Source organism: Desulfosarcina variabilis str. Montpellier, assembly GCF_048565275.1.
In the GTDB taxonomy this organism is placed as follows: domain Bacteria; phylum Desulfobacterota; class Desulfobacteria; order Desulfobacterales; family Desulfosarcinaceae; genus Desulfosarcina; species Desulfosarcina variabilis.
Map to the genome: position 1 here is coordinate 1,787,148 of NZ_CP159846.1, position 57,671 is coordinate 1,844,818.

At 53.9% G+C, this 57,671-nt stretch carries 51 protein-coding genes and 1 tRNA gene (2 of these 52 cut by a window edge); 29 read left to right on the top strand and 23 right to left on the bottom strand.

From position 1 onward, the window contains the following. From Dvar_RS07925 to Dvar_RS07975, 11 genes are all read left to right on the top strand, one after another. Nucleotides 1-280, top strand: the 3' portion of a protein-coding gene (locus Dvar_RS07925) for a ferritin-like domain-containing protein (RefSeq protein ID WP_419661154.1). Its footprint begins 176 nt before the window's first position; the window shows 280 of its 456 coding nt (coding positions 177-456); its start codon lies off the left edge, out of view; the stop codon is at nt 278-280. A gap of 2 nt (nt 281-282) precedes the next feature. Beyond that, the gene (locus tag Dvar_RS07930) at nt 283-1,134 is read left to right on the top strand and encodes a DUF3786 domain-containing protein (RefSeq protein ID WP_419661155.1); all 852 of its coding nucleotides are present in this window, start codon (nt 283-285) and stop codon (nt 1,132-1,134) included. A gap of 12 nt (nt 1,135-1,146) precedes the next feature. After that, the gene (locus Dvar_RS07935; protein ID WP_419661156.1) at nt 1,147-1,359 is read left to right on the top strand and encodes a hypothetical protein; all 213 of its coding nucleotides are present in this window, start codon (nt 1,147-1,149) and stop codon (nt 1,357-1,359) included. A 64-nt stretch (nt 1,360-1,423) separates the two neighbouring features. Beyond that, a complete protein-coding gene (locus Dvar_RS07940; RefSeq protein WP_419661157.1) occupies nt 1,424-1,645 on the top strand; it encodes a hypothetical protein in 222 nt (73 codons plus the stop codon). Between the two features lie 69 nt (nt 1,646-1,714). Beyond that, nucleotides 1,715-3,172 carry a dihydrolipoyl dehydrogenase family protein gene (locus tag Dvar_RS07945; RefSeq protein ID WP_419661158.1) on the top strand — a complete coding sequence of 486 codons (1,458 nt, stop codon included), beginning with the start codon at nt 1,715-1,717 and terminating at the stop codon, nt 3,170-3,172. Nucleotides 3,173-3,204: 32 nt separating this feature from the next. After that, nucleotides 3,205-3,900, top strand: coding sequence for a TVP38/TMEM64 family protein (locus Dvar_RS07950; protein ID WP_419661159.1), 696 nt, complete (start codon nt 3,205-3,207; stop codon nt 3,898-3,900). Nucleotides 3,901-3,934: 34 nt separating this feature from the next. Next, a complete protein-coding gene (locus Dvar_RS07955) occupies nt 3,935-4,693 on the top strand; it encodes an alpha/beta hydrolase (RefSeq protein ID WP_419661160.1) in 759 nt (252 codons plus the stop codon). 108 nt (nt 4,694-4,801) lie between these two features. Further along, complete coding sequence (locus tag Dvar_RS07960; RefSeq protein ID WP_419661161.1) at nt 4,802-7,531, top strand: 2-oxoglutarate dehydrogenase E1 component; 2,730 nt, start codon at nt 4,802-4,804, stop codon at nt 7,529-7,531. Between the two features lie 85 nt (nt 7,532-7,616). Beyond that, nucleotides 7,617-8,885: a 2-oxoglutarate dehydrogenase complex dihydrolipoyllysine-residue succinyltransferase gene (odhB, locus tag Dvar_RS07965; RefSeq protein ID WP_419661162.1), complete on the top strand. Its 1,269-nt coding sequence runs from the start codon at nt 7,617-7,619 to the stop codon at nt 8,883-8,885. 2 nt (nt 8,886-8,887) lie between these two features. Further along, complete coding sequence (gene lpdA / locus Dvar_RS07970; protein WP_419661163.1) at nt 8,888-10,300, top strand: dihydrolipoyl dehydrogenase; 1,413 nt, start codon at nt 8,888-8,890, stop codon at nt 10,298-10,300. Nucleotides 10,301-10,399: 99 nt separating this feature from the next. Beyond that, nucleotides 10,400-11,101 (top strand): flavodoxin family protein, encoded by a 702-nt coding sequence (locus Dvar_RS07975; RefSeq protein ID WP_419661164.1) that lies wholly within the window; start codon nt 10,400-10,402, stop codon nt 11,099-11,101. 142 nt (nt 11,102-11,243) lie between these two features. On the opposite strand, the gene Dvar_RS07980 is transcribed toward Dvar_RS07975, so the two are convergent. The 4 genes from Dvar_RS07980 to Dvar_RS07995 form a co-directional block, all read right to left on the bottom strand. Continuing rightward, nucleotides 11,244-13,370 (bottom strand): hypothetical protein, encoded by a 2,127-nt coding sequence (locus Dvar_RS07980; RefSeq protein WP_419661165.1) that lies wholly within the window; start codon nt 13,368-13,370, stop codon nt 11,244-11,246. 788 nt (nt 13,371-14,158) lie between these two features. Then, a tRNA-Val gene (locus Dvar_RS07985) sits at nt 14,159-14,233 on the bottom strand. A gap of 103 nt (nt 14,234-14,336) precedes the next feature. Beyond that, complete coding sequence (gene cysQ / locus Dvar_RS07990; RefSeq protein WP_419661166.1) at nt 14,337-15,170, bottom strand: 3'(2'),5'-bisphosphate nucleotidase CysQ; 834 nt, start codon at nt 15,168-15,170, stop codon at nt 14,337-14,339. 85 nt (nt 15,171-15,255) lie between these two features. Next, nucleotides 15,256-16,986, bottom strand: a complete 1,731-nt coding sequence (locus tag Dvar_RS07995) for an adenylate/guanylate cyclase domain-containing protein (protein WP_419661167.1) — start codon at nt 16,984-16,986, stop codon at nt 15,256-15,258. Nucleotides 16,987-17,199: 213 nt separating this feature from the next. Between Dvar_RS07995 and Dvar_RS08000 the strand changes: the two genes are divergently transcribed. Both Dvar_RS08000 and Dvar_RS08005 read left to right on the top strand, forming a co-directional pair. Further along, nucleotides 17,200-18,033, top strand: coding sequence for a helix-turn-helix domain-containing protein (locus tag Dvar_RS08000; protein WP_419661168.1), 834 nt, complete (start codon nt 17,200-17,202; stop codon nt 18,031-18,033). Between the two features lie 25 nt (nt 18,034-18,058). Continuing rightward, a complete protein-coding gene (locus Dvar_RS08005) occupies nt 18,059-18,979 on the top strand; it encodes a DMT family transporter (RefSeq protein ID WP_419661169.1) in 921 nt (306 codons plus the stop codon). A 228-nt stretch (nt 18,980-19,207) separates the two neighbouring features. Here the strand turns inward: Dvar_RS08005 and Dvar_RS08010 are convergent, their stop codons facing one another. The 3 genes from Dvar_RS08010 to Dvar_RS08020 all read right to left on the bottom strand — a co-directional run bounded on the left by Dvar_RS08010 (nt 19,208) and on the right by Dvar_RS08020 (nt 22,723). Continuing rightward, nucleotides 19,208-21,166 (bottom strand): methyl-accepting chemotaxis protein, encoded by a 1,959-nt coding sequence (locus Dvar_RS08010; RefSeq protein ID WP_419661170.1) that lies wholly within the window; start codon nt 21,164-21,166, stop codon nt 19,208-19,210. A 47-nt stretch (nt 21,167-21,213) separates the two neighbouring features. Further along, nucleotides 21,214-21,699 (bottom strand): cache domain-containing protein, encoded by a 486-nt coding sequence (locus Dvar_RS08015; RefSeq protein ID WP_419661171.1) that lies wholly within the window; start codon nt 21,697-21,699, stop codon nt 21,214-21,216. Nucleotides 21,700-21,862: 163 nt separating this feature from the next. Then, nucleotides 21,863-22,723, bottom strand: coding sequence for a tetratricopeptide repeat protein (locus tag Dvar_RS08020; RefSeq protein WP_419661172.1), 861 nt, complete (start codon nt 22,721-22,723; stop codon nt 21,863-21,865). Nucleotides 22,724-23,020: 297 nt separating this feature from the next. Here Dvar_RS08020 and hutH point away from each other — a divergent pair, with 297 nt between their 5' ends. The 10 genes from hutH (at nt 23,021) to Dvar_RS08070 (ending at nt 34,167) form a co-directional block, all read left to right on the top strand. After that, complete coding sequence (hutH, locus tag Dvar_RS08025; protein ID WP_419664087.1) at nt 23,021-24,571, top strand: histidine ammonia-lyase; 1,551 nt, start codon at nt 23,021-23,023, stop codon at nt 24,569-24,571. 138 nt (nt 24,572-24,709) lie between these two features. Next, entirely contained in the window at nt 24,710-25,528 is an 819-nt protein-coding gene (gene ygiD / locus Dvar_RS08030; RefSeq protein ID WP_419661173.1) for a 4,5-DOPA dioxygenase extradiol, read from the top strand. Between the two features lie 115 nt (nt 25,529-25,643). After that, the gene (locus tag Dvar_RS08035; RefSeq protein WP_419661174.1) at nt 25,644-25,766 is read left to right on the top strand and encodes an inner membrane CreD family protein; all 123 of its coding nucleotides are present in this window, start codon (nt 25,644-25,646) and stop codon (nt 25,764-25,766) included. Nucleotides 25,767-25,898: 132 nt separating this feature from the next. Beyond that, nucleotides 25,899-27,701 carry a type II CAAX prenyl endopeptidase Rce1 family protein gene (locus Dvar_RS08040; protein WP_419661175.1) on the top strand — a complete coding sequence of 601 codons (1,803 nt, stop codon included), beginning with the start codon at nt 25,899-25,901 and terminating at the stop codon, nt 27,699-27,701. A 2-nt stretch (nt 27,702-27,703) separates the two neighbouring features. After that, nucleotides 27,704-29,881: a penicillin acylase family protein gene (locus Dvar_RS08045; protein WP_419661176.1), complete on the top strand. Its 2,178-nt coding sequence runs from the start codon at nt 27,704-27,706 to the stop codon at nt 29,879-29,881. A gap of 31 nt (nt 29,882-29,912) precedes the next feature. Next, entirely contained in the window at nt 29,913-31,205 is a 1,293-nt protein-coding gene (locus tag Dvar_RS08050; RefSeq protein WP_419661177.1) for a fibronectin type III domain-containing protein, read from the top strand. Between the two features lie 166 nt (nt 31,206-31,371). Then, nucleotides 31,372-32,520 carry a YedE family putative selenium transporter gene (yedE, locus tag Dvar_RS08055; protein WP_419661178.1) on the top strand — a complete coding sequence of 383 codons (1,149 nt, stop codon included), beginning with the start codon at nt 31,372-31,374 and terminating at the stop codon, nt 32,518-32,520. An 11-nt stretch (nt 32,521-32,531) separates the two neighbouring features. Beyond that, the gene (locus Dvar_RS08060; RefSeq protein ID WP_419661179.1) at nt 32,532-32,750 is read left to right on the top strand and encodes a sulfurtransferase TusA family protein; all 219 of its coding nucleotides are present in this window, start codon (nt 32,532-32,534) and stop codon (nt 32,748-32,750) included. 2 nt (nt 32,751-32,752) lie between these two features. Then, the gene (locus Dvar_RS08065) at nt 32,753-33,310 is read left to right on the top strand and encodes a DUF3343 domain-containing protein (protein WP_419661180.1); all 558 of its coding nucleotides are present in this window, start codon (nt 32,753-32,755) and stop codon (nt 33,308-33,310) included. Then, nucleotides 33,301-34,167 (top strand): NAD(P)H-hydrate dehydratase, encoded by an 867-nt coding sequence (locus tag Dvar_RS08070; RefSeq protein ID WP_419661181.1) that lies wholly within the window; start codon nt 33,301-33,303, stop codon nt 34,165-34,167. Before Dvar_RS08065 ends, Dvar_RS08070 begins: the two co-directional genes overlap by 10 nt. Nucleotides 34,168-34,206: 39 nt before the next feature. Here Dvar_RS08070 and Dvar_RS08075 read toward each other — a convergent pair whose 3' ends face one another. The 9 genes from Dvar_RS08075 to Dvar_RS08115 form a co-directional block, all read right to left on the bottom strand. Continuing rightward, nucleotides 34,207-35,838: a uroporphyrinogen decarboxylase family protein gene (locus tag Dvar_RS08075; protein ID WP_419661182.1), complete on the bottom strand. Its 1,632-nt coding sequence runs from the start codon at nt 35,836-35,838 to the stop codon at nt 34,207-34,209. A 12-nt stretch (nt 35,839-35,850) separates the two neighbouring features. Continuing rightward, on the bottom strand, nt 35,851-36,579 hold the full coding sequence (locus tag Dvar_RS08080; RefSeq protein ID WP_419661183.1) for a TSUP family transporter: 729 nt from the start codon (nt 36,577-36,579) through the stop codon (nt 35,851-35,853). After that, a complete protein-coding gene (locus tag Dvar_RS08085) occupies nt 36,579-37,268 on the bottom strand; it encodes an ABC transporter ATP-binding protein (protein ID WP_419661184.1) in 690 nt (229 codons plus the stop codon). The genes Dvar_RS08080 and Dvar_RS08085 overlap by 1 nt, the downstream gene beginning before the upstream one ends. A gap of 61 nt (nt 37,269-37,329) precedes the next feature. Then, the gene (locus Dvar_RS08090; protein WP_419661185.1) at nt 37,330-38,154 is read right to left on the bottom strand and encodes an ABC transporter permease; all 825 of its coding nucleotides are present in this window, start codon (nt 38,152-38,154) and stop codon (nt 37,330-37,332) included. A gap of 3 nt (nt 38,155-38,157) precedes the next feature. Further along, nucleotides 38,158-39,342 (bottom strand): ABC transporter substrate-binding protein, encoded by a 1,185-nt coding sequence (locus Dvar_RS08095; protein WP_419661186.1) that lies wholly within the window; start codon nt 39,340-39,342, stop codon nt 38,158-38,160. 38 nt (nt 39,343-39,380) lie between these two features. Further along, entirely contained in the window at nt 39,381-40,589 is a 1,209-nt protein-coding gene (locus tag Dvar_RS08100; RefSeq protein ID WP_419661187.1) for a double-cubane-cluster-containing anaerobic reductase, read from the bottom strand. Between the two features lie 81 nt (nt 40,590-40,670). After that, on the bottom strand, nt 40,671-41,435 hold the full coding sequence (locus Dvar_RS08105; protein ID WP_419661188.1) for an acyl-CoA dehydratase activase: 765 nt from the start codon (nt 41,433-41,435) through the stop codon (nt 40,671-40,673). A gap of 8 nt (nt 41,436-41,443) precedes the next feature. Continuing rightward, complete coding sequence (locus Dvar_RS08110; protein ID WP_419661189.1) at nt 41,444-42,721, bottom strand: double-cubane-cluster-containing anaerobic reductase; 1,278 nt, start codon at nt 42,719-42,721, stop codon at nt 41,444-41,446. A gap of 58 nt (nt 42,722-42,779) precedes the next feature. Continuing rightward, the gene (locus Dvar_RS08115) at nt 42,780-43,346 is read right to left on the bottom strand and encodes a C-GCAxxG-C-C family protein (RefSeq protein ID WP_419661190.1); all 567 of its coding nucleotides are present in this window, start codon (nt 43,344-43,346) and stop codon (nt 42,780-42,782) included. 1,032 nt (nt 43,347-44,378) lie between these two features. On the opposite strand from Dvar_RS08115, the gene Dvar_RS08120 reads away from it, so the two are divergent. The 5 genes from Dvar_RS08120 (at nt 44,379) to Dvar_RS08140 (ending at nt 47,955) form a co-directional block, all read left to right on the top strand. After that, nucleotides 44,379-45,722, top strand: coding sequence for a (Fe-S)-binding protein (locus Dvar_RS08120; RefSeq protein WP_419661191.1), 1,344 nt, complete (start codon nt 44,379-44,381; stop codon nt 45,720-45,722). Nucleotides 45,723-45,772: 50 nt separating this feature from the next. Further along, complete coding sequence (locus Dvar_RS08125) at nt 45,773-46,504, top strand: OS_HP2 family (seleno)protein (protein WP_419661192.1); 732 nt, start codon at nt 45,773-45,775, stop codon at nt 46,502-46,504. Between the two features lie 75 nt (nt 46,505-46,579). Beyond that, nucleotides 46,580-47,014, top strand: coding sequence for a hydrogenase iron-sulfur subunit (locus tag Dvar_RS08130; protein WP_419661193.1), 435 nt, complete (start codon nt 46,580-46,582; stop codon nt 47,012-47,014). Nucleotides 47,015-47,035: 21 nt separating this feature from the next. Next, nucleotides 47,036-47,527 carry a hypothetical protein gene (locus Dvar_RS08135; RefSeq protein ID WP_419661194.1) on the top strand — a complete coding sequence of 164 codons (492 nt, stop codon included), beginning with the start codon at nt 47,036-47,038 and terminating at the stop codon, nt 47,525-47,527. 113 nt (nt 47,528-47,640) lie between these two features. Beyond that, entirely contained in the window at nt 47,641-47,955 is a 315-nt protein-coding gene (locus Dvar_RS08140) for an IscA/HesB family protein (RefSeq protein ID WP_419661195.1), read from the top strand. Between the two features lie 147 nt (nt 47,956-48,102). Here the strand turns inward: Dvar_RS08140 and Dvar_RS08145 are convergent, their stop codons facing one another. The 7 genes from Dvar_RS08145 to Dvar_RS08175 all read right to left on the bottom strand — a co-directional run bounded on the left by Dvar_RS08145 (nt 48,103) and on the right by Dvar_RS08175 (nt 57,459). After that, complete coding sequence (locus tag Dvar_RS08145; protein WP_419661196.1) at nt 48,103-48,696, bottom strand: hypothetical protein; 594 nt, start codon at nt 48,694-48,696, stop codon at nt 48,103-48,105. Nucleotides 48,697-48,864: 168 nt separating this feature from the next. Continuing rightward, complete coding sequence (locus Dvar_RS08150; protein WP_419664088.1) at nt 48,865-49,857, bottom strand: serine hydrolase domain-containing protein; 993 nt, start codon at nt 49,855-49,857, stop codon at nt 48,865-48,867. 294 nt (nt 49,858-50,151) lie between these two features. Next, a complete protein-coding gene (locus tag Dvar_RS08155; protein WP_419661197.1) occupies nt 50,152-50,442 on the bottom strand; it encodes a hypothetical protein in 291 nt (96 codons plus the stop codon). Between the two features lie 495 nt (nt 50,443-50,937). After that, nucleotides 50,938-52,353: an efflux transporter outer membrane subunit gene (locus tag Dvar_RS08160; protein ID WP_419661198.1), complete on the bottom strand. Its 1,416-nt coding sequence runs from the start codon at nt 52,351-52,353 to the stop codon at nt 50,938-50,940. Beyond that, on the bottom strand, nt 52,350-55,529 hold the full coding sequence (locus tag Dvar_RS08165) for an efflux RND transporter permease subunit (RefSeq protein WP_419661199.1): 3,180 nt from the start codon (nt 55,527-55,529) through the stop codon (nt 52,350-52,352). The genes Dvar_RS08160 and Dvar_RS08165 overlap by 4 nt, the downstream gene beginning before the upstream one ends. 12 nt (nt 55,530-55,541) lie before the next feature. Next, the gene (locus Dvar_RS08170) at nt 55,542-56,732 is read right to left on the bottom strand and encodes an efflux RND transporter periplasmic adaptor subunit (RefSeq protein WP_419661200.1); all 1,191 of its coding nucleotides are present in this window, start codon (nt 56,730-56,732) and stop codon (nt 55,542-55,544) included. Between the two features lie 232 nt (nt 56,733-56,964). Beyond that, nucleotides 56,965-57,459 carry a shikimate kinase gene (locus Dvar_RS08175; RefSeq protein WP_419661201.1) on the bottom strand — a complete coding sequence of 165 codons (495 nt, stop codon included), beginning with the start codon at nt 57,457-57,459 and terminating at the stop codon, nt 56,965-56,967. Between the two features lie 130 nt (nt 57,460-57,589). Here Dvar_RS08175 and Dvar_RS08180 point away from each other — a divergent pair, with 130 nt between their 5' ends. Continuing rightward, nucleotides 57,590-57,671, top strand: the 5' end (the start) of a protein-coding gene (locus tag Dvar_RS08180) for a hypothetical protein (protein WP_419661202.1). The gene runs 104 nt beyond the window's last position; the window shows 82 of its 186 coding nt (coding positions 1-82); its start codon is at nt 57,590-57,592; its stop codon lies off the right edge, out of view.

Here is a 57,671-nt window from a genome sequence, read left to right on the forward strand (position 1 = left end):
CAGTGATAAGATTGACCGCTACTTTTCCGAAACCCGGGATTACAAGGTGGCTGAAACCATGGAAGAGCCGGATCTGTCGATGGATATGAAACCGGCCGACGCCTTTGCCCTGGCGATGAAAAAGGAGGAAGCGGCCATGAAGCAGTACACCGAGATGGCCAATATGTGCGATGATGCGGACAAACGTCAGGTGTTTTTGGATCTGGCTGCCATGGAGCGGGATCATAAACTGAAAATGGAAACCGCATTTACCGATGTCGGCTATCCCGAGGTGTGGTAGACATGGCCCTTTCTGTTGTCGATTTGTATCGTGACATTCTGCCTAAAACCAATTGCGGGGATTGCGGGTTTCCCACTTGCCTCGCCTTTGCCGGCATGGTGGTATCGGAAAAGCACCCCATTGACGGATGCCCGCATCTGGCTCCGGAGGTGGTTGAGCGCTGCAATCAGGAGCTGGCCGAGCAGTATGCTGCCGGCAAGTGGACCAAACGGGACCTGGCCGAGGATGCGTTGACCTGGGCAAAAGAACGCTCGGCATCCATGAACCTTTCGGACCTGCCCGGTCGCATTGGTGGCGAACTGCTGGATACCGATTCCGGCAAAGCATTGAAACTTCCTTATTTTGGTGGCCATGTGATCATCAGCGAGGGCGATATCACTCGTGCGGACGATCGTGAACTCACCCGCTGGGAGAAAGTTTTCATTTACAACCATCTGTCCCAGGGGGGATCGCGGATGCCTATCGGTAAGTGGAAGGGCTTTGAAGAATTCCCCAACACGGTATCCAAGATCAAGACCATGGCCGGACATGTGGAGGCGCCGCTGGTTGACCGCTTTCATGGGCGTCTTGCTGAACTCGTTGATGCTGCAAAACGGATCGGCGGCATGGAAATGACCGGCAAAGCGCATAGCGCCGACGCAGCCTTTTTCTTTCGGCCTTTTTTACGGGTGCCGGTCATGTTGCTTTTTTGGGATGAGGATCCGGCGGACGGATTCGGCGCCACGGCCAAGTTGCTTTTCGATGAGACGGTGATTGAGCATTTAGATATCGAATCGATTGTTTTTTTAAGTGAACGCCTGCGGCAGTTGCTCTGCGACGCAGCCGATGAAGCACCACAAAAAGGAAATACCTAAAGGAGGTCACCCATGGCCCGATCCAAATGCCCGGTCTGCGGGAGTGAAAAATTTCATGTCAAAAATCCGGATGATCAATATGACATCTATGAATTCGAATGCCGGGATGGTGAAGTTTGCTTTGAAGAAGATCTGGCGGACGAAGAGTGCCCTCAAATCGATGAGAATACAGAAACGTTCTGCAATACTTGTGCATGGCACGATAAGTTTGATAAGCTCAAATAACCCACTCAATCAGCACCTTAAAAAAACAGCACCTTGAAAAAAGGTGGTCTAAGGCGAGGCGAATATGACAACGCATGACGTAGCTGTTTTTAAACCCTACCCGTTCAAACAGGGACAGAAAATCAATATCGAAAGTGGTCCCCGCAAGGGTGACTGGGAAGTGGTGGCGGTGACGGATCGCAAGGTCAAACTGCGTTGCCCGTTCAGTCATCGGGAGTTTGACTGGAACCGGTTCTGCTATGTGGTTGAGGAAAAGACCGGTGTCGTGTGGCCGGGAAAAGAGTAGACGTAATAGCACGGAGCCAACGTGCAACGGCTAACTATTGTGGGTATGTGATTTAGCAGGGAGATGATCATGGTCGATTATGATTACGATCTGGGAATCATCGGTGGCGGTGCCGCGGGATTGACCGTGGCATCAGGTGCCGCCCAACTGGGTGCCAAGACACTGCTCATCGAAAAAGAAGCGGCCCTGGGTGGTGATTGTCTGCATTTTGGTTGTGTGCCCAGCAAAACGCTGATTCGATCCGCGCATGTGTATCACCAGATCAAACGTGCCCGGGATTTTGGTCTGCCGGCGGTCGATCTGCCGCCGGTAGACTTTTCACAGATCGCCCAGCGGATAAAGGACGTCATTGCCCGGATCCAAAAGCACGACTCCGAAGAGCGGTTTTGCGGATTGGGGGCAAAAGTGGAGTTTGGGCCCGCTCGTTTTATCGACGATCATCGCGTGGACGTTAGCGGCCGCCCGGTGAGTGCCAAAACATGGGTGATTGCCACCGGCTCTTCAGCTGCCATTCCTCCCATCCAAGGGCTGGCGGATGCCGATTATCTGACCAATCGGGACATCTTCTCGCTTCCACGGCTTCCCGGCAGCATGGTCATCCTGGGCGCCGGACCGATCGGCATTGAGATGGCCCAGGCGTTCAACCGTCTGGGGACCACCGTCACCGTGATCGATCGCGCCGAACAGATTCTGCCTAAGGAGGATCGCGACATGGCCGATGCGGTTCAGGCCAGGCTGACCGCCGAGGGGGTTGTGTTTTATTTGAACGCCGTCGTCGAGCAGGTGGAGGCAGATGGTGAGAAAAAAACGGTTTCGGTCACATTGGGTAATGGCGCAGCCGCAGACTTGAAAGCCGATACCCTCTTGGTGGCTGCGGGCCGCATACCCAATGTCGATGACCTGGACCTGGCGGCCGCCGGTGTTCACTACGATCGCGGCGGGATTGACGTTGATGCCCGCCTGCGGACGCGTCAAAAGCACATCTTTGCCGCCGGTGATGTGAACGGGGGATACCTGTTTACGCATGCGGCCGGTTACGAAGGCGGCGTGGTGGTGAGCAATGCGGTGTTTCATTTGCCGCGCAAGGTCGACTACACCTGGCTGCCCTGGTGTACCTATACCGATCCGGAACTGGCCAGTATCGGTATGAATGAGCGATCGGCCACGGCAGCGGGGATTGACTATACGGTTTTAAGTGAGGCCTTTGTGGATAACGACCGGGCCCTGGCCGAAGACCAGAGCGCGGGCCGCATCAAATTGATTTTGGATAAAAAGGAAAAGCCGTTGGGCGTCCAGATACTGGGGCCCAGGGCGGGTGATTTGATCGCCGAGTGGGTGGCGGCCTTAAACGGCGGCGTCAAGCTTTCCATCCTGGCCTCTGCGGTGCATCCCTATCCCACACTGGGTGAGATCAGCAAACGCGTGACCGGTGCGCTTTTTAGCCAAAAGATCTTTTCCGAAAAGGTTCAAAAAGGGCTGAAGTTTATTTTCAATCTCAAGGGACGGGCCTGCTCGCTAGATACCTGAAGCCAAACGAATAAAATGGTAACCAGATAGTCATGCAATCCACCACGCCTTCTCCACCCGGTGCCGGCCGCGCCAAAAGCAAGGCGCTTTTTCTCGTATTGTTTATTGTGGCCGCTGTTGTGCTGATCCGTTACACGCCCATCAAGACCTACTTGAGCGCTGACCGGTTGGGTGTACTATTGGCGGCAGCCGGCTTTTGGGCGCCGCTGGTTTTCATCCTCGTTTATGTGTTAGGCGTGTGTTTGTTCGTCCCGGGTACGCTGCTGACCGGATTGGGCGCTGCCATTTTCGGACCCTATTGGGGTTTCCTCTGGGTCTGGATCGGGGCGATGCTGGGCGCGGCGGGCGGTTTTATCATCGGACGGACCCTGGGCCGGGATTTTGCCGCATCCCTGATCGGTTCCCGTCTGCAAAAATATGATCAGGCCATTGAACGCAACGGGTTTGCCACTGTATTATACTTGCGGCTGATCTATTTTCCCTTTACCGCGATGAATTTCGGGATGGGGTTGACCCGGGTGCGGTTTGTGGATTACATGGCGGGAACCGGCCTGGGAATTGTCGTCGGCACCTTTGTCTTCACCTTTTTTATTGGTACCCTGAAAACGGCTTGGGTATCAGGCCGGTGGTCCGATCTGGTCTCATTTAATGGGCTGTTCTCTGTTGCTTTATTTGTTTTCTCATTTTTCATTCCAGTGATTGTTAAACGGCTTCGAGGCGACCGCTGATAACCGAACAACGTATACCGCCCATGGAGTATGCATGGAACAACAGATTAAATTTGAAAATTACCAGGGCGAACTGCTTGCGGGAACCTTGCATCCGGCAAGAGAATCGTCGATTGGTGCGGTCGTGGCGGGCCATTGTTTTACCTGCTCCCGGCACACGGGGATTCTACGTCGGGTGTGCGATGAACTGAGCAAGATCGGCTTTGATGTCCTGCGCTTTGATTTCTCGGGCAATGGACAGAGTCAAGGGGGATTCGAGCATTCCACCTGGTCCAAGCAGATTCTTGAAATGGAAGCTGCGATCAATGTGATGAAGGATCGGGGGGCCGATTGGATCGGTTTGGTTGGACACTCCTTGGGGGCGGCCATTGCGCTGTTGACCGCCAGGAAAATCGATTCCATCGCTGCGGTGTGCCGCTTGGCCGGACGAGCCAGCGCTTCCCGGCCTACTTATTTTCTCACTCACGCCCAGCAGGAAACGCTGACCACCAACGGTCAGGTGGAATTCACCAGCCGCGGGCGTAAGCTTACCATCACGCAGGCCTTTTTCGATGATGCCGACTCCCATGATCTGGTCGCCGCCACCCGGTCATTAACGATTCCCATGCTGGTGGTGCATGGCAACCAGGATGAGATTATCCCCGTATCCGAGGCGTATCTGGCCCACGATACCAACCCGAAGCGTGTAAAGCTGTTTGTCGTTGAAGGGGGGGATCATATGTTTTCCCGTCCGGCGCATCAGCAACAGGTCGGCCAGACCGTCGCCGACTGGTTTCGCCATCAGGTGGGCTGACCGATATCATCGTGCCCGTGAAATGCAGGTAGATGTAATTTTAATCCATCACATCGGATTGGTTGAATTTGAATCAATCCCCCTACCGCTTACAGGAGAATGCGGAAGATGAATTTGTCCCAAACCTTGAGCGCCGAATTTATCGACGCCCAATACCGCCAATGGAAATCCGATCCATCATCGCTGCCGGAAGACTGGCAGTACTTTTTCAAGGGGTTCGACATGGCCGGGGTTGCCGGCCCGGCGGATGCCGACCCGGATCAGGCCTTGCGCCAGGCCAAGGTCGGGATGCTGATCCATCGCTACCGGGACATCGGCCACCTTCTGGCCTGTATGGATCCCTTGTCCGCCTGCCCCACCGCCCATCCCTTGTTGGATTTAGAGGCCTTCGGGTTGGAACCGGCGGACCTGGAGCGTGCTTTTGCCGCCCCGAGCCTGATTGAACAATCATCGGTGCCGCTGAAAACGATCGTGAGCAGACTGAAACAGACGTATTGCCACAGCATCGGTGTGGAGTACATGCACCTTCAGGATCCTGATGAAAGGCGTTGGCTGCAGTCGCGCATGGAGCCTTTCGGCAACCGGTCCGAATTAAGTGCTGAAGAACGAACGGCGCTTTTGCGACAATTGACCGCCGCTACGCTGTTTGAAGCATTTCTCAACAAAAAGTATGTGGGCGTCACCCGCTTTTCCCTGGAGGGCGGAGAATCGCTTATTCCGCTTCTGGATGAAGTCTGCCGTCAGGCATACCGATCCGGATGCCGGGAGGTGATCCTGGGCATGGCCCATCGCGGCCGGCTCAATGTGCTGCGTAATATTCTCGATAAACCGGCCGACGAGATCTTTTCGGAGTTCGAAAGCTGCTACGATCCTCAGGATCTGATCGGTTCCGGGGACGTCAAATACCACAATGGGTATCTGTCCGAACGCACCCTGGCTGACGATAGCCGCATGGCCTTGTATATGGTCAGCAATCCCAGTCATCTGGAGGCGGTGAACCCGGTCGTGGAAGGCATGGCCCGCGCCCGGCAGGACATGCATGCGGCCGATGGTGACAAGGCCGTGATGCCGGTGCTGCTTCACGGCGATGCCGCCTTTGCCGGGCAGGGCGTGGTTGCCGAAACCCTGAACATGTCCCAGCTCAAAGGCTATCGTACCGGTGGCAGCATTCATGTGATCATCAACAATCAGATCGGGTACACCACACTGCCGGAAGATGCCCGGTCCACTCGCTATTCCACCGATGTGGCCAAAATGCTGATGGTGCCCATTTTCCACGTGCATGGTGAGGATCCGGAAGCGGTGGTGCATGTGGCCCGCCTGGCTGCGGACTATCGCTACCGGTTCGGCAAGGACGTGGTGATCGACCTGATCTGTTACCGGCGCTACGGCCACAATGAGGGCGACGAGCCGTACTTCACCCAGCCGACCATGTACAAGCGCATTCGGCAGCGGCCGTCGCTCAACCGAGTTTATGGTGATGGGCTGGTGGCCGAGGAAGTGATTGCCAAAAATGAGATCGAAAAGATGGAACAGGCCATCAACCAAGGCCTTGACACGGCCTTCGAGGAAATTCACGGTTCCACCTGCCTGTTTCCGGAACCCCGTTTTTTTCCCGAGTGGGAGACGGTCAGCGGGACCTACACCACTGATCCGGTCAAGACCGCTGTGGATCAATCGATTCTGGTGGATCTGGCCGAGCGCCTGGCCGCCTTGCCGGAAGGCTTCACGGTTCATCCGCGGCTCAAGACTGTGCTGGACAAGCGGCTGGAAGCGGTGAACACTGGAGAAGGCATTGACTGGGCCGGTGCCGAGGCCCTGGCCTTTGCCTCACTGCTGGCCGAATCTTACAGCATCCGGCTTAGCGGACAGGATGTGGGACGCGGCACCTTCAGTCAGCGGCACAGTGTTTTATGGGATTATGAGACGGGCGAGGCCTACACGCCATTGAATCATCTATCGAAAAACCAGGCCGGCTTCGATGTTTTCAACAGTCTCCTGGCCGAGGCCGGTGTGCTGGGCTTTGAGTACGGTTACGCGGTGACCCAGCCCCAGGTGCTCACCCTGTGGGAGGCCCAGTTCGGTGATTTTGCCAACAATGCCCAATGTGTCATCGACCTGTTCATCGCTAGCGGGCAGGCCAAATGGCAGCAGCTTTGCGGGTTGACCCTGCTTTTGCCCCACGGTTGGGAAGGCCTGGGCCCCGAGCATTCCAGCGCCCGGCTGGAACGCTTTTTACAGCTTTGCGCGGACGACAATCTGCAGGTGGCCAACCTGACCACGCCGGCCCAGTATTTTCACATCCTGCGCCGTCAGCTATTGGCGCCGTTCCGTAAGCCGCTGGTTCTCATGACGCCGAAAAGCCTGCTGCGCCATCCCATGGCCGTATCCGTGTTGAAGGACCTGACCCATGGGGCGTTTTCACCGGTATTGGATGATGAACAGGCCCGTGCATCGGCCAAGAAGGTCATCTTCTGCAGCGGGAAGATTTACTACCCGTTGATCGCCCGGCGCCAGGAGATTGGTGCCGATGATACTGCCATTGTACGAGTGGAAATGCTGCATCCATTCCCGGAGCAAGCACTGGCATCGGTCGTCAAGCGGTACAAGAAAGCCGTGGAATGGACCTGGGTGCAGGAAGAACCCAAAAACATGGGAGCCTGGTCGTACATCCAGCCCAGGTTGGCGCCGATGCTGAAAAAACAGCTTAATTACATCGGCCGGGACGCTTCCGCCAGTCCGGCCACGGGATTTCCAAAAATCTATAAGATGCAGCAAGATGGTATTGTGGACCAGGCTATCGGTCCCCATGACAAGGGGGGAAGTATTTCCGGATAATAAAAGACGCTCAACGCTGAAGGGGAACGATGGCTTCCTTTTGCTTCTGCCTTCAGCCTAAAAACCTACTTTTCAAGGAGCTTTCATGTCCATTGAGGTAAAGATTCCCAGCGTTGGTGAATCGGTTCAGGAGGCAGTCCTGGCCGAGTGGTTCAAGCAGGATGGCGACACGGTCCGCAAGGACGAGCCCCTGTTTGTCATTGAGACGGACAAAGTCACCCTGGAGGTGGTGGCTGAAGCGGATGGGGTATTGAAAATTACGGTGCCGGCCGGTGAAACCGTTGCCATTGGGGCGGTGGTGGGCAGTATCGATCCGGCCGATGTGTCTGCCACCCCGCCGGAAAAAACCGAGTCTGCCGAAACACCGCAACCGGAGACGGAGGCTCCACAGAAGCCGGAGCAGGCCAAGGCGCCGGCGCCGGCTGCGTCCAAAACCGCGGCGCAATCGGCCACGTCAGCCGATAAAATTCCCCTGGCCCCATCGGTACGCCGGCTCGTGGCCGAAAAGCATCTGGATGTTTCCAAGATCAAGGGTACCGGCCCTGGCGGCCGGATTAACAAGGGCGATGTCCTGCTGTATCTGGAAAATGCACCGGCCGGCATTCCCGAACCGGCCGAAACAACGGCCTCCGGGGGGGAGCCGGTCGCACTGGTGGCGACCGAGGAGCGCAAGCCCATGTCGCCCATCCGCAAGCGCATTGCCCAGCGTCTGTTGGAGTCCAAGCAGAACACGGCCATGCTTACCACCTTTAACGAGATCGACATGTCGCGGGCCATGGAGATTCGTTCGCTCTATAAAGAAGCATTTAAAAAGCGCCACAATGTTTCCCTGGGCTTCATGTCCTTTTTCGTCAAGGCCTGCGTCCAGGCGCTTCAAGAGGTGCCCGAAATCAACGCCTTTATCGACGGTAGTGACATCATCTACCACAACTATCAGCATATCGGCGTGGCCGTGGGTACCGAACGCGGTTTGGTCGTGCCGGTCATCCGCCATGCCGAGCGCATGAACTATGCCCAGGTTGAAAAAGCCATTGTCGACTACGTGGCCAAGATCAAGGAAAATCGCCTGGAACTGGCCGACCTGGAAGGGGGAACCTTTACGGTCAGCAACGGCGGGGTGTACGGCAGTCTGCTCTCCACGCCGATCCTCAACATGCCCCAAAGCGGTATCCTGGGCATGCACAAAATCGAAAAACGACCGGTGGTCATCGATGACGAAATCGTCATCCGGCCCATGATGTATGTGGCCTTGAGCTACGATCACCGCATCGTGGACGGCAAAGGGGCGGTGACCTGTCTTAAGCGGATCAAGGAATTTATCGAGAACCCGGAACGCATGGCATTGGAGGTGTAAAGATGGCGCAAGAGACACAGTTCGACCTGGTGATCATCGGTTCCGGGCCCGGCGGTTACGTGGCTGCCGTTCGTGCGGCCCAGCTTGATTTAAAAACCGCCGTTGTTGAAAAATCATCGCGCCTGGGCGGGGTATGCCTCAACGTGGGATGCATCCCCAGCAAGGCCATGCTGGATGCCTCCGAGTACTTTCATCTGGCCAAGGATCGCTTTGCCGAATACGGCATTAAAACCGGTACAGTTGCCCTTGATCTTCCCGCCATGCTGGCCCGCAAGGACAAGGTGGTGGAAGATCTTACCGAGAATGTGCGCAAACTGCTTGAAGGCAACAACATCGAGATCATCCATGGCAGCGCCACGGTGACCGCACCGGGGACAGTCGAGGTGGATACAGGGAAGAAGAAAAAACTCGCCCTGTCGGCCAAGAATATCCTCTTGGCCACAGGGTCCGAACCGATCGAAGTCAAAGGGCTGGAATTCGACGGCGAACGCATTGTCAGTTCCACCGAAGCGCTGTCGTTTGACAGCGTGCCCGAACATCTGGGGATTGTCGGTGGTGGATACATCGGCTTGGAACTGGGCTCCGTGTGGAACCGGCTCGGGTCCAAGGTGACCGTGATCGAAATGCTGCCCAAGATCGCCGCCGGACTCGATGGCCAGGTGGGGCGGACCCTGGACAGAATTCTCAAACGCCAGGGCATGGAATTCCGGCTGGGTACCAAGGTAGCCAAGGCCACTGTGTCCGGCAAAAAGGTCAAGGCCGTGCTGCAGAAAGGGGACGACAGCGAGGAGATGACGTTTGACCGGTTGCTGGTTTCCATCGGCCGCAGACCGTTGACCCGTGGGCTAGGCGTTGACACGTTGGGCATTGAAACCGATGCGAAGACCGGTCAGATCCTGGTGGATGAGACCTATCAAACCAGCGTGGCGGGTATTTACGCCATCGGCGATCTGGTGCCCGGCCCCATGTTGGCCCACAAGGCCTCGGCCGAAGGCACCGCCGCTGTGGAGTGCATGGCGGGCCGTGCCGGCGAAGTCAACTACGATACGATTCCAGCGGTTGTATACACCTGGCCCGAGGTTGCCAGCGTGGGACTCACCGAAGAGCAGGTCCGCGAGCGGGAGATTCCCTATTGCGTGGGCAGTTTTCCGTTTTCCGGCGCCGGCCGCGCCCGTTGCATGGGCGAGACCGATGGATTCGTCAAGCTGATCTCGCATGGTAAGACCGACCGCATCCTGGGGGTGCATATCATCGGGCCGCGGGCCGCGGACATGATCGCCGAATGCGTTCTTGCATTGGAGTTCGGCGCCAGCAGCGAGGATATCTCGCGCACCATTCACGGCCATCCGACTTTTTCCGAAGCGTTGATGGAAGCGGCCATGAATGTTCGTAAGTGTTCTATTTATGCGTCATAAAAGTAGGTGGAAGGTGGAAGGTGGAAGGTGGAAGGTGGTTCCGCTGGTTGAGCACGTAGTTGGCGTTAAATCCTATTCTTACGATCCAAAGGAGGCCAAATGAAAATTTTAGGCATTTGCGGCAGTCCGCGCAAGGAGAGTCAGTCCGGCACGTATAAATTGGTTGAAACCGTGCTCGAGAATACCGGCATGGACTACGACCTCATTTCTTTGCGGAAGAAATCCATTTCCGGATGCATCGCCTGCCTGGGATGTGTCAAAGACAATATATGCAAGGTGGAAGACGACCTTACGCCGATGAGAGATAAAATCGTCGCGGCTGACGCCTATGTCATTGGCGCGCCCAATTACTACTCAACTCTCAATGCCACCACCCATGCCCTGCTCGAGCGCTGGTTCCAGTTTCGCCACCAGACCGGCAATACCTTGTGGGGCAAGCTGGCTGTGACCGTGGGCGTGGGCGGAACCAGCGGCAGATTTCCTGCCGACGAATTGGAAAAGTTTCTGCTCTACAACTTTATCGAAACGGTGGCCAAGGTCACGGGGCAGGGAGCTGCATCCTGCTACAGCTGCGGCTATGGCGAGACCTGCCAGGTGGGCATCCCCAGCATGATCCACGGTGAGGGCGTCAAGATCACCCCGGAGATGATTCCCGATGTGACCAAACAGCCCGAGACCATGGCCGCCGTCGCCCAAGCCGGCAAACAACTGGCCCGGCGGCTGAGTGGCGGTCACGACCGCACGGTTGTCACTCAGAACATGCAGAAAAAAATGATGGCGATGTTTGAATCGGCGGTTTGACTTCTATCCTTTCTATTCATTGGTGAAAACAAGGGTTGGCCAGCTCACAGGCTGGTCAACCCTTGTTGTTTCGATTTGTCGAAAAGGTCAGATCGTTGGTCTGGGGGGCGTTGTTCACCTGAAAAATTTATGACTGACGAGTCTAGAATATCAAAGCGTTAATATAACAACCACCACCACCACCACTTTCTCCGTTTTCAGCTGATTCAGTGTCTTCAGGGCTGAATTCTTCATTTTTTTCATAAATGCCGCTATCGATCATGGTCTGATCCGCGTTTATCGTTACTTCCTTATCATTTGGTGTTATCCATCCTGATACTTCCTTGTATTCTATAGTATGAGACCCAACACTCAGGTTGGACTGGGTATCTCCTGAATTGTGCCACTCGCCGCCATCAATTCTCCAATGGGCCCCAGCAGACACCGCCTCGGCTGGACTGAGCGTTACTTGCAACGCCCCGGTTTTTTGAGTATAGGCAGTACTAATAGTTTCAGTCTCTCCACTGGTGATTGTGACTTGTTGGTTACCGGGCTTTGACCAGCCGGCGATTTCCTTAAACTCCAATGTATGGTCCCCTTCGGCAACATTGCTCTGGGTATCACCGCTTTGGTGCCAAGAACCACCATCCACCCGCCATTGTGCCCCTGCTGCCAACGCCTCATCAGGCTCGATAGTAACCTTCAATGAACCGGTTTCATTGGTATAGATACCTGTCGTGTTGGCATTCTGATTGTTTTCTATCGTTACGATTTGGTTGCCCGGTGTGGCCCAGCCAGAAATGGTCCTGTATTCCACAGTGTGGTCGCCAACTGCTAATCCACTTTGGGTATCGCCACTATTGTGCCAAGTGCCTCCGTCTACCCGCCACTGTGCACCCGCAGATCGTGCAGCAGAAGGATCGATGGTGACCGTTAAAGAACTCATCATCTGTTGGGTGTACGTGCCACTGGTCGTGGCTGTCTGCCCGTCTTCAATTGTAACTGATTTACTGCCGGGCGCCGTCCAGCCAGAGATCGACTTGAACTCCACCGTATAGCTGCCCACGGCAATGTCACTCTGGGTCGACCCACTGTCCTGCCATGAGCCTCCGTCCACACGCCACTGGGCGCCATCATTCACCGCTTCAGCGGGGTCAATGATAACTTTAAGTGATCCCGAAGGCTCGTCTAATGAGGCAATCCAGGCTTCAATATTTCCATCAGGATTAATTCCATAACCGACAATAGTCTTGCCATCTGGTGAAACACCTGATACTGACCTCAGTTCCCAACCAGCTAAATCTAACCCATAATTATTTTCTAACACCTCATCTAATTCTTGAAGACTACCTGTTGTTTCCCATAGGAATGGTTCGCCTTTATCTTCCGAAGAAAAGTAGCTGTAACCAACCACAACTGATCCATTATTTGATACATCATTCGCCCCAAGCCACAACATTCTATCTACTGAATACTCCGATTCGATAATTCCGCTACCTTCAGTCCATAAAGTAGCAACTATTTCATCACTATAAGTAAGGCCATGGCCAGCCACAGCAGAGCCATCAGCAGATACGGTTTCAGGCATGGCCCGGCCAAGACTATTAAGGCTAAGGTTCACCATTCCGTCATTTTGCGACCAACTGAAGGGATATAATTCAGAACCGCCTCCTTCAATATAACCTACTACCACAGATCCATCGTTGGATACATCCATAGCGGTAGTGCCACATGGTGCATTTTGAGTCCCTAAACCTACCATGCCATCGCTTTGTGTCCAACGAAAAGCTTCAAAATTATTTGACCAACCGACACCAATAACAGTTGAACCGTCAGAGGATACTGCATACCCTATACTGTATGGTTCGATTTCATTTGACAAATCACCAAGGCCCATCAATCCGTCACTCTGCGTCCATCGAAAGGCTTCATGGGCTTCCGAATCATTTGAATCATAGTACAATGTACCCACAACTACCGTTCCATCACCTGATAAATCACTGACCATATAATTATTTTCATTTTCATCGGGCAAGGCGCCTAAACCAACCATACCGTTGCTCTGCGTCCAGTAAAATGGTTCGAGGCCAGAAGCCGATCTACTAAATCCTACTACGCTTGATGCACCATCAGAAACATGTATCGCTTCGCTATAGAAGATACCACCAGGTAAATCTCCTAACCCCATAAAGTACGCCCCTATAGCATTACTCAAGCAAAATAAAATTGACAGGCACGCTAATAAAAAAATTTTCATAAAATACAGCCTTTCCAATAATAAAAAACCCACATCAATTGCTCCACACTATCATTAATTAAAAAAAGGCGGTACTGATTGTTTTAGCAGCCTGGCAGATTAAATAACCGACAAAATCAGAGAAAAGAAGTTGAGAAACAGATATCAGGTCGCCTTTGTAAACGGCTGAAATAGACTATAGTAAACCTCATCCTTGGTTTTCTCGTCAAGAGAAGAATGGACCGTTATCAAAATTCCAATACTAATCCAATTTGATATGTTTTCTTGTCCCTTTCTGCTGGTATTCAATCAACGCTGATGGTTGAGGTCCCCAATCATCCGTTGTGTGAAGTTGCTGTTGGAGCAAAAGGGCCATTTGGCCCCCTGCCAGAGGTATTTTTGCTGAATACGTTTTGTGCACGGAAAGTAGTTTATTACAGTCGCTCGATTTGTCTGTGATACAGATCACATTCATTTTTTTCATGGCTTACTACCTTTTTTGAAGTTGCGAATTGATTTGCTCAACAGGCTCTACAAAATAAATGCCAAAATAAAAAAATAAGTAATTGCAGATATATAAGGCGGATAGGGGATTCTTCTATGAAATTGAAATTTGCTTTAAAATGAGGCAGGATAGGAAAGGCGAAATGCGTAAATAGTAGTTATAAAATATAATAAATGTAATTTGCCCTAAAATGAAGCAGTCGTTGTGCGAATTGACAATGAAGCGGCACTAAATGCTTGTTTAACCTGACGAAGTCGTTATATCAGAACCGGTTCATCGCCTTTCTGAAATAAAAAAGGGTTTCCCCGTACGAATACGGATAAACCCTTATTATGCCTGGTGGGCGATACAGGATTTGAACCTGTGACTTCCACCGTGTGAAGGTGGCACTCTCCCGCTGAGTTAATCGCCCCGAAAAGTGTCCCTACATATAGAGGGGCAGGGCGTCTGAAGTCAAGCGTTTTTTCATTTGGACCCTATTCCGGACAGATGGCTGCGTCTGGTGGGGACTGATTTCAGGGCCTTTTGACAATAAACCAGGGGTTGAGCAGATCCTCTTTGTTATAGGCCAGGGGCATGCCGTCATCGTGACGAACCACCTGGGCGCCACTGGCCATGGCAATGGCCTGGCCGGCAGCCGTGTCCCATTCCATGGTGGGGCCAAGACGTGGGTAGATATCCGCCCGGCCTTCGGCCACCCGACAGATTTTCAGAGAACTGCCGGCAGAGATAAAATCCACTTCATCGTATTTTTCACGCATGGTTTGAACATAGGCCATGAGTTCCGGTGTGGCGTGGGAGCGGCTGCCCATGATGGTGAAAGGCTGCCCCGGCTCCCTGTTCAGAGGCAAGCGCAGTGCTTTTTCCATCAGTTTTTCCAGCGGACGGATATTGGCATTGTCAGCTCCAACGCCTGTCGTCTGAAAGTTTTCTATTTTGAACGCGCCCAGATGATGATCGGCGAAATACAAGTTGTCGGCTACAGGCTCATAGATAACGCCCAATGTGGGAACACGCTCTTCCACCAGGGCGATGTTTACCGTAAACTCTCCGTTGCGTTTAATGAACTCTTTGGTGCCGTCCAACGGATCCACGATCCACAGCCGTGTCCACCCGTTGCGCTCCTCAAACGGGATGGCCCGGCCTTCCTCACTAAGAACGGGAATCCCGAACGCATCGATGGCGGCTTTGATGATTGAATGGGCCCGCCGGTCGGCCAGGGTCAGGGGCGAGTTGTCCGCCTTTTTCTCTATGGTCATGTCCGCTGACGCATATACCTCAAGAATGGCCTTGCCCGCGGCAATAGCGCTTTTAATGGCGGTCGTCAGCCATTTTGATCGGTCTTTCATATAAGCCTCTTTCCGATTGTTAAGATTGACGGTTCTGAAAAAAAGCGGCTTCCCTGTAATCCGGGGGAGGCCGTTTTTTACGAGTCTATCCCGATTGGGTGTGAGTGGTTTTGGGTACAACGGTATACAACTGCATGGTCGATGCCACCCCTTTCAAGGATGCCGAGAAATTGCGGATAACGGTGACATGGCTTTCCGCCATGTCGAAAATGGATTGGGATATCACCACTTCACCCGCCTCGGCTTCTGCCTGGATACGCTGCGTGACATTGACGGCGGCACCCACGATACCGTATTTTTTGCGCATTTCCGAACCAATATTTCCTACTACCACGGGCCCGCAGTTGATACCAATACCCATTTTCAATTCCGGTAAATCTTGCCTGCTCATTTCTTGGTTGAGTCGATCGATGTCGGCGTTCATTTCAAAGGCGCACTGCATACACCGATGAGTTGCGTCACACAGCGATTCATTGATGGGTTCGAAAAAGGCCAGGATGCCATCACCAACAAAATCGACGATAATGCCATGGTATTGCTGAACTAACGGAATCATCGCCGAAAAATAACCATTTAGCATGTCGATGATTTTTTCAGGCGAGAGGTCTTTTGTCATAGGCGTGAATCCCCGGATGTCGGTCATCAGAATGATCACCTCTTGCCGGCGTCCTCCCAACCGGCCGACCTCCGGCTTTTTCATTAAAACCCGGGCAAAGTCAGCATCCACGTAGCTGCCGAATGTCCGCTGGATCATCTCTTTTTCCCTCAATTCCTCGATCATGCGATTGAAGCTTTGCGCCAACTGCCCCATTTCATCACGCGAGTTCACTTTGATTGATTCCCCATAATCGCCAGCGGCAATCGAAATGGCGCGTTGGGCAAGATGCCGGATGGTGTCGGATATTCGGCCGACGCTCACGTGGATGATCCCCACAACTAAGGCCACCAGAATCAAGGCACCGATCAGAAACCCATTTCTGAATGCGATGATCGGGGCTAAGGCCGTTTTGCCATCGGCGAATACGACCAGGGCCCAGGGAAATGTCTCAAGGCTGTGAAAGCCGGCAACATAATCAGGAGGATGCCCCGGGGGCCAGAGGGTTCCAACAGTTTTTTTGGAAATGTCGGCTTTGATGGCTTGCTCCAGTGGACTACCGGTTTCCCCGAGCATTGTGCGTCCTTCCATCAGCCCACTGGACAATACGATTCGGCCTGTTTCACGATCGGCAATGCAGGCCATGGTACTTTGCCACCAGGGACTGGCGGTGAGTCCTGATATGAGATAATTGAATTTCAATACGATTTCCAGATTCCCCACGGCGGAATCGGCAGAATCCAGAAGAATCATGGATACTGATACGGTTTGCATATCGGTGGACTCCTCGACCGTCGGTATGGATATGCTGGTGATGGTCCCCCGCTTGAATCGCGTCATACGGCCATTTCCCATTGCACCGTATCGTCTGCCATGATGATGGGCAGGGTCTGTGGCAGCATGCCATTTCAGGTTGACTCGCGCCACTTCCGGCAACGTCTCCAGCCGCCTGACGATCGCTTCCAGAAGGCCGTCATTTGATTCGCTGATGCCACTATTGGCAAAAAGCCTCATCAATTCGACGGGCCTGGACAGTCGCTGCTCAATTTTTTGGGCGGCCCGTTCAAGCTGGAGGGTGACCCTTTTGTGGAACTGTTCGATCATGCGATCGCGCGCAAAAAGAAAGCCGCCAAAGCCGGCTGCCAGCAATATCAAAATTACCGGCAGGACCAAATAGGCGGTCAAGCGGGCACGCAGGCTTTTGAAATGATAGGATTTCATAGGTGTCGATCATTACTGGATGCCGAATCGAGTCCGGCATGACGAGTCAGGACTTTTATTCGAATTCATTAACAACACACTCAGGGCCAGATGGCGCCGACGGATGCTGCCTGACAGCAATTTTTTACAAGAAAACCATAACCACCTATGTTAAACACAATTAAACAGTTTGATAAAACTAAAAAAAGCGAATAGCGCAAATAGAAACCGAAGATGAAATCAATCGATCATGTCACTTTTTGGCGAGACCCGACCCTGCCCGGTATTGAAATCTGCCGGGTCAATGGAAGCCGACATGTGTTCCCGGACCATGCTCACGATGGTATCTACGCCATTGGTTTGATGGAGTCCGGCGGCAGCTATTGCCTGGGACCCCAAAAATCCGATTCACTGGTCGCTTCGGGGCAGATCGCCTTGATCAACCCCAGCCAGGTCCATTCCGGCGTTCCGGTCAATGGTAATCGTATTTCCTATTGCATGGTTTATTTTGACCTTGCACTGATGGTTTCGGCATTTGCCGACGTTTACCGTCAATCGACGATCACCCCTGAATTTTCTCGCATGGTAGTCAAGGACAATCGGGTCTGGCAACGCCTTCAGCGGTTGTGCTTGACTGTAAAAGGGCCTGGTGGACAATTGGAAAAGGAGTCTGCGCTTATGGACGCCCTGGCCGGCGTACTCCTTTTGTGCAGCCCGGCACGGTCAATTAAGCGGGTTCGGCGGGGCTGTGGCCGACCCATCCGCCATGCCATGGAATTTCTCGCCGAAAATCTGGACCAGAAGACATCCCTTGAAGCGGTTGCCCGATCGGCCGGTTTGAGTCGGTATCATTTTCTGCGGGTGTTCAAGCGGGAAACCGGATTGTCTCCGCATTTGTTTCGCACTTTAAGACGTATCGACCGAGCCAGGCAACTGCTTTGCCAAGGTACCCCGCTGGCCGAAGCGGCCCTGATGGTCGGGTTCTCCGACCAAAGCCATTTTACCAATACATTCAGGAAATACACCGGTGCGACACCGGGGCAGTATGTTGCCGAAACCAGACATTAACTCAAATTCAGTTTCAGGATTGACGATGAAAAGCGTTTCTATTCGCCGCAGCCCGGTTGCCATCAACTCGCCCAACACAGCAAGGCTATTGCCCATCGCTGCCCTAATTACCGCCGCGCTGCTTTGGGGCGGGTCTTTTTCCGCCATGCGCCTGGCCGTGCAGGCCATGAATCCATGGTCGGTCATGTGGCTGCGCATGACCATTGCCCTGATCGTGATCCTGCCCTTTGCCGGACGGTTGAAAAAGTATCCGTACCAAAAGGGCGACTGGCGGCTGCTGGTCCTGATGGTACTCTTTCAGCCCTGCCTCTATTTTTTATTGGAATCCTATGCCCTGAAATTGACGACTTCGTCCCAGGCCGGTGTGATCAGTGCATTCGTTCCACTCATCGTGGCCATCGGCAGTTGGTTGATGCTGGCTGAATCCCTTAGCAAAAGTGCGCTTGCCGGGCTTTTCCTGTCGGTTTTCGGGGTGGTTGTACTGAGTCTTGCGGGTGACTCCAGTGGTACGGCGGCTTCGCCTCTTTGGGGTAACGCGCTTGAACTTTGTGCCATGACCTGCGCTGCGGTGAACATGCTGATCGTCAAGCGGCTTTGCGGCCGTTATAATCCCTGGCTGCTCACAGCCTTTCAGGTGGCTGCCGGAACCCTGTTTTTTATTCCGGGATTGTTTATCCTGCTTCGGGGAGAGTCGGTATCGTGGACCGGCCCACTGGTTTTTTCGATCCTTTTTCTAGGCGGGTTGGTGACGTTGGGTGCCTTCGGCCTCTATAACTGGGCCATGAGTCGCATCCCGGCATCCCAGGCGGCGGTGTTTATCAACATGGTTCCGGTCGCTGCCGTGGCACTGGGCTGGATCATGCTGGGAGAATCGCTCGGTGTGGTGCAGTGTATCGCGGCGGGCGGCATAATCATTGGCGTTGCACTAGGTCAAAAAAATGCCTGAAGCCAGTTCGTGTCCATCCAGAAAAGGCGCCTCTCACCCGATTGCGGCGCTCGGCAACAAATTCGAATCTTCAAAATATTAACACATTCCTCCGGTTTGAATTTGTTGCCCGCACTGAACCCGGGCGAGATTCACCATTTGTGGACGGGCAGGAGAGAAGAAAAAACGCGAGATGATCAGCATCTCGCGTTTCTATTTAGAAGGGTGAAAAATACAAAAACGATTCGTTTAAACTTTAAACTGGTTGACCATGGTATTGAGTTTTTCAGCCAGTTCGGAAAGCTCGGTGGAGCTCGCGTTGACCTGGGAACTGGCATTGGTCATTTCATCAGCGGCCTGGGTCACATCGGCGATGTCGGCGGCAATGGTGTTGGCTGCATTGGCCCCTTCGGCGATGGTGGTATTGACTTCGCTCACCCCTTCTGAGGCCCTGGCGACATTGCCGGCAATGTCCCTGGTGGTGACCGACTGCTCTTCCACGGCCGCGGCGATGGTCGTTACCAGTTCATTGACCTGGCCGACGACGGTGGCAATGCTTTTGATTTCGGTGACCGTGCCCTGGGTGGAGCTTTGGATACCCTCGATCTGCTGTTTGATTTCGCCTGAGGCTGTGGCCGTCTGCTTGGCCAGTTCTTTGATTTCGTTGGCTACCACGGCAAAGCCCTTGCCGGCGTCACCGGCGCGGGCGGCTTCAATGGTGGCATTGAGTGCCAGGAGATTGACCTGTTCGGAAATTTCGGTAATGGTTTCGACCACCTTGCCGATCTGTACGGCGGCGTTGCCAAGGTCCTGGATTTGCGTGGTGGCATGGCTGGTCTGGCCCACCGCCTCTTCGGCGATCTGACGGCCCTTTTCCGTATTACCGGCGATTTCGTTGATGGTGGCGGTCATTTCCTCAGCCCCGGAAGCGACGATATTCAGATTGCCTGCGGTTTCATCCATGATGCCGGCGGCGGATGAAATGGTGGTGCTCATCTCTTCGCTGGCGGCGGATACGGTCATGGCTTTTCCGGAGGTTTGACTGGCGCTGTCGGACAGGTGCCCGGCAATGCCGGCCAGCGCTTTGGATGAATTGCTCAGGTTCTGGGCGTTTTGGGCCACATCGGTGATAATGAGCTGTATTTTTTCGATAAAGGTGTTGAACCAGCGGGCCAGTTCGCCCACTTCGTCAGTGCTGTTGATGTCAATGCGTTTAGTCAGGTCGCCCTCACCTTGAGCGGCATCCTGAAGCCCGGCCACCACCCGATTGATGGGTTTGACCACCGTTGAGGTAATGACAAAGATCAACACGGCGGCAACAGCTATCACCGCGACGGCCACCAGTAGATTGATCTGCCCGATGCTCTTGACCGGCGCGAGAATTTCGGCATCGGGAACGGTTACGGCAACGATCCAGTCCTGCCCCGCGACGGTTTTAAAGGCCACCGTTTTTTTTACACCTTCATAGACATAGTTGATTAATCCGTTTTTCTGGGCCAGCATCTGTTTGCCCCAATCCTGTTCGCCAAAGCTCTCCTTCATGATTTTGGATTTGTCGGCATGGGCGATGATCATGCCGGTTTTGTTCAAGGCGTAGGCGTAACCGGTTTGGCCGATTTTGATGGGGTCGATGAACTTGTGGGAAAAGCTGGCGATGCTTACGATACCGGTCAATACCCCAGTGATTCTTCCCTTGTCGGTAACCGGCGCGGCAATTACAAAGACCGGGTTCCCGGAGCCGCGGCTGATGACTGCGTCGGAAACGAACAGTTGGCCGTCCATGGCGGCCTTGAAATAGGGGCGATCCTTGATACTGATTTTGCCGATGACCGCCTCGTTGTTGGAGGCAATCACAACTCCCCCTATGCCCGACAAGGAGATGTCCTCGTAGTAGCCATAGTCAGTTTTCAAACGGGCCAGCTTTTCATTAGCCGAAGCCCGCGCCGCTTTGCCGATGATGGACGATTTGGTCGCCTTGGCGTAAATTTCCTCCTGGGACCAACTCTTGAGATCCAACTGGCGGTCCTTGATCCAGGACTGCAGGCTGGTTGCCACAGAGTTGGTGCGTTGCTCGACATTGTCCAGCAGCGCCACACTCAAGGCGTTTCTGGATTTGACATACGAAATGGTCGCTGACACGCCCATCCCGACGATAATCAGCAAAATGGTCGGAATCAGGAACTTATTGCGGATGTTCATTTTTAGCATTGATGGCTCACCCTGTGCCTTTATTCGTAAAAGTATATTAAAGTCAATTAACGCAGTGTTTTGTTCAGGTCCTCGATTTTAGCCGTGTCGCTATAAATACCGGCGAATATGGTGTAGGGAGTCCCTTCGACCTTTATGCCGTAGGCTACCTTGCGGGACGGTTCGGTCTCTCCGGGCTTGGGCCAGTAGTATTCCCCCCAGCCCCCACCGGGTTGTTCACCGGCTTTGCAGAGTCTTGAGTTGAATTCAAACTTTTCGTCCAGCTTGATACCTTTCAGTTTTTCCAAAGCATACGGGTGGGCCATCATGTCATTGGGACAACGCTGAACATAGGCGTATGTATCTTTATATACGAACTCGCCTTTGGGATCGTTGAAAGCGGGAAAAGATTCTTCCCCCAGGCTGGCTACCACTTCGTAGGCCTTGAGCACCAGGCTATAGACGTCTTCAGGGGTTGCCTTGCTGTCGTCAGCGTTTGCGTAAGAAAATGAAAACAAGAGCATGAATGCCAATAGGATAGTTGTTTTTTTCATGAGATTCCTCCAATAATTTATGATTAATGGGCGAATAAAACAGGCATTGTGTGATGCTGCCATACAACTTTATCGCACTTTATTGGTGAATCTTTAGGCAGGGGTAGGATGTTTTAGAAAATGATAAGCATGTGTATATGAGGACCAATATGCACTTTTAACATCATTCCCTTAACGCGTGCGCTTTTTGATAACGCCGGCGGCAGGCCTGGCGTGCAGCTTCGATATCCCGACGGCATGCCTCGGCCTTGCGGCCCGACCAGAACATGGCCTCTTCCAGGTCTTTGGTGTAAATGCCGCACCACATCAGGCCGGACATGGCGCCGGCACCGGCAGGATTGATTCGGAGGGCAGTCAAAAACGCCGCTTTCGCGTTGGAGTAATTCTTGTTGCGGTAACGTGCCCAGCCGAGAAGATCATGGGACATGAACGATTCCGGTGCAGCGGCAACCGCTTTTTCGAAAGAAGTTGAGTCCAGCGATGCAGTGTTCCCGTACGTCGAGAACAGGTAGAATGTCTCCAGGGCCCGTCCGACGGCATCCAGTCCTTTGCGGTCGATGGTCTCCGGCCACAGCGCCGCTTGAATTTGATTTTCCGGCATGGCATGGCCAATGGATTTCAGCCCGTCTATGAACTGTGAGCGAAACCCGACCAGCCTGTCACCGGTTGAGATCTCCAAGACGATGGGCACATCATCGGCTGCCCGGTGTTGGCCGTCAAAAATGTGAAGCTCGATCGAGGGGGTTGAAAAAATGCCGTGGATCCATAAACGAACCTTCTGCGCATGGCTGACCTGGGATAAATCCAGATTGGCGGTTGCATTCCTGCAGTAGTGCTGAAATGCCTCCTGTTGGGGGAAAATTTTTTTTACTCGCCAGCCAAACCACATCTCTTTGAGTCCGGTGTGAAGGACCAGCACATTTCCCAGTAGAAAATGGAGCGCCAGCCCGATACCGCTGAACGGTTGGGAGGACTGGGGCTGAAAGGGGAGTACAATGCATTGATCGGTGGGGGACGTTTTCATTTGAAGATTCCTTGGTTTGGGAGCAGTGGGTAATTGGGGAAAACCATGGCCAGAGTTTTTATCTACCACATCCATTGACGCATTGAAATGGGCTTGGAAAGCTCTCTCAGGGCCACGTATGTAAATTTGAAGGGTTGCCTTTCTTTCCGACATTCGCGCGTCCATGAATGTCAAATGCCAAATGGTGGTATTCTATACTGGATTGCATCCATTCGTCGCTTGTCCTATAAAATACTTGGTGCCTATCTGAAAAAACCGGTAACCGACCGGACTGACAATGGAGACAATGTGACCCTCATGAAACCATTGATGCTGGATAAATCGCCGTTTGCCATTAATGATCTGGTGACCGTCGCCCGATCCAACCGGCCGGTGGCTGTGTCTGCCGCTGCGGAAAGACGGGTGGCCCGGACCAGTGCCCTGATCGAGCGCTGGGTCCGGGAAAAACGGGTGATCTACGGTATTACCACCGGATTCGGGGCCCTATGCAATGTGACCATTTCGAAAAAGGATACCCGGCGGCTGCAGGAAAATATTCTCATGAGCCATGCCGCTGGTGTGGGCAACCCCCTGCCCGAGCCGGTGGTACGGGCCATCATGGCGCTTCGGGTCCACGACCTGTGCCTGGGCTATTCGGGATGCCGTATGGAGACCATCCGCTATCTGCTGGCATTTTTAAACCACGGGGTTACACCGGTGGTACCGGAGAAGGGATCGGTGGGTGCCAGTGGTGATTTGGCACCCACGGCCCATTTGGGGCTGGTCTTGATCGGAAAAGGGGAGGCCTTTTACGGCGGTCGGCGGATATCCGGTGCCGAGGCGTTGAAAAACATCGGTTTGCCGCCATTGCGTCTGGCTGCCGGGGAAGGGCTGGCCCTGATCAACGGTACCCAGGTGATGACCGCCATCGGTGCATTGGTGGTAAACGATGCGGTGCGTCTTTCCAAAATGGCCGACATCGCCTGCGCCATGACGCTGGAAGTGCTTATGGGCTCCAATAGTGAGTTTGACCCGCGCATTCATGAAGTGCGTCCCCATCCCGGCCAGCGGGTCACCGCCGATAACATGCTGCATCTGACTGCGGACAGTGAGATCATCACCTCGCATGAGGGGTGTGCCCGGGTTCAGGATGCGTATACGCTGAGATGTTCGCCCCAGATCCATGGGGCCAGCAAGGATGCCGTGGCCCATGCCCGTCGGGTGATCGACATCGAAATCAATTCCACCACCACCAATCCCTTGATTTTTCCCGATACCGAAGAGGTCCGGCTGGGGGGCAATTTTCACGGTCAGCCCGTGGCCATGGCCGCGGATTACCTTTCCATGGGGCTGGCGGAACTGGGCAGTGTTTCCGAGCGGCGCATCGAGCGGATGGTGAATCCCCAACTCAGCGAGCTGCCGGCCTTCCTGGTCCATGAGGGCGGCATCAATTCCGGCTACATGATCGGCCAGTATGCCGCTGCGGCGTTGGTATCCGAAAACAAGGTTCTGGCCCATCCGGCCTGTGTGGATTCCATTCCCACGTCGGCCAACAAAGAGGACCACGTAAGCATGGGCACCATTGCCATCCGCCAGAGCCGCGACATTCTGACCAATGTGGAAACCGTGATTGCCATCGAGCTGTTGTGCGCAGCCCAGGCTTACGATCTTTTGGCCGAAAAACAGCCCCTGGCGGCGGGTAAGGGGACCCGGGCGGCGTACCAGGTCATTCGGCGATACGTTCCCTATATGGACCGGGACAGGGAACTATACAAGGATATGGAAACCCTGGTCCGGGTCCTGCGTTCCGGTGAAATTCTGGAAGCCGTTGAGGCGGCGGTGGGACGAATCAGGGGAGTGGCGAATTGAGAATGGAAAATGGAAAATGATTTTACGAACGCCATTTCCAAACCAATATCACCCATCACCCATCACCCATTAACCTTACACCTTACACCTTATACCTTATACCTTATACCTTAACCCACAAACCAGGAACCCCCCCATATGGAAGATTTATCCGCAATCACCACGGCATTGAGCAACCGTCAACCCACCGATCCCATGCCCGTTTTGTTTGTGGGCCATGGCAGCCCCATGAACGCCATCCAGGATACACCATTCAGCGTCACCTGGAACGCCCTGGGAACGCATCTGCCCCGGCCAACGGCCATTTTGTGCATATCCGCCCACTGGCTGACCGATGGCGATACCCGCGTGAGTGTGGCCGACTCGCCGGAAACTATCCATGATTTCAGTGGTTTTCCCTACCAGCTGTTCGAACAGCGTTATCCTGCACCCGGTGCACCGGAATTGGCCCGGCAGGTCATGGGATTGATCACGACCCGGCAGATTTTGGCCGACGATGCGTGGGGACTTGACCATGGTGCCTGGTCGGTGCTCATCCGTATGTTTCCGGCTGCTGATATTCCCGTTTTCCAACTGAGCCTGGATTATCGCATGCCGCCCCAGGACCATTTTCAAATGGCCCGGGCCCTTTCATCCTTAAGGGATGCGGGCGTGTTGATCGTGGGCAGCGGCAACCTGGTGCATAATTTATGGGTCATGCGTAGCGACGCCCCCCCATATGACTGGGCCGAGGAATTTGACCGTAAGATAACCGCATTCATCGACCGAGGTGAGGACGACGCTGTTGCCGATTTCAGATCTCTGGGGGATTTGGCCAAACAGGCCCATCCCACCTGGGATCATTTTTTACCCGTGCTCTATGTCCTGGCCCAACGCCGGCCCAGCGATACGGTGCAATACTTCAGCACCGGCTTTGATCTGGCCTCGATTTCCATGCGTTCAATGCTGCTTGTTTAGCATTGTGGCCTGTCGTTCACCGGATCTTCACATATATTTAACAGTCGGTTCATCGACCGTTCACCTTTTTCGTCTACGTTGCCTTTCATGAATAACCATCAAGAAAGGACGTGTTATGGTCCTGATGTTCATCGTTTTTGCCTTCATGGCGTTTTTTCTGTCCGAAACCATGCATCACCGGCGGGTGCACCCGTTTCAGTATCTACTGGTCGGCCTGGCTATCGTTATTTCTCATTGAAATGATGTTTTTTTAGGTGTTTTCGATATTATGGCAGCGCATTAACCTGTTGACCCTGTCTGCTGTGATTGTTATTGATGAGTAGTATGACTGACTGTCCCACAGGCCCAGGACAATGCCTAGGATGATTCCATGGAATTGGAAGATAACGAACAAGCACCGTTTGTGCTGGAAAATATGACGATCACGCCCAATCATACCGGTCCCACTTTTCCGGACCGGTACGCCTTAAAAGGGGAGGGGGGGGATCGGGTCCTGACCTGTCTTGAAGCGCCCAATCTTCAGGTGTCCATCAAAGCCAGCCTGACGGTCACTGCTTCTGCCGCCAAAAAAGCGCCGCCGGGAACGATCTACCTGGATGGGGTGGCCCAGATAGCGCCTTTTCTCGATCATGAAAAAAAGGTCTACAACCTGGACCACCACGAGGGGTGTGTGCGTACCTTCACCCTGGCAACCTGTGAGCAGGCCCTGATCATGTGCGTCAAGGGCCTCGACCTGCGCGACCGCGAATGGAAAATATATGCCAATGAGCCGGATCTGGACACCATCCTTGCCATCTGGATTATTCTGAATCACCAGCGGATCAATAATCCAAACGCCATTCACCGTCGCTCCCTGTTTGCCCTGGTCCGTGTGGAAGGCATTATCGATGCGCTGGGCCTTGAAATGCGGGAGCTTAGCGGCTTTCCGGCCGAGCTTTTACAAAAATTGGTGCGCATTATCGATCGACTGCGAGTCAGTGAATTGGAACTGAAAAAATCCGGTGAATGGTCGAAAACCGATTATCTGGACTATACCATCGGTGTCTTGCGCAAGCTGGATCAATTCCTGATTAAAGTTGGGGAGTTGGATGACTTCAAGGGCATCGAGGAATTGGCCAGGATCGAGTTGATCAATAACCGGATCGCCGTTGTGATCGCGTCTGACCTCGGAATCTACGAACTGGAGCCCCACCTGAACAAGCTTTACGGTAACCGTCTGGGATGGGTGGCGCTTCGCAAAGGGGAGCATGAATACACCCTGAGACAGATGGACCTGTTCATGCCGGTGACCCTGGAGGATGTGTATCAACGGCTCAATTTCATGGATCCCACGGTCAAGGGGCGTACAGGCATCAATCGCTGGGGCGGCTCCGGCGATATCGGCGGCTCACCCAGGGACAGTGGTACCCGGCTGAGCCCGGAACAGATTGTTTCGGCCTGCCGTGATGTGATTGAAAAACGAAGCGATATCCGCCACGTGAAGCGCTTTTTGACCAGTGCGGCCTTTGCCCTGCTGGTCGTTGTCGCTGCTATTGCCACGGGGCAGAATTGGCATCCACTCAGCTGGTTCGGGTGGGACACGGCCAGTGTCTGTGTGCAAACCCAGATGTTCGGATACCACCTGGCCATGTTGGTCTTTTCCACGATTATGCTGACTGTCGTGGCCTGGCATCGGCCATGGCAATTCGGTATCATGCTGCCCACCGGCAAGGACTGGTGGCTCATTTTGCCGTTTGCCATTCTTTGCGGGCTTACCGGTGATATTCTCGTTCCCAGGCCGTCGATGTTCATTGCTGATACCCCAACGGCCTGGATCATGGCGTTGGTGCTGATCCCGCTCAGCCTGGAACTGTTGTTCCGTAGTCTGGTGCATGGAATGATGGCCAGGCTGGCCACGATTCAGGACTCTGAAAGCAAGTGGTTTTTTTCCGGTCCCACCATTGGATCTTCACTGCTTTATGTTGTTGTCGTTGGTCTGCAGATGAACATGCTGTCTGCCGTTCCCCTCATGGAAAGCCTGACCAACGGTATTCTGGTAAAATACGCCGTGGTAGCGGTTATTTTCGGACTTGGCGCTGGCATGATCCGGGAACGCTCGCATAGCATTTTGCCGGCCTGGCTGTTCCATGCCGTAGCCGTGGCCACATTGTTGTTGATTTATGGACCGGTCTGACATTGGCCGCAAAACTAAAATCCAGTCCCATTGCCCTTACGGGTCGCAGCGGAATGATCCGTATTCTGAGAAACGCGCACGGCATCCCGGAAATTACCGCCCAAACCGTGCCAGACCTGATGCATGGGCTCGGATGGGTGCATGCCAACGATCGTCAACTGCAGATCCTGATGACCCGCATCCTTTTACAGGGGCGGGCGGCTGAACTGATCAAGGGCGAGGATGCCCTGATCGCCGTCGATACCTACATGCGACGGATGAATTTTCTCCCCGACGCCGATGTCCAGCTTGACCGGTTATCACCGGATACCCGAGCGGCGCTGGACGCCTATGCCAGTGGTTTCAATCATTGGATGGAGGCCAATGGACCCGTCTTTGAATTCAGGTTGCTGGGATATCGCCGGCCCGATCCCTACACGGTGGTTGACTGTCTGCTGCTCGGCAAGGTGTTCGGATTTTTGGGGTTGGCCGAGGTTCAGGCCAACATGGAAAAGTTTCTGGTGCAGATCATTCAGCAAGGCCTGGCCCTTAATAAGATCAGGGAACTGTTCCCTTATCTTGCGGATCCCGTGGATATCGATTTGATGGGTCAGGTGAAGCTGGAGCCCCCTTTAGTGCCGGAGGCAGTGGCATGGCTCGATCGGCTGCCGCGTTTCAACGCCTCCAACAACTGGGCTGTATCCGGCCGCCATACGCAGTCGGGATTTCCCATGCTGTGCGGCGATCCGCATCTGGAGGTCAACCGCCTGCCCAACGTCTGGCAGGAGGTTGTTCTGCACATGCCCGGCAACACCCTTGCCGGGGTCAGTCTGCCTGGTGTGCCCGGCTTGATTATCGGCCGCAGCCGTTACCTGGCCTGGAGTGCCACCTATGCCTACATGGACATGCTCGACTACCGCATCGAGCGTTGTCGGGACGGCCGTTATTATCGAAAAGACGGTTGGCTGCCGTTTGCCGTGCGGGAAGAAACCATTCGTGTAAAAAACAAACCCGATATCCGGATCACCATCCACGAGAATGAAAACGGCCTGCTGGAAGGCGATCCCCATCAAGCGGGCCATTACCTGGTGCTGGGCTGGTCCGCTGCCAGCGGCTGCGGGGCCAAGGATGTCGACACCATGATTCAACTGCTCGGTGCGCGGGATGTGCAAACGGGCATGGCCCTGCTGCGGCAAATGGAAGCCGTGGCCATGAATTGGGTGCTGGCCGATATCCGGGGCAATATCGGCTACCAGATGAGCGGCCGCCATTTCAACCGGCCACCGGGCATCAGCGGATTGCTGCCCCATGCCGGCTGGGAAGAGGCAACAGGCCCGGACGGGTTTAACGACCCTGAAGATCTGCCCCAGGTGTTCAACCCGCCGGAGGGTATTATTGTCACCGCCAACCAGGACCTGAACTATCTGGGAACGTGCCGCCCCATCACCCTTTGCATGGGGCCGTATCGGGCGGATCGCATCATTGACCTGCTGGAAAGCGGTGATGCGATTGATGTGGCCTACATGAAAGACATGCAATACGATCTTTACTCGCTGCAGGCCGAGCGATTGATGAAATTGATCGCGCCATTGCTGCCGGATACGGACAACGGTCGCATGCTCAAGGAATGGGACCTGCACTACGATGCACAATCCAAGGGGGCCATGCTTTTCGAATCGGTTTATCGCGCAATTATCGATGTGGTGTTTGGCGATCACGGGCTGGGCCGCGATGTGATTGGGTATTTGTTTTCGGAAACCTGCCTTTTCAATGAGTACTATGTGAATCTGGATAAAATACTCGAAAAGCCGGCGTCAGCCTGGTTTGACAACGCCTCCAGGGACACCTTGCTCAAGCAGGGGATTGAAGAAGGGCTGCGCACAGCGCCCATGGCCTACGCAACGACCCGTACGATTACCTTGGCGCATTTGCTTTTGGGGGGGCGCTTGCCCCGTTTTTTGGGGTTCGATGTCGGCCCCCTGGCCTTGCCCGGATCTCGGGCAACCATTACTCAGGGGCAGATATTCAGGCATGCCGGTCGGTTGACGACCTTCAGCCCCACCTATCGCATGATCTGTGACATGGCCACCGACGAGATCCATACCAATCTGGCCGGCGGTCCGTCCGATCGTCGGTTTTCCAAATGGTTTGCGAGTGATTTGAGAAATTGGTATGAGGGCAACTATAAAGTTCTTGGCTGATGCCGTTTTTTACACGATAAGTGAGAATGATATGCGAAATACAATATTAATGATTATAACCGTTTGTTGCTTTTTATGCTACTCGGCCGGGGCCGTTTTTGCCGAAACCACCGCCTATATCGCCGATTATGGTGCCGATGAACTGCTGCAGGTCTTTGACACCAGCGATGACGTCACCTCCCTTGAAGTGGGGGATACGCCTTATGGCGTTGCCGTCACACCCGATGGAAATCAGGTGTTGGTGACCCTGCTGGAAAGTGATGCGCTGGTATTCATTAACACGTCCGATTTTTCCCAGATTGTGGAAACCTTGCCGGTCGGTAGCGCCCCCCACGGTGTCGCCGTCGATCCCAAGGGAAGCTATGCTTACGTGGCCAACTACGACAACAATACGGTTTCCCAGGTCAGTTTGTCCACCCGCACGATCGTGGAGACCATTGATGTGGGCGAGGGGCCATGGGGCGTGGCGGCGCGCTATGACGAGGAAAATTCAACACCAGTTGTTTATGTGACCAACTATAATGACGGCACCGTCAGCGTAATCGGTGAAGACAATGAAATAACGACGATCAATGTGGGCGACGACCCCATCGGTGTGGCGGTGACGCCGGATGGCAACTATGCATATGTGGCCAATTCCGAGGATAATTCGGTGTCGATCATCGATACGGATGACGAAAGTGTTACCGATACCTTGTACGTTGATGATGGCCCCTGGGGGGTTGCCGTGGGCGCCCAGGGGGACTACGTGTATGTGACCAACAATTATTCGGATACGGTCACGGTCATCCAGACATCGGACAATACGATCTACCGCACGTTTAATGTGGGCGATGGACCCTGTGGCGTCTCGGCGCCGATTAATGGGATGTTTGCCTACGTGGTCAATCAGTATGATGGATCGATCAGCCGAATCGATATGGATGATGAATCTGTTGAAGACTATCTTACCGACCAGACCGACGATGCCGCTTCCATCGGTGTTTTCATTGGCGATACAAAGCCCTCCGCTCCCAGTGACCTTGAGGCCGAGACCCAGGATGAAAACACCATTTCCCTGACTTGGACGGATAACAGCGATGATGAGTTGGGCTTCAAGATTGAACGCAGCAAGAAAAATGAGGATAATTACGTCCAAATCGCGACTGTTAGTGCAGATAGAACGTCCTATGAGAGTTATAATCTTTCCAGCGACACCACCTACTATTATCGCCTGCGGGCCTACAAGGAAGCCTCCGATTCGGATTACAGCGCATCGGCCACCGCCACGACCGATCGCTATACGGGGTCGATCTGGTGTTTTATTGGGGCGATGGTCCAATAACGGCTCCATGTCCCATCTTTTCATTATCTCACCATTCGTCAAACCTAGTTAACCGATTGAATTTCGGACTTCTTGTTGCATGCCGGAGTATTTATGGGTTGATTGAGTTTGTCTATAATGCTTTTTTATTTTATCCAAATTATAGATTGGACTTCTCCGATTTTCCGTGAAATACGAAATTTTGCTCATAAAGAATCGCGTTACCCAAGGAAAGGAGAAGGCTGCGATAATGAAAAACGTTTTTGCCAGTCGTTGGGGAATTATTGGTGTGGGAGGGTTGATCGGAATTCTGGCTGCATTGCTGCAGAAACTTGGCAACCCCGGAAACATGGGGATTTGCGTGGCCTGCTTCGAACGCGATATTGCCGGTGCCTTGGGGCTGCACCGGGCTGCCGTGGTGCAATACATGCGCCCGGAAATCATCGGGTTTGTGATCGGATCGATGATAGCTGCCTATATCTTTAAGGAGTATCGGCCCCGTGTGGGCTCGGCGCCTATTGTTCGCTTTGTGCTCGGTGCGTTTGCCATGATCGGCGCCCTGGTCTTTTTGGGATGCCCCTGGCGGGCTGTTTTAAGGCTGGCCGGCGGTGACGGCAATGCCATCCTCGGATTGCTGGGCCTGACCGCTGGCATCTGGATTGGCACGCAATTTCTTAAAAAGGGATATAATCTGGGCCGTACCCAAAGCACCCATGCGGCGGTCGGCTGGATGCTGCCGCTGATCATGCTCGGTTTTCTGATTCTCATCCTGATTTTCCCGCAAATCGAAGGCCAGGACAAAAACGACATCCTTTTTTATAGCCTCAAAGGGCCCGGTGCCATGCATGCGCCCTTGATTGTGGCCTTGATTGTGGGTCTGGGCATCGGCTTTCTGGCGCAGCGCAGCCGGTTTTGCACCATGGGCGCCATCCGGGACCTGGTATTGTTCGGTCAGATTCACCTGCTGTGCGGTTTTATCAGCCTGGTGGTGTTTGCCTTTTTGACCAACCTGGCCGTGGGCCAGTTCCATCCGGGGTTTAGCGGCCAGCCTGTGGCGCACACCATGCATGTGTGGAATTTTGCCGGGATGATGCTGGCCGGTCTGGCCTTTGCCCTGGCCGGCGGATGCCCCGGACGGCAGTTGTTTCTCGCTGGTGAGGGAGATGGGGATTCGGCCGTGTTTGTAATGGGCATGATTGTCGGCGCGGGGTTTGCCCACAATTTTGGCCTGGCCAGTTCACCCAAAGGGGTCGGTCCCCATGGTATTGCCGCGGTGATCATCGGCCTTGCCGTGTGTGTGTTTATCGGTTTTACAATGCGCAAAAAATCAGCATAAGGAGAGTGATTATGAGTACAACCATTGACGCTCGGGGATTGTCATGTCCGCAGCCGGTGCTGATGACCCTGGATGAAATCAAAAAAGGCAGTGAACCGGAAATCGTCGTTCTGGTGGATACGGACACGTCCAAGGAAAACGTTTCCCGGGCCGCGCAAAGCCAGGGGTGCACGGTTACCCGTATCGAGCCTGACGGCGATGGCTATCAGCTCTATATCAACAGGCCCTAACCTTGGCGTTTTTCAATTTTCTAAAGCGGTTTAGTGGATCGGCGGCTGAGCCGGCGGCCGATCAACAAGCTGACCGGGGGTTTCTGGTTTTCGAAAACACCAGCGAGGTGATTCAGGCCGAAAAGCGGATCAAACAGGCTGGATGGGCCGTTCAGGTCATGGGCCCGCCGCCGGAAATTCGTTCGGGTTGCGACCTGGTGATCACCTTTCCGCTGATCGAGGAACTGAACATATTGCGTCTACTGGAGCAGGCCGATCTGGTGCCCCTGTCGGTGGTTCCGGTAACCGGCCCGCTCTTGGAGCCGGTGGGGCTTTTTCTGGTCAAGGATTTCGGTGATTTTCTGATGGTGCGGGCCGCGAACATGAAAATCGTTGTTGAGAAAAAGACCCGCCGGATTGTCAATGTCTCGGGGGGCGGGTGCCCGGATGTGCCTTATCTGGCCCAGCAGATGGTGGGGCAAAGCCTTGATGATGCGCCCCGGCCCAGGGATATCGGACACACCCTGTGCGGTTATGCCCTGGATCTGGCGTTTGCGGAGAGCGTGCGGCGATGCGCATAGTCGTCGGGACCGTGCCGGTTGAGGAGTTTCCGCTCACCGTGGGCGAGGTTACCGTGGACGGTCCGTTTCTGATGATCGATGGGAAGCGTGTGCCTGTCAACCGGGGTACACCGGCGCTGTTGGCTGCAGCGGCCACGGCCATGGACATTACCGGGCAAGGCAAAATTACCGGAATTTTGGTTGGCGACATCGGCCTGGGGAAAGGCAGCCGGCGTTTATACGAATTTCTCACCCAAAACCTGGCCGGCGAGGATGTTGAAAGCCTGACCTTTCACTATCTGCAGCCGGATGTGGACTGGCATAACCGGGTCATGTTCGCCATCGAGCAGATGCCCCAAAAACCCCTTTTGATTGCCGATGCCGGGTTCATGTATGCGGCCAAGATGAGCGGCCAGGCCCCGGCTTATGACCTGTTTACACCCGATGTGGGCGAGCTGGCCTTTCTGGCCGACGAAACCGCGCCCCACCCGTTCTACACCCGCGGATTCATTCTTCACGAAGAGAACAACGTGCCGGATCTCATCCGCCGTGCCTACCATCACGATAACGCGGCGCATCATCTTCTGGTGAAAGGGGAAGTTGACCACCTGGCTGATCGATCCGGTATTCTGCATCGTGTCGACCATCCCCGTGTGGAGGCTATGGAAGCCATGGGCGGCACCGGTGACACCCTGACCGGTCTGGCCACGGCCTTGATCGGTGCCTGCAGACAGTCTGTCCCGACAGCCGCCGTGGCGGCGGGTCGAATCAATCGCAAGGCCGGCGCACTGGCCGACCTTACACCGGCCAGCCAGGTATGCGAGTTGATTGATCAGCTTCCCCGGGCCATTGAGGCTGTTCTGCGAAATACGGTTTAAGAGCCTGTTTGAGAAATCCGTGAGACGATCCAACTCATGTCAGTTTTTTGTATGCGTGCAATCCTTTTCAGAAAAACAGTCTTTGACCAGTTGCACTGCTGCCACGGCATTTCTGGCATAGCCATGGGCGCCGATGTCGACAGCAATTCCTCTGCTCACCGCTGCCCCGCCGACGATGATCCGCGTATTTTTTAAGCCTTCTTTTTCAGCTTGCTCAATTACGGCCTTGAGCTGCTGTCTGGCCGAGGTGATAAAGGCGGACAGTCCAATGATGGGTGCATTCATGGAACGGGCCTTGTCGATAAACTCCGCCGGTTCCACGTTCACGCCCAAGTCCAAAACATTGAAGCCGTTGATCTCAAGAAAGATCCTGACCAGATCTTTGCCGATTTCGTGGCAATCGCCTTTGACCGTTCCCAAGATGACATCCACCCGACATGATGACTGCTGGGGCAAAAGCTTCCGGATATTTCCATATCCAGCATAAAAGGCATCGGCCATGAGCAGTATATCGGGCAGGAAACACTTTTGCGTCTCGTAACAGGCGCTGCCCTTTCTGACCGATCGCATCAATCCGGCATCGATCAAGGTCATTGCCGGTGATTTTTCAGCAAGCGCTGTGTCCACCGCACGGATGGTCTGTTCTCTTTCACCTGCGTAGACCGATTCACGGATCGCGGACAAATACTCGGCTTGCTGCTTTATCTTGCCCAGATGCTTTCTGGCGGTTTGTGTAAACACCTGAACATTTTCGATTGGTGTCATTGGTGGCAGCGCGCAGCCGGAACTCATCACATAATTGGATTTGCCGCCCATCAGGGTGGCCAGGTCGACGACCGCCGCCTCGATTTGATCCGGTCTTCCTTGTTCAATGGTCTCCGACGGATCCACATTACCGATGATGGTGATATGATCCGGGACTTCATCTTCCACCACCAAAAGATCCATGCACTGGTCAAAACTGATGGCTGATACACCCGTTTGGATGACTTGAGGCAATACGGCTGATATGTCTCCGCAAATATGAACGATAGACGGGATGGATGAGAAGCGGCTGAAAACAGCGGCCAGCGGTTCACCGGCAAAACGCCAGAAACTATTGGGGGACAACAGGGCCGCCAGCGGATCTGAAATCCACAGGATATCGGCACCGGCGGTCAGCAGATAATCCGCGTAATCCATGGCCGTTTTCAATGTTTTCGCCAGAATGGCGTCAACCTCCTGCGGATCATGAATAACATTCTTTAAAAGCGTCTGTTCTCCCGCAAGCTGACCGGCCACGGTAAAAGGGCCATACACGATGGTCGACATCTGTTTGTGGGGAAATTGTGCTTTCAAACGGCGGGTGACCCGGCCATTGGCTTTCATGCGCGAATGATCGACAGGGGTGGGGGTATCAATTGTTTTGGCCGGCGCGGCAATGCTGGGCATGGCCGAGGCCGACAGGTTGATGGTGGCGCCCATGGCTTCAGCCTGGATGACAATATCGCTGAAGAAAAACAGGATATCGCTATCGACCCGGTCGTAATAGCGTTGGCAGGCCTCGAATTTCGTGTCGGCATCCAGAACGATGCGGTCGATGCCGGCATCTACCAACTGATATCCCGGCAGGCTGTTGATCGGAAAAACCGTTCCAAACGGCCCCGGTGTCTTCTCAGTTATCGTGCTCATGGTCGGAATCTTTCACAATAATGTGCGTGCCAGAATACCGGCGCCCAGGCAAGCTAACACCAGTGTACTGACGGCTTTGAATTTCCGGTGAGTCAGTTTACGAAAAATCAGCAGGCCGGCAAAAAGGCCCAGTGCAATGCAAGGCGAATAGTACAACGTCATTTTCAGGCTGTGGCAGGAAAAAAGCCCCAACGAAGCATAACCGAACAGCAAAAAGATATTGGTAAACAGGAAAAAAAGCTGAAGATCCACTTTAAACTGAAACTGATCGGAAGCAATGGCCGTATTGTACACAATCACCGGAGGCCCCGGCATATATAGGGCGCCGCCCAATAATCCGGCGCTAAAACCGGCAATTCCCGACCAGAGGGTGGAGGACCGGCTCAAGATCGGTTCCGGCTGTATCAACCCCCACAGGCTGAACCCCACCAGCGTGATGCCCACCATGACTTTAAGGCTCGCATCAGCCCAATGCACCAGGAGCAGGCTGCCAACCAGCCCGCCGGGCAGGAAGAACAGCAGTTGCGGTATTACGCGGGCCACGGACAGATGTGCTTTCAGTTGCCAGATCAAAACGCTGTTCATCAACACATTATAGGGGAAGATGAATGGAATGATGGTCTTGATGGGGACACACATGGACATGATGCCGATGCCGACCATAGCGAATCCAAAACCCGTCAGCCCCATTACCAGACTGGCCAAGAACATTGCCGTTGCAGTAATGATCATGGTCTCCATCAGATCGCTTCCAGTGCCTGGTGGACCTGTTGGTAAAACGAGCGCGCATGGGAACTGTTTCTGTCTCTTGGTCGGGGCAAGGGGTTCTCAAAAATCTGGTGAACGCCACTGTTTTTCGCATCCATGAGAATAATGCGGTCGGCGAGATAAACAGCTTCGCCAATGCTGTGGGTGACAAACAGTACGGTTTTACGCTGTTTCTGCCAAATTTTGATCAACTCGTTTTGCAGACTGTTTCTTGTCTGGGCATCAAGAGCACCAAACGGTTCGTCCATGAGTAGCACATCCGGGTCCGCCGCCAGGGCCCGGGCAACGGCCACCCGCTGCTGCATGCCACCGGAAAGCTCGTAAGGCAGGGCATCGGCGTAATCACTGAGCCCGACCAGATCCAGGAATTTTCTGGCGACCCGGTGACGCTCTTTTTTATTGATCTTTTTTATCTCCAGCCCGAAAGCGATGTTATTTAAAATACTCCGCCAGGGTAAAAGGGTATATTTTTGAAACACCACACAGCGCTCGGCTCCGGGCCCGGTAATTTTCTTCCCATTCAGATAAATATTCCCCTCAGACGCCGCTTCGAGGCCGGCAATCATCCGCAACGTGGTTGTTTTGCCGCACCCTGACCGACCAATGATACAGACAAACTCGTTTGGCTGAATCGTCAGGTTCAGCTGATCTACGGCGATCACCTTGCGGTTGTCACCATTTTTATAAAATTTTGATACGTTTTCTAAACAGAGCAATGGTCTATTATTTGTTATGCCAGCTAAGCTGTTGTTCAAAAATTCGAAAGCAGCGGTCCATGAGAAAACCAATCACACCGATCACGATCATTCCAGCGACAATGATATCCGCCCTGAGCAGTTCGTAGGCATACCAGATCAGATAACCAAGACCGCAGTTGGAACCGGGCATCATTTCCGCTGCGACCAGACACATCCAGCCGATGCCCAGCCCAATGCGCAGACCGGTTACAATCAGGGGCAGGGCCGCCGGGATAATCACTTTGAACAATAGGGAAAAACGCTTTGCTCCCAAAGTTCGCGTGGATTCAAGGTACTCGACCGGAATGTTTTTTACGCCCTGGATGGTACTCAGCAGGATCGGAAACGATGCACCGATAAAAATAATCAGCACGGTGGAAAATTGAATGCCGGCAACCAGCGAACTGGCGGCCATGGAAGGAAACAGGTCCGAGAGCCCTTTAATGCCGAACCAGGCCAGAATCAAGGGTACCCAGGCCAGTGGGGGGATGGGGCGGAACATTTCCACGGTGGAATCGACAAAGCGCTCTACCACCGGAAAATACCCCATCATCAATCCCATCGGTACCGCTATCCCGGTCGCCAGCAGAAAACCGAGCATGACCCTTGCCAGACTGATCACGGTATTGTCCAGCAGGCTGCCGGTGATCAGTATTTTGGCAGTCGGGTGAAAAAGAACGGCCGCCACCGTATTTAGCTGAGGCAACACCGTCGGCTTGTCCAGGTAAACGGCAATTACCTGCCACAGGCCGGCAATGGTAACCGGCAGAACAAACCGCGATGCTGCCATTTGGCACTGTTTTACGGTCATGGATTAGACGGTGATGCCTTTTGCGCTCAGATTGGCTTTGGCTTTTTCCATGGTTTGAAAATTAAATGCCAGCGCATCGATATCTGTTCCCCGTTTGCCCTTGAGCTTGCCGGAGAACATGCCCATGCTGTCCATGGCTTCAACGTAGGTATAAACGCTGTTTTTCCACTGGGGCGTCGGCTCGATGGTATAGCTCAGCGATGTCATGGCCTCGGTCTCCACCGACGGCTGTACGCCGAGCCAGGCCGAGCAGGATGTGGCGGTCAACGCTTTATCGGTGTTGGCCGTCATTACGCCGAGGGCCAGCAATTCCGCCAGCCGGGTGGCCAATTGCGGTTGCTTGTCAAGGAATTGGCCGGTTGCCTCGAGAGAACAGCAGGCGTGTCCCTGCCAGCGGTGGTCAGGCGGCACATCCTGAAGATTCAACACCAGTTTGCCCAACCCGCGGTCGATGGTTACCGACGGAAACGGTTGTGCGCCGATGATCCCTTCGGTGATGTTGTTGCCCAAGGCCGCGACAAGGTTGCCGTGACCTTTCATATTGATGAAAAAAATGTCGGCATCTTTGTTCGCCGCATCTTCGGTATAAGAGACCTTCTCATAATCCAGCGCCGACCGGAAGATAATGGCGGCAACGGTATGCGGGCCGGGGATTCCGATTTTAAATTGCTTGTGCTTGCCTTTCACGATGCCAATAAACTCATCCCACGTGCCTACCGGCAGATCCTTTTTCAGGACAAAAACATTTCCCGCTGTCTGCAGTGGAGAGATAATCTGAGTGTCCACCCCTTTATCGACGGACATCAAAATCGCCTGGGTGCCGCTGATGGCCATGTCCACACTGCCCTGGGCAACCAGTTTTTCGACGTCCGGGCCTTTTTTGGTGGGGATTGTTTTGATTTGGGCCAGCTTTGCGCCGTCATAATAAAAATCGTAAAGCCGTCCTTCTGCGACCGGTTTGATATACATGTTATATTTGTCCCGGAACAATTCCCAGTTTTTGGCCATCACCATCAATGGCGCGTGGTGATCGGAAAGAATGTAGGCAAAATTGACGGTATCGACTCCGGCAAAAGCCTTTTTAACCGGCCAGACCATGGGCGCCAAACCGGTGGACAATACCGCAGCCGCGGTGCCTTTGCCTGCAGTTTTAATGAATTCACGTCGTGTTGTCGGCTTCAGTTTCATGGAACCTCTCCCTTTCAGTTTCTCAGATTTTCAGCTTGTCAGTTTTTCAACAGTTCAAGAAATGCTTCGATACGGACGCCCAATTGACCGGTGTCCGATGGCGAATAATCAGTCGCGATATGAAGAAAAGGGATACCGATTTGCTGTTCCGCGAGTTTCTCCACGGATGTGGACTCAATATGATAGGCATGGCAGCACTGCCAGGTCAGATCTACAATTCCATCGATCTGATACTCGCGGACAAGGCGTGAGAGCATTTCCAATCTTTCGGTGTTGGGCGTCATACAGGCGCAAGGGGTTTTCAGATATCGTTTGGCGAGCGCGCGGATGGGATCCGGGTCGGTCTCGTCCACCAGATTGAAAATACTTTTTATTCCGGTGCAATTCTCCATGCAAACAACCACGCCGCCGGCATCTTCAATGAGTTGCAAAACTTTCTCTGAACCGCGACCCAGGGGGGTGCCGGTCAGCAAAATACGCGGTTTGGCAGATCCATTAGAAGCGTCTGGATGCGGTGAACGATCAAGTGCATTGATTAATGCGTCAAGGTCCTCCAAATATTTTTCCGGGTCGACAACGAATCCCTTTGATTCCAGTACACTGAGCATGCGCATGCCGTTGATGGGATTCCTTCCGGGGTGGTTGACCTGCAACAGACGTTGGAAAGACAAGCGAATTCGGTTCTGTAGATTGATTTGCCTTGCCAATTCATCCATCTGGATTGTCTGGTGGGTGAGCCTCTCAAGAAATCGTTTCAGCCTCAGGATTTCGGCGTACCAGAACTCAAGTGCCGCTCGAGAAGTGGTTGCGTAGGGCAGATGCATCAGATGCAGGGGCTTGATATCGGCCATCAGCTCGAACATCTTTTTTTTGCCGTCACAGGTGGTTTCACCGATAACGACATCCGAGGCGTCAAAGAACGGGCAGGTGTTGGTGACGGCGTATCCGTAGCTGGATTTGATCAACGGGCACAATGCGCTGGGCAGGATTTGCTCAGCAGCAGCAATGGGTGCTTCCTGTTTTCCGCACAATCCCACCGGGATCGCTCCGGCGGCGCGTATTAATTCGGTGGGTGCGAAGATGCAATAGATGCCGGCGATGATCGTGGCGGCTTCTTTGGCCGCCTCAAGTTCGATCAGGCAGGACGCTGAGAATTTATCAAATTGCTTCCATGGGTCTCGGGACGCAACCGTCTTGGACGGCCCCCTGCTTTCTAAAGCATCCGCACGCACGTTAATATCGAACACGGTTCAAGATCGCTTTCCGCTGAGAATTATCACTCCAATGTTGCATAAAATGATTGGGGATCAGAAACAGTTTATTCGTAGCTATGCCGAACCACTTTCCGCTGCCAAGAGTGCTGCACCCAGCGCACCCATCCGTTGGGGATCGTCCGGCAAGCGGATGGTGCGGCCCAGTTTTTCCTCCAGCAGTTTGTGCATACACGGATTTTTGGCGACGCCGCCGGTAAAGGCGATGTCGCCATCGGATGAGACCCGATTGACCATTCCGGCGATGCGGCGGATGACGCTGGCATGCAGTCCCCGGGCGATTTGCTGGCGGTTTTCTCCCTTGGCGATCAAGGAGGTGACCTCGGATTCAGCAAACACCGTGCACATGCTGGAGATGTTTAGCTCGCTATCGGCCGAAAGCGCTTCGTGTCCAAAATCGTCAATCGTAAACCCCAGGGTCTTGGCCATGATCTCTAAAAATTTCCCCGTGCCCGCGGCACAGCGATCGTTCATCTCGAATTTTTTGACCCGGCCATTATCGAACAGCGCAATGGCCTTGCTGTCCTGCCCGCCGATATCGATGACCGTCTGGATGTCGGGGAACAGCGTCCGTGCGCCCCGGGCGTGGGCTTTGATTTCCGTGACCGTCGACGCATCAAAGGAAATTTCGAACAGGTTGCGACCGTAGCCGGTGGCCATGATGTGATCAAAATTTCTCCCGTCGATAAGCTGCTTGGCTTCGGTCATGGGATCGAAGCCGGTGTCGGCCTGAACGCTCTCAACAATTTCTCCTGCCTCGTCGACCACGACCAGTTCAATGGTCCGTGAGCCGATGTCAATGCCTGCAAAACGCCTGCTCATTTATTCTCCTATTTCAATTGCTCGACAAACGCTTCCACCCTTGTCGTAAGCTGTCCCAAATCCTCCATGCTGTAATCGGTTTCGATACGCAGGCAGGGAATTTGGGCGTCCTCCAGGGCCTTTTCGACCGGGATGGATTCCATCAGATACGGCTGGCAGAACTGTAGTCCATAATGAATCACACCGTCGGCTTTGTAATCGGCGACCATTTGCTGAATGTGCGCAAGGCGGTCCGGATTGGGGGTAAAAATGGCGCAGTCGACCTTGAAGTGGCGATCGACGATGGCATCGATCATCCCATCCACGGTTTCCCCGGATTCATCGGTGAGATTACGGGTACCGCGTTCGCCCACGCAGGATTCCTCGCCGACGATCACCGCACCGGCAGTCTCGACGATCATGGGCAGTTTCCAGTTGGGCACGGCCTGAGGACAGCCGGACACCAGAATGCGCGGCGTTTTCGCAGGGAAGACGCCTTGCCCGTTGTCGATACGTTTTTCCAGTTCGTCACAGATTTTGTTGACCGATTCGGTGAACCGGGCCGGGTTGTCATAGAAAAACACCTGGTTGGCCAAAAGCGCGTCCAGGCCGGAAATCGGTGTGGGATCAGCCTTGCGCAGCAATAAAAGCCGATGGATGGCCGCCCGTTTGGCGTTGACCGTGCGGATGGCCGCTTTCAGGGAATCTTTGGTAATGGCAACGCCGGTCAGTTTCTCAACCGCCGCCTGGAAACGCAGGTATTCGGCTTTGAGCAAGGCTTTGCCGTTTTCGGATTTGACCTGCGGCAGGTCCATGACATAAAGATTGTCGACCAGCGGCCCCAGGGACTCATAGGCTTTTTTCTTGCCGTCGCAGGTATTCTCACCCACAATCATGTCCGCGCTCTCCAGGTAGGGACAGACTTTGCCCAGTTTGAAGCCGAATGAGGATTTGATCAGCGCACAGGTATTGCGCGGCAATAACCTTTCCACGTCTTCGGTGGCAAAATCGGCACCGGAACACAGGCCCACCAGGGTGGCATTGGCCGCCAGGACGATCTCTTCAGGCACGAATACGCAATACGAACCAATGATTTTGCGTCCGGCCGCTTTTTCATCGACTAACTCCTTGATGCGCAGGCCATGAACCTCGCTCATGACAAAGTCAAAATAGGCCATACCCTCGGGCCGATTCTTTTGGGATAAAAAGATCTGCTGATAGCCTTGTCCCAATACCTCTAGCAAGGCATCATGGGCACCCAGATCCAACCCCAGGTCACTCCACATTTGCTTGTAATCTTCACTCATGATTTTGTCCTCTCTTATCCCAAACGGGCCTTTCAGGTATTAGTAAAATGGTAAATAATCAACGTGAAAACAGATGCGCCAGACGGGACAGCATGCCGCCGAGGACGGATTGTCGCCGGTTGATGAAGGCGTTATTCGCCTGACCTGCTAATTCGGGCCGTTTTTCAAGCACCAGTCGCGCCGCCATTTCAGCGGCCCGCGCCGTCAGACCGGCACACTGATCGAAATGGGCCTTTGAATCGTGTTTGACTTTTTTAGACAACACCCGGCAGCAGGTGGCGCCATGGGCAAGTTTAAACTGGTCATGCAACTGGCGGGCGCTGTCCCGCATGCCTTTACGCTTCCTGTAAGCACCGTCTTTGCCCAGGAGCAGCCCGGTGCCCATGACGGCACCGCTCAAGGCACCACACAGACAGCCGCTGTCTCCCAGAGCAATACAAAAAGGAGCTGCCATGGCTGTTGCCTGGGTGTCGGTCAAGCCTCCCCCGAGTCCCTGGTTGAGGGCCGCCAGCACCGCTTCGGTGCACAGCATCTGCCGCGTCAGATAAAGATTGCGGGCACGGTCAGCGATGCCGCTGATCAATGCCTCGGTTTGCGAGTCCTGGTTTTTTTGTTGATTGTTCATTTTTCGACTTTGGTTTTGTCATTGGATTCCTGAGTGCCCTGGTTCATATTCAGTATGGGAAATAATAACTGAAGCGTGCCCGGGACATGCTCCTTTTTATAGAAGGCCTCATATGGCATGGTATCCACAATAACCATGTCTTTGCCGCTGTCCACACCTTGAACTGCTCGGTGGTCACCAAAGCGTAGACGCCGCGTTGAACTTTTCGTACCAGTTTGACTGCGCCTGTCTCTTTAATAAAATGGGGGGCACAAAGCTTGGTGATTCCAGAATAGACAAAAATACAACCCAGGCTCCAAGGTAAGAGGCGATACAGCCAAGGACATATGGGGATTGCGGGATTGTTGACTCGCATAGTTGGCGCTCTTTGGGTAACGGGCATCCTCGTCTGTATTTTCCAAGGAATGAACAAATATGTTTAATTCTCGCCCATGGGATAGTCAAACAGTTATTATCAATGCAATTATAAATCGTTATCGACATAATAAATTTGACTTTTATCCGTGGTTGAGAGATTGGATGAAAAACATCAATTTCCTATCCAAAGGGTTATCTATGTATCGGTTTTTCGGTTTTACATGACAGGGCCCCGGTTTGCTGCCCGGGTCGGTATGCACTGGATAAGACTGAAAAGCCGCCTTTTTTGTGTGACCTCCTTTCAAGAAACGCGGCTGGCCAGCGTGATGGCGTTTGGGATCGAGCCCCCTCCCTGTGGTGTCGGTTCAGCTGATCGCCAATTGAAAAAAACGCCTTTATCGTTTGCGTGAGACGCAAATGTGGGGATCTGTCACGTGTTGGCGCTGCCAATGATTGAACCTATGCTGAGCTTTCAGTTTAGGTTGAAACGTCCCATGGTCGCCTTTCCGAATAATGCGGGGTGGTGATTGGGGCTTCGGTTTTGTCGTATCCGCGCATGCGCAGATTGCATTAATCGTTTAACAACGCAACCAAGCAATTGTGATTAGGGTCGCGACCCTTAAACCCCAACTGCATCGAAACAACTAAACCTAAGGATGCGTGAGAGGAGTGAGCATGAGCGAAACTGAAGCCATAAAAATCAAAAACAACCGGAAAAGCAGCTTCATCCAGAAGGTCAAAGACATTCTTCCGGAGGGAGGCAACCTGAATCTATGTCTCACCTGCGGTGCCTGTGCATCGGGCTGCCCGGCTACCGGGTTGGAAAACATGGACCCGCGCAAGTTCCTGCGCATGGCCGCATTGGGACTGGACGATGAAATCACCGGTCATCCGTGGGTGTGGATGTGCTCCTTGTGCCAACGCTGTATCTATGTCTGTCCCATGGCCATCAATATTCCAGCGCTGGTTTACGAAGCGCGTCAACTTTGGCCACGCGAGGAGCGGCCCAAAGGCATCCTGGCCTCTTGTGATATGGCCCTTCGTAACGACAGTTGCAGCGCCATGGGCACGCCTCCGGATGATTTTATTTTTGTTGTCGAAGATGTATCCGAAGAGATCCGTGAGGACCAACCCGGCTGGGAAAACCTGCAGGCCCCCATGGACAAGGAGGGCGCCGAGTTTTTTCTTACCCAGAACTCCCGCGAGCCGGTCACTGAGCCCGAGGAAATGGGGCCGTTATGGAAGATTCTGCATCTGGCCGGTGTGGATTGGACCTATGGCAGCACCGGCTGGGGAGGCGAGAACTACTGCATGTTCCTGGCTGACGATGAAAACTGGAAAGCTACAACTGAGAAATCGATTCGCAAGGCAGAATCGCTGGGGTGTAAAATTTACCTCAATACCGAGTGCGGCCACTCGACTTATTCGGTCTGGATGGGGGTTCAGCGACACAAGATAAACACTGACCTGGAGATTGCGCCGATTGTTCCTTATTACGCGCGTTGGATTCGGGAAGGCAAACTCAACCCCAGCAGCGAATGGAACAAGGACCTGAAAATCAGATTCACCTGTCAGGATCCTTGCCAGCAGGTGCGCAAAAGCTTTGGCGATCCGTTGGCCGAAGATCTTCGGTTTGTGATCAAAGCTTGTGTGGGTGAGGAGAATTTTGTCGATATGACGCCCAACCGCTCCAATAATTTTTGTTGTGGCGGTGGTGGTGGATACCTGCAGTCAGGATACACCGAAGCCCGCCATCAATACGGCAAGATCAAATTCGATCAGGTCATGGCCACCGGCGCCAAATACGTGGTAACGCCCTGCCATAACTGCCATGCCCAGATTCACGATTTGGAAGAGCATTTTGAAGGTGGTTATCACACGATTCACCTGTGGACCTTGCTGGCGTTGTCTCTGGGCGCGCTGGCCGAAACCGAACGCGTTTATCTGGGTCCCGATCTGGCCGAAGTCTGGCTGCCGGGAGAGCCGGGAACGCCTGACCCGTTTGCAGGCAAAAAATAGCCTTTGCCTGCATTTCAAGGATGTTGGGTGGCTTTTTTTTTGAGGTGAATGTGAAAAAGCAAAATGCTCTCTTTTTCACCATCGCATTGGTTGTCGTTGCTATCATGGCAATCGGCATAGCCGGGGCAGTGGCCGCAGATCAGCCTTTTGGGCAAAGTCCGGCCAATGCCCCCAGGGCCGTTATCGTCGAAAAAGAGTATACCTTCGATGAAGTTTTGGAAGGTGAAATTGTTTCCCATGCCTTTGTTATTGAAAACAAAGGCAGCGTGCCCCTCGAGATTTTGGACATTCGCACGAGTTGTGGCTGTACGATGGCCAGCCGGCCGAATGCCATCGAACCAGGGTCAAGCGGTCAAATAGAAGTCAAGGGCGACACCCGGGGCTACGGGGGGCATGGTTTCGATAAAAGCATTACCGTTTACACCAATGATCCACTGTCGCCCGAGTTGCACCTGAGACTAATGGGACCGGTTGGCCTGTTTGCCCGTATTGAACCCAACCGGCGGATCGTGTTGCGGGGAGAAACAGGGGATTCCCTGAGTGCCCAAGCAACCATCATACCGAACTCGGTGCATCCCTTTCGCATCATTAAGATCGAAGCGGAACGTCGTTTGGCCGATAAAATCAACGTCCAATTAGAGGAACATGACGGAAGGTATCAGGTTACTATTTACAATCGCCAATCTGTGCCGGGGCAGTATCGCGGTCGAGTGATTGTCAAGACCGACAGTACCTTGAAAGGGCAGCTGTTACTTTACGTTATTGGTGATATCAAGGCCTGAGAGGTGTTCTGATCTGACCGATGCATGTGAGAAATGCCCGACGGTTTGACACATTGAACGCAAAAAGGAGGAACCATGAACACAGATCGTTTCGAACCACAAATCGTTGCTTTCTGCTGCAAGTATTGTGCATATGCTGCTGCTGATCTTGCCGGTTCCATGCGCCTGGACTATCCAGCCAACATCAAAATTATTCAGTTGCCCTGCAGTGGCCGGGTCGACATGCTCCATTTGCTCAAAGCCATCGAGGAGGGCGCTGACGGTGTCTGTGTTGCCGGATGCCTTGAGGGCGAATGCCATTTTGTGGAGGGGAATCTGAAGACCAAAAAAAAGGTGTTGGCGGTCAAGAAGATTCTTGAGGAAGCGGGTGTCGAACCGGAGCGCGTTGAAATGTTCAACTTATCGTCAGCCATGGGGCCGCGGTTTGCCGAAATTGCTGAAGAAATGACCGAGCAGATTCGCCGATTGGGACCGACACCGGTCGTTGATGGATTGACGGACGCTGCCTGAACTTTTCAAGGAGACGGCAATATGATCGAAAACATCCATGTGGATCCCAAACTGGAGAAGTGTCTGTCGGTGCTCAGAAAGGGGAGCCGCCGGGCCTGTCTGGCTGCCGACCGCACAGACTCTATCATCAAGGAACTCAAGCGTGGTGAGACACCACCCGGAGACATTTGCAATTTTACCCGTCATGGTGAGGGCCGCATCAAGGGATGCCGGAAATATGATTTGGGGGCTGGATATCGTCTGGTCACCCTGAAACAGGATAATGATCTTTATTTGCTGTTCGCCGGTACCCATGATGAGTGCAGCCGCTGGATCGACAACAATCGTGCGCACCTCACCCTGGAGTCGATCGCCGAACGTTGTGATACCATCAGACGGCCCGGCTTTAAAAAAATGACGTCACCATCAACACACGCATCTTCAGATGACCTCGAAGCGGATGACGATTGGATTCCGTCTCTTTCCGACAAAGATCTGAGAATGGTCTTCAGCGGATTGGTCGAGGGGAATTGAGCTTAATTGAGGGGGTAGAGGCTGTTCGAAAACGCTGGACCGGGTCCCTTCACGGAGGATCCGACGAGCTTTTCAAACAGCCTTTTACAACCATAACGAAAGGAACAACAAACATGTTCAACGTAACCGAACCGGCCGTTCAAGCCGTGGCCGAATACTTCAAAACCATGGATGTCAGGCCTATTCGCGTTTTTCTCACCCAGGGCTGTGGAGGCCAGCAGCTGGCCATGGCCCTGGATGAGGTGAAACCCTCGGACAATATCCATGAAGAAAACGGCTATCAGTTTGTCATGGATAAAGAATTGCTGAGTCAGGCCCAACCGGTGGAAATTGACTACGCCAATATGGGGTTTAAAATTTCTTCCAGCCTCGAGCTGGGCGGTGGCTGCCAGAGCTGTGGGTCGGCTGGGAGCTGTTGCTCGGGTTAGTACGCAAAAAACCATTTCAAAGATTTTTTTTCGCAAACAACTATATAACGCTGCTTTTCTCAACGGAAACCATCCATCGAGAAAAGCAGCGTTTTTTTTGCAGGAACGAAACGGTGGATTCAGCTTTATCAGGCAAATGAAAGCCGATCAGTCATTTAACCCGGGAAAATAAAATCGCTTAAGCAGTCTGTTTTCGATCTCCTTGCCTTTTTTCTGCAAATCCGACGCATTGAAGGTTTGTCGGGTATCGAGCGACGCTTTTGTATATGACTGTTTTTTAAACAAATATCCGAGATGATACAGGCATTCTTCACCGTCGCAATCCACAACCTGAATGGTCTCATTGACACTTCTGCCCCGGCCGGTCCTTATGGCCTCATCATCGTAGATCGGATCAAGAATGTTGGATGTATTATCATTTGTAAGCGTATGGTGCAGAACGCCTGAAGGTAGGGCCTGAATCAAGGCATTGGTGGAATTGATAAGCATATACGGATCAGGATTGATAATATGGTATAATCCGATGCGATTCAACCAGGACTCAGGCAGATCTTCCGGTATTTCGTATTCCGCGCCTATTGGAGTAGAGACAATGATACCGCTTGTATCACGGTACTGTATACCGACAAATCGTTCCTGGGGGCCATTTTGAACTGTGATGCGGATATTTTCAAAACCTGTGGCCGGCTGGTCATTAAAATAAAAAGAAAACCAGCTGTCCTCATGGGGTAACAACTCCAATTCTATGTCTCCCAGCTCAGTAAAGTTAGCAAAAAGACCGGCCTTTTTGGGGTAAATGGACAGTATCCCCAGATTATTTGTGGCATAAATCCCGGTTGTCTGAACGACATGATCCTGGGTCAGTAACACCATTGGCGGCAAGGGGTCTGGATTGGGGCGCGTTATGCCTTAAAAAATTTCAAGGGCTTTTATCATGGCCATATCCGCGACATCCGCACTTAATTGATCCCCTGACGATGAATTGGTTTCCACAATCACAGCCAGACCGTGTTCCGGTAGTATGTGCATCTGTTTGTAATAATGAGGGATACCTCCACTATGGCCAACATATTGCCCGGCATACGCCAGCGAAGGCCAGGATAACACCCAGCTTAATCCCCATTTGAAACCATGATCATCAGGAAAATCGAGTTCAACATTGCCGTTTTGTTGGACAAACATTTGTTCCAGGGTCGCCTGTTCGAGTATGCGCCGACCAAACAGTTTTCCACCATTGAGTATCATTCGCATAAAAAGTGACATTTCCAGGGCGTTTGAAATAAATGAACCCGCCGGTTCGTCCCGTATATATAAAAAGGGAGATTCAACGCCCGCACTGTCATAGGATTTGGCCAACATTGGTACCATGTAATCACGCAAAGAGAAATTGGAGGTCGCCATACCAAGGGGCCTGCAAATATTATTCTGGATATAGGTTTTGAACTCGACACCGGAAACCTCTTCGATAACAATACCGAGCAATGCAACTGCGCAATTGCTGTAGGTGGAGATATAACCGGGCGGATACGCCAGGTACTCTTCATTTAAATCCTCCACCAGTTCCCTGAAATGATGTTCCGGTCCGGAAGTGGAACCCCAGCCCTTAAAAATATCACCGACCAATCCAGATTGGTGGGTCATCAGGGTTCTGACGGTCAGGGGGCCTGCTTCCAAGAAATGGGTTTTGTACCCGAAATCAGTGATATCCTGATCCACTGGTGCGTCCAGATCAATACGTCCCTGTTCCACCAACTGCATGATGGCGATACCCGTAAACAGTTTGGACACCGACCCAATGCCAAATAAGGAAAAGGGAGTGACTGGTTTTTGGGTCTCTTTGTCTGCATAACCATCAAATTCCTCTTTGGTTTTAAATTGAGATGTTACTGGCTGGGGGCGCAGCCGGGCGGGTTACCATTCTCACCTGTAGCGGCTTTGGGTCGTTCCACTCTCAGCGTTGAGCAAGGTATAGGAATATCCATGGTTTCCGCTTACGGCCGTGAACATACAAGAGTGTGGGGTGTAAGTCTGTGGAGAATTTGTACGCATTTGTAAGCAAATGTAACAAGCGCCGAAACACAAAAATACGCCATGTTTCGAAAAGAATGGATGGAGAATAAAATCCAATAAAATAACACCCGCCGATCTTAATGGGTGACCCAGGGTTGGGTTATCCCCCAAGTTGCAACGCTGGGGTTATTTTCTCCTCGCTAATGGTGTTATCGATGATGATGTCAATACTCTCCATCCTTGCTTTTTAAATGTCTCGTCCGCTAAAGTAATATTGGCCAGCGCTAACACAAAGTAGGTGCGGCTCATAAAATCCCATTCCGGATTTCGTTCTTGCATCTTTGCCAGCTCTTTTGCCGCAAGGCCGGCTCCGACAAAATCTGGAGGTGCCGCGCCAGAAGCATACGCGCCTTGACCGGGATTTGACCAAGGTTGCGGTATTGGGTGATGTCGGGCCGGAAAAACAACCGGATACACGGAACCCAGAGGATCGTTGCCAAAAGGAAGATAAAAAGATTTGTAAAAAGGGCTTTGCTGCGTCTTTGTTTTTGATTCGTCATATCGATTGCCGTTGTAGGCTATTCTGATTTTAGATTACGAAAACGACAACCGCTTCGCTGACAACGAAAACGATTCGCAAACGCGGCAAATGGCACCCTGGTGTGCGGCCGGAGATGGTAGGTTGCGCCCGCATTCAAGGCGGACGGCTCATTCAAACCGGAGGAATATATATGGAATATTTTGAGGATTTGGATGAGCCGGCCAATGCTGTTTTGTAAAAGTGTTAAGTTTCAAGTGTTAAGTGTTAAGTGTTAAGCGGTGGATCGGATCTAATTTTATATCGGAATCGATAGGATGCCTTTCCTTAACACTTTAAACTTAACACTTAACACTGATCCATAGATCAACGTAATTCATGCTACTATACTGGAACAGATGGCCGCTGGAGCGTTCCAAAGATCCGGACACGACCTACTCGGCCCCGCCGCCTAACACCGCATAAAGCCGCACCTGATTGGATATCTTCTCCAGTTTCAGCATCACCAGTTCCTGCTGGGCAGCAAACAATGAGCGCTGGGCATCGAGCACACTGAGATAGTTGTCGATTCCCTTGGTATAGCGCATATCCGATAGCCGGTAGGTTTGCGAGGCTGCGTCCACATAGGCCTGCTGGGCTTCCAGGCGGTCGTCGATGGTGCCGGCGACGGACAGCACGTCGGCGACCTCCCTGAATGCTTCCTGAATAACCTTTTCATAGTTGGTCAGGGCGATTTGATTCTCGGCCTTGGCTGCGTCCACTGCCGCCCACAGGCGGGCGTCGAAAACCGGCATCGAAAGTTGCGGTCCGAAAAGCCAGGTTCCGGAACCCGAATTGAACAGGCCGGACAGCTCGGCGCTGGCGGTCCCGATGGAGGTGGTCAGGGAGATGTTGGGAAAAAGCGCTGCACGGGCCGCACCGATGTTCGCATTGGCCGCCTTGAGCTGGTTCTCGGCCTGCAGGATGTCCGGCCGCAGTAACAACACCTGGGATGAGACGCCGGCGGTAATGGTGTTCGGCGGCTTGACGCCGGCCAGATCGCCTGGCAGCAGGTCGCCCGGTAGCGGGTTCTGGCTGCCCACCAGAAGCCTTACGGCGTTGATGTCCTGGGCCACCCGCAGGGTGTAGCGGGCAATATTGCGCCTAGCCACGGCCACCTGGCTTTTTACCCGATTCAGGTCCAACTCCGAGGAGAGCCCCACGTCAAACCGCCGTTTGATCAAATTATAGGACGCCTTTTGGGCATCATATGTGGTCTGCGAGAGTTGCAGGTTTTCCCGGTCGGCGGCCAGGGCCAGGTAGGCGTTGGCAACCGAGGAAACGATCAAAATCTGGGTGCTCCGCCGGGCCTGCTCCGTGGCCAGAAAAGTCTCCAGGGCCTGCTCCCTGAGGCTGCGCAGGCGCCCGAAAAAGTCGATCTCCCAGGCGAAGACCCCCAGGCCGACGCTGTACTGCTCGTGATGCGTGGCTTCTCCTGTAGAAGACAGATCCGCCGGGGTACGCGACTTGCTGGCCTCTGCCGTGGCGTCCACGGAAGGATAGAGCGTCGCCCGTTGAATGCCGTACATGGCCCGGGCCCGCTCCACATTCAGCGCGGCCAGCCGCAGATCGCGGTTGTTTTCAAGGGCCATTTCGATCAATTGTCGCATCCGCTGGTCGGCGAAAAATTCGTGCCAGGGGATGTCGCCGGGACGTTTTTCTTGCGATGCCACCGGGGCCTTTTCATAGGCCGGCCCATCGGGCCACTGCTGGGATACAGGCGCCTCGGGCCGGTTGTATTCAGGTGTGAATGAGCAGCCGGCCAAAAGCAGACCTGCAACGCTGCCGATGATCATCAATTGCCTTTTCATGAGATGGCCTCCCCTGCGTCTTTCTCATTGATATGCTTCATGGTTACCCGCTTTCGATGTTTTCCAAGGGCCTTGTAGATCATCACGTAAAAAAGCGGTGCAAAAAGGGTTACCAGGATGGTGGAGGTGATCATACCACCCAACACCCCGGTGCCGATGGCCCGTTGGGCCCCAGCGCCGGCACCGCTGGCCAAAAACAGGGGCAAGACCCCGAACCCGAAGGCCAGGGAGGTCATGATGATGGGCCGTAGCCGGGTTTTGGCAGCCTCCAGGGTGGCCGTCGTCAGCCGTGCGCCTTCCTCCACGCGTGCCTTGGCGAACTGGACGATGAGGATGGCGTTTTTAGTGGTCAGGCCCATGGTGGTCAACAGCCCGATCTGAAAATAGACATCATTGGGCAGTCCCCGCCAGGTGGAGGCGAGCACGCCGCCGATGGCCCCCAGGGGCAGGGTCATCAGGATCGAGATGGGAATCGGCCAGCTTTCGTACAGGGCTGCCAGGCACAGGAAGATGACGAAGATGGAAAAGGCATAGAGCAGCGGCGCCTGAGAGCCAGCCATGCGTTCCTGATAGGAGAGCCCGGTCCAGTCGAAGCCGATCCCCTCGGGCAGCTTGGCGGCGATTTCCTCCATGGCGGTCATGGCCTCGCCGGAACTGCGTCCCTCAGCCGGTTCTCCCTGTATGTTCATGGATGGAAAGGCGTTGTAACGTTCCAGTTGCGGCGACCCCTGGGTCCATCTTCCGGATGCAAAGGAACTGAATGGCACCATTTTGCCCTGGGTGTTGCGCATATAGAGCTTGCTCAAGTCTTCGGGCAGCATGCGATAGGGGGCGTCGGCCTGGATGTAGACCCGTTTGACGCGTCCTCCCTGAATAAAATCGTTTACATAGCTGCCGCCGAACGCCGCGGCGATGGTGCTGTGGATGCTGGAAATGGGAACGCCCAGGGCGCCGGCCTTGTCCCAGTCCACGTCAATGATATATTCGGGCACATCCTCCATACCGTTGGGCCGGACCTTGGTCAGGCGTGGATCTTGGGCCGCCATGCCCAACAGCTGGTTGCGGGCGGCCATTAATTTGTCGTGACCGATACCGCCGCGGTCCTGGAGCTGAAAGTCAAACCCCAGGGCATTGCCCAGTTCGATGACCGCCGGCGGCGGAAAGGCATAGACCATGGCTTCCTTGATCTGTGAAAAGGCGCCCATGGCCCGGCCGGCCACGGCCGTGACTTTCAGGTCCGGCCGCTCGCGCAGGTCCCAGTCACGCAGGTGGACAAAACCCAGCCCCATGTTCTGACCCTGGCCGGCAAAACTGAACCCGGATATGGTCATGATCGACGAAACGGCCTCTTTTTCGTTGTTCAGGAAAAACTTCTGGACTTTTTCCATGACCGCATCGGTTTGCTCCAGGGTCGCGTTTCCCGGAAGGATGGCCTGAACAAAAAGAATCCCCTGGTCTTCGTCGGGCAGATAGGCGGTGGGCATGCGTTTGAACAGCATCCCCATGGCAACCACGATCAGTATGAAGACGAGCATGTAGCGCAGCTTTTTAGCCAGCACCCGGCCCACGAGTTTCACATACAGGTCCCGAAACCAGTCAAAGGCGCGGTCGAACCACCGGAAAAAGGGGCGCAGGAAGAAAACGGCGCCGTCGGCCGGCTGGTGTCCGGCCGGTACCGGTTTGAGCAGGGAGGCGCAAAGCACCGGGGTGAGGATCAGGGCCACGACCACCGACAACAGCATGGCAGCGGCGATGGTCAGGGAAAACTGGCGATAAATGATGCCGGTCGATCCCGGGAAAAAAGCCATGGGGCCGAAGACAGCCGCCAGCACCAGGCCGATGCCGATCAGGGCGCTGGTGATCTGGTCCATGGACTTGGCGGTGGCCTCCCGGGGCGGTAGCCCCTCTTCAGCCATGATACGCTCCACGTTTTCCACCACCACGATGGCGTCGTCCACCAGCAGCCCGATGGCCAGCACCATGGCGAACATGGTCAGCATGTTGATGGAAAAGCCGAAAAATCCGAGGATGCCGAACGTTCCCAGCAGCACCACCGGCACGGCGATGGTGGGAATCAGGGTGGCCCGGAAGGTCCCCATGAACAGATACATGATCACGAAGACCAGAAACACCGCCTCGAACAGGGTTTTGACCACCTCATCGATGGCCACCTTGGTGAAGGGGGTGGTGTCGTAGGGGTAGACCACCTTCATGCCGGGCGGAAAATACCGGCTCATCTCTTTCATTTTTTTCTTGACGTTATCGGCGGTCTCCAGCGCATTGGCGCCGGCGGCCTGACGGACGGCCAGGGCCGAGGCAGGCTTGCCGTTGTAGTTGCTGACAACGCCGTAGCGCTCGGTGCCCAGCTCCGTCCGTCCGACATCCCTGATGCGCACCACGGACCCGTCCGGATTGGTGCGGATGGGGATGGCGGCGAACTCGTCCGGGGTCTGGAGTAGGTGCTGGACGACGATGGCGGCATTCAGGCGCTGGCCTTTCACGGACGGCGCCCCGCCGAACTGGCCGGCGGAGACCTCTACATTGTAACTTCTCAATGCCCCGATGACATCCTGCATCGTGAGACGATAATTGGTCAGCTTGTCGGGATTGACCCAGACCCGCATGGAATACTGGGAACCAAAGGATTCGACCTCGCCCACCCCCGGTACCCGGGAAAGGATTTTCTCCAGGTTGGATTGGGCATAATCGCCGAGGTCGTGGTTGTTCATGCTCCCGTCCTCGGAGACCAGGCCCACGATGATCAGGTAATTGCGGGTCGATTTGCTGACCTCGACGCCCTGGCGCTGAACCACGTCGGGCAGACTGGCCGTAGCCAACTGGAGTTTGTTCTGAACCTTGGACCATGCCAGGTCCGGGTCGGTGCCGGGAGCGAAGGTCAATTCGATGCGGGAACTTCCCGATGACGAACTTTCGCCGGAGAGGTAGAGCATGTCGGCCAGGCCGGTCATTTTCTGCTCGATGATCTGGGTCACCGTGTTTTCAACGGTTTCCGCCGATGCACCGGGGTAATAGGCCTCGATGGCGATGGACGGTGGTGCGATGGGCGGATATTGGGAGATCGGCAGATTGTAAATGGCCAGGCCGCCGGCGGTCATCATGACGATGGCGATCACCCAGGCGAAGACCGGCCGATCCAGGAAAAATTTTGATAACATCGGTTGCCTCCCTTACTTCGTTCCGCCGGCCGGTGCGGCGTTGCTTGGGGTGAACGGGACGGCCTTTACCGGGGTTCCGGGCCGCAACATCTTCAGCCCTTCGACGATCACGCGGTCACCGGGGGCGAGGCCCTTTGAGACCAGCCACTGGTCACCGACGGCACGCTCTACCGTGAGCATGCGCAGCGCCGTCTTGCCTTGTTCATCCACGATCAGGGCCTGGGGATTGCCCCGCCGATCCCGTGAGACCCCCTGTTGGGGGACCAGGATGGCTGCCTGGTTTTCACCTTCCTTGATAACGGCACGAACGAACATGCCGGGCAGCAGCAATCCGTCCGGGTTGGGGAAAACCACCCGCAGGGTGACCGAGCCGGTGCTCTGCTCGACGGACACGTCCCTGAACTGGAGTGATCCCTCATGGGAGTATGTGCTGCGGTCTTCTAAGAGCAGTGCCACTTTGTTCTGGCCTTCCCCGCTCTGGTTGAGCCGGCCTTCCTTCAGGCGCCGTCTCAGCCGCAGCAGATCGGTGGTGGACTGGGGTACGTCCACATAGATCGGATCCAGCTGCTGGATGGAGGTCAGGGCCATGGCCTGATAGGCGGTGACGATGGCGCCTTCGGTGACGTTGGACTTGCCGATGCGTCCGGAAATGGGGGCCGTGATGCGTGTGTAAGCCAGATTGATGAGCGCCGTTTCCACCGAGGCTTGCCAGTACTGAACATCGGCCTCGGCGTTTTTCAACTCGGCGGCCGCATCGTCGAAATCCTGTTGGCTGACCGCTTTTTCGGCCAGCAGCTCCTTGTAACGTTCGACCCTCGATCGAATTGCCGGCAACGTGGCTTCCGATCGGCTCAGGGCGGCCTCGGCATTGCCAAGGGCCGCCTTGAAGGTGGCGGGGTCGATCTGGTAGAGGACATCACCGGCTTTTACATCAGCCCCCTCGGTGAACAGCCGTTTCTGGATCAGCCCGTTCACCTGGGGGCGGATTTCGGCAATGCGATAGGCGGAGGTACGTCCAGGAAGCTCCGTGGTCAGCATGATCGATTGCGGCTTTATGGTTACCACGGAAACCTGCGGCATGGGGGCCGCGGCGGCAGGGGCCTGCTGCGGGTTCTTTTCCTGACAGCCGGCCATTGCCAGGCCGGCTAAGATCACACCTGCGGCGAACAAGGCCAAATGGGTCTGGCTGAAACATCGTTTCACTGGTTTTCTCCCTCGATAGCGTTATCGTTAATTTAGTTCACTGGGGGGTAATTTTGTCTTTGCTTACCATTGTATTATCGGAAGCAAGTATATGTATCTTAAATGCAAATTTCAAATACTATTTTTGTCATAGAATGGGTCACACTGCAACCCATAAAAAAAACCTGATCCAACGACCAGTTTTTTTTCTAAGTCTTGATTTAATTACTTTTCGTCATCCATCCGGTCGGCGCTAAACGGCGCTCATGATCGCCGTTACCACCTGATCCGGTGTCACCCCGGCTGTGGAAACGATGATATCGGCATGGCGCTGATAAAGGGGAATGCGCTGCTCATACAGCATATCAATGGTCTGGCCGGGCATGCGCAACACGCCGCGCTCATCCAGGTTGCCCAGACGGTTTTTAAGCAGTGCCAGGCCGATTTTAAGGTAAACAACAGGCCCCAGGGATTTCAGGTGGGCCATGGCCCGCTCACTGTAAACCGCGCTGCCGCCGGTGGCCACGACGCCGCAATCTGGCGGGACCGTGAGCAGGTAGCGTTCTTCTATGCGGCGAAATTCATCCAGGCCGCGATCGGTAATGATTTCCTGCAGGTAGCAGCCCTCTCCGGTCTGGATCAAAATATCCGTATCCAAAAAGGCCACGCCTAAGCGTTTGGCCAACAATACGCCGACCGTGCTTTTCCCGGCACCGGGCATGCCGATGAGGATGACATTTTTTTTCATGATCGATGCTCCGGTGTGACCTTATCTGTCACACGCATGTGCCATTATCGTGAATAAAAGACGCCGCTGTGCTTTTGTCGTGAAAAGAAACCTGTAGTGTGAAAATCACATTCTGACTTAAAGGTACATTATGGTTGAGCAAAAAGAAATAATCGATGAAATTATGCGGAAATTTCCTAACCACGCGTGGTTGAAAATGAAATTGGGTGAAC

Excerpts from the sequence above, each read along its gene's own strand:
- Dvar_RS07930 (WP_419661155.1), top strand. The coding sequence starts at position 283 with ATGGCCCTTTCTGTTGTCGATTTGTATCGTGACATTCTGCCTAAAACC.
- Dvar_RS07935 (WP_419661156.1), top strand. The coding sequence starts at position 1,147 with ATGGCCCGATCCAAATGCCCGGTCTGCGGGAGTGAAAAATTTCATGTC.
- Dvar_RS07940 (WP_419661157.1), top strand. The coding sequence starts at position 1,424 with ATGACAACGCATGACGTAGCTGTTTTTAAACCCTACCCGTTCAAACAG.
- Dvar_RS07945 (WP_419661158.1), top strand. The coding sequence starts at position 1,715 with ATGGTCGATTATGATTACGATCTGGGAATCATCGGTGGCGGTGCCGCG.
- Dvar_RS07950 (WP_419661159.1), top strand. The coding sequence starts at position 3,205 with ATGCAATCCACCACGCCTTCTCCACCCGGTGCCGGCCGCGCCAAAAGC.
- Dvar_RS07955 (WP_419661160.1), top strand. The coding sequence starts at position 3,935 with ATGGAACAACAGATTAAATTTGAAAATTACCAGGGCGAACTGCTTGCG.
- Dvar_RS07960 (WP_419661161.1), top strand. The coding sequence starts at position 4,802 with ATGAATTTGTCCCAAACCTTGAGCGCCGAATTTATCGACGCCCAATAC.
- odhB (WP_419661162.1), top strand. The coding sequence starts at position 7,617 with ATGTCCATTGAGGTAAAGATTCCCAGCGTTGGTGAATCGGTTCAGGAG.
- lpdA (WP_419661163.1), top strand. The coding sequence starts at position 8,888 with ATGGCGCAAGAGACACAGTTCGACCTGGTGATCATCGGTTCCGGGCCC.
- Dvar_RS07975 (WP_419661164.1), top strand. The coding sequence starts at position 10,400 with ATGAAAATTTTAGGCATTTGCGGCAGTCCGCGCAAGGAGAGTCAGTCC.
- cysQ (WP_419661166.1), bottom strand. The coding sequence starts at position 15,170 with ATGAAAGACCGATCAAAATGGCTGACGACCGCCATTAAAAGCGCTATT.
- Dvar_RS07995 (WP_419661167.1), bottom strand. The coding sequence starts at position 16,986 with ATGAAATCCTATCATTTCAAAAGCCTGCGTGCCCGCTTGACCGCCTAT.
- Dvar_RS08000 (WP_419661168.1), top strand. The coding sequence starts at position 17,200 with ATGAAATCAATCGATCATGTCACTTTTTGGCGAGACCCGACCCTGCCC.
- Dvar_RS08005 (WP_419661169.1), top strand. The coding sequence starts at position 18,059 with ATGAAAAGCGTTTCTATTCGCCGCAGCCCGGTTGCCATCAACTCGCCC.
- Dvar_RS08010 (WP_419661170.1), bottom strand. The coding sequence starts at position 21,166 with ATGCTAAAAATGAACATCCGCAATAAGTTCCTGATTCCGACCATTTTG.
- Dvar_RS08015 (WP_419661171.1), bottom strand. The coding sequence starts at position 21,699 with ATGAAAAAAACAACTATCCTATTGGCATTCATGCTCTTGTTTTCATTT.
- Dvar_RS08020 (WP_419661172.1), bottom strand. The coding sequence starts at position 22,723 with ATGAAAACGTCCCCCACCGATCAATGCATTGTACTCCCCTTTCAGCCC.
- hutH (WP_419664087.1), top strand. The coding sequence starts at position 23,021 with ATGAAACCATTGATGCTGGATAAATCGCCGTTTGCCATTAATGATCTG.
- ygiD (WP_419661173.1), top strand. The coding sequence starts at position 24,710 with ATGGAAGATTTATCCGCAATCACCACGGCATTGAGCAACCGTCAACCC.
- Dvar_RS08035 (WP_419661174.1), top strand. The coding sequence starts at position 25,644 with ATGGTCCTGATGTTCATCGTTTTTGCCTTCATGGCGTTTTTTCTGTCC.
- Dvar_RS08040 (WP_419661175.1), top strand. The coding sequence starts at position 25,899 with ATGGAATTGGAAGATAACGAACAAGCACCGTTTGTGCTGGAAAATATG.
- Dvar_RS08050 (WP_419661177.1), top strand. The coding sequence starts at position 29,913 with ATGCGAAATACAATATTAATGATTATAACCGTTTGTTGCTTTTTATGC.
- Dvar_RS08060 (WP_419661179.1), top strand. The coding sequence starts at position 32,532 with ATGAGTACAACCATTGACGCTCGGGGATTGTCATGTCCGCAGCCGGTG.
- Dvar_RS08070 (WP_419661181.1), top strand. The coding sequence starts at position 33,301 with ATGCGCATAGTCGTCGGGACCGTGCCGGTTGAGGAGTTTCCGCTCACC.
- Dvar_RS08075 (WP_419661182.1), bottom strand. The coding sequence starts at position 35,838 with ATGAGCACGATAACTGAGAAGACACCGGGGCCGTTTGGAACGGTTTTT.
- Dvar_RS08080 (WP_419661183.1), bottom strand. The coding sequence starts at position 36,579 with ATGGAGACCATGATCATTACTGCAACGGCAATGTTCTTGGCCAGTCTG.
- Dvar_RS08090 (WP_419661185.1), bottom strand. The coding sequence starts at position 38,154 with ATGACCGTAAAACAGTGCCAAATGGCAGCATCGCGGTTTGTTCTGCCG.
- Dvar_RS08095 (WP_419661186.1), bottom strand. The coding sequence starts at position 39,342 with ATGAAACTGAAGCCGACAACACGACGTGAATTCATTAAAACTGCAGGC.
- Dvar_RS08105 (WP_419661188.1), bottom strand. The coding sequence starts at position 41,435 with ATGAGCAGGCGTTTTGCAGGCATTGACATCGGCTCACGGACCATTGAA.
- Dvar_RS08110 (WP_419661189.1), bottom strand. The coding sequence starts at position 42,721 with ATGAGTGAAGATTACAAGCAAATGTGGAGTGACCTGGGGTTGGATCTG.
- Dvar_RS08115 (WP_419661190.1), bottom strand. The coding sequence starts at position 43,346 with ATGAACAATCAACAAAAAAACCAGGACTCGCAAACCGAGGCATTGATC.
- Dvar_RS08120 (WP_419661191.1), top strand. The coding sequence starts at position 44,379 with ATGAGCGAAACTGAAGCCATAAAAATCAAAAACAACCGGAAAAGCAGC.
- Dvar_RS08130 (WP_419661193.1), top strand. The coding sequence starts at position 46,580 with ATGAACACAGATCGTTTCGAACCACAAATCGTTGCTTTCTGCTGCAAG.
- Dvar_RS08135 (WP_419661194.1), top strand. The coding sequence starts at position 47,036 with ATGATCGAAAACATCCATGTGGATCCCAAACTGGAGAAGTGTCTGTCG.
- Dvar_RS08140 (WP_419661195.1), top strand. The coding sequence starts at position 47,641 with ATGTTCAACGTAACCGAACCGGCCGTTCAAGCCGTGGCCGAATACTTC.
- Dvar_RS08160 (WP_419661198.1), bottom strand. The coding sequence starts at position 52,353 with ATGAAAAGGCAATTGATGATCATCGGCAGCGTTGCAGGTCTGCTTTTG.
- Dvar_RS08165 (WP_419661199.1), bottom strand. The coding sequence starts at position 55,529 with ATGTTATCAAAATTTTTCCTGGATCGGCCGGTCTTCGCCTGGGTGATC.
- Dvar_RS08175 (WP_419661201.1), bottom strand. The coding sequence starts at position 57,459 with ATGAAAAAAAATGTCATCCTCATCGGCATGCCCGGTGCCGGGAAAAGC.